Source organism: Streptomyces sp. NPDC059564, from assembly GCF_042735575.1.
GTDB lineage: Bacteria > Actinomycetota > Actinomycetes > Streptomycetales > Streptomycetaceae > Streptomyces.
In genome coordinates, this window is sequence record NZ_JBHWBP010000001.1 from 56,873 (window position 1) to 114,543 (window position 57,671).

Here is a 57,671-nt window from a genome sequence, read left to right on the forward strand (position 1 = left end):
GTCCGGGTTCAGCGTGCGGATGGGCAGATCGGTGAGCGGTGATGGTGTCACTGGCCCAGAGTGGATCATCGGCTCGGGGAGAGTCCAGAGGATTCGGAAGGTCGGGCGGAGCGATGTTTCACGTGAAACGGCGATGTTTCACGTGAAACACAGAGCTAGGCTCGGCAGCTATGACGCTGCTGCACCTCTTTGATCTCGACGGGACGCTGATGTACGGGTCGGCCGCACCGGTCGAGATCTCCCGGCAGCTCGGGAAGGCATCGGAGATCGCGGAGCTGGAACGGGCCTTCGGTGCCCGGGAGATCGGCCCGCACGAGTTCTCGGTGGCGGCGCACGGGCTGTGGGCGGACCTGACGCCCGCGCACGTCCGCGCGGCCTTCGACGGGTCGCCCTGGCTGTCGGGGATCCGGGAGGTCTGGCAGGAGATCCGGGAGCGCGGTGACTACTGCGCGGTGATCTCGCTGTCGCCCTCCTTCTTCGTCGAGCTGCTGCTGGAGTGGGGCGCGCACGCCGCTCACGGATCCGTTTTCCCGGAAGTGCCGTTCACCCGCCCCGTGGAGGTGGCGGGCATCCTGACCCCCGAGGCCAAGGTGGACGTCGCGGACCTGCTGTGCGAGCGGTTCGGGGTGACCCGGGGCGACTGCGTCGCGTACGGGGATTCCATGACCGACGCGGTCCTCTTCGAGGTGGTGTCGCGCTCGGTGGCGGTGAACGCGCGGCCCTACCTGGCAGCTCGGGCGACGCATGTCTACGAGGGCCGTGACCTGCGCGAGGCGTACCAGCTCCTCGGCGCGGCACGTCCGGGAGCCGAGGCATCTTAAGGGGGAGGAGAGTGGGAAACGCGGCTTTTCCCCATTCCCCCGCCGCGCTCTCGACGGACTGGCACGCTGTGAAACCCGGAACCACGGATTCGAGGCCGTGGCGCGTGCAGACCCGACCGAGATGCTCGAAGCGAGGCACCGCATGGACGCTCCGCCCACCAGATCGGCAAGACCGACGGGCCGGATACCTTCCGGGGGCGGTGCGATCGAGCCTTCCCCGGATGCCGTGCTCATCCGCCGGACCCTCGCGGAGATCGCACCCGTAGCCAACAAGGTGACCTCGTACTTCTACGCCCTGGTGTTCACGGGACACCCCGAGGTCCGCGAGATGTTCCCGGCGGCCATGGACACCCAGCGCGACCGGCTGCTGAAGGCACTGCTCACCGCGGCCGAGCACATCGACGACCCGGCCGTACTGACCCCTTACCTACGGGGGCTCGGCACCGGCCACCGCAAGTACGGCACCATGGCCGGGCACTACCCGGTGGTGGGAGAGGCCCTGATCGGGGCACTGGCCCGGTACGCGGAACACACCTGGGGACCGGAGGCCGAGGCGGCGTGGGTACGCGCCTACACCGCCATCTCCCAGATCATGATCGACGCCGCCGCCGAGGAAGAGGCCACCCCGGCCTGGTGGCACGCGGAGGTGGTCTCCCACGATCTGCGCACCTCGGACATCGCGGTGCTGACGGTCCGCCCCGACCAGCCCTACCCCTTCCTCGCCGGCCAGTACACGAGCCTGGAGACCCCGTGGTGGCCACGGGTGTGGAGGCACTACTCCTTCGCCTCGGCGCCGCGCGCCGACGGGCTGCTGTCCTTCCACGTCAAAGCCGTCCCGGCGGGCTGGGTCTCCAACGCCCTGGTACGGCACGCCCAGCCGGGCGACGTCCTGCGGCTGGGGCCGCCGGCCGGGTCGATGGTGGTGGACCACAGCACCGACAACGGGATGCTGTGCCTGGGCGGGGGAACCGGAATCGCCCCGATCAAGGCACTGATCGAGGACGTGGCCGAGCACGGCGAGCGGCGGCCGATGGAGGTCTTCTTCGGGGCGCGCAGCGACCACGACCTCTACGACAAGGACACCCTGCTGGGGCTGCAGCGCTCCCACCCGTGGCTGTCGGTGCGCCCGGTGATCGGCGAGGGGCTGGCGGGCCAGCTGCCGCAGGCGGTCGGCGAACACGGGCCGTGGAGCTCGTACGACGCCTTCATCTCGGGGCCGCCCGCGATGATCCGCAGCGGCGTGGACGCGCTCAAGCGGATCGGCATCCCCGGGGAGCGCATCCGCTACGACGCGGTCGAGGGGCTGGCGGGCGTGGCCGGCTGAGACCGGTGCGGGCCCGCCCGCTCCCCGGCACGTTCAGCCCAGGTCGGGGGCGTGCATGGCGCGTACCCCCTCGATGTTGCCGTCGAGGTAGTGGCGCAGCGAGAGCGGCACCAGGTGGACCGCGGCGATGCCGACCCGGCTGAAGGGCACGCGGACGATCTCGTACTCGCCCTCGGGCTCGTCGATCTCGGGACCGTGGCGCTGGCCGAGGTCCATCGACTCCAGGTGGCAGACGAAGAAGTGCTGCACCTTCACGCCGGTCACCCCGCCGGAGGCGATGTGTTCGACGGTGTCGACGAAGCAGGGCACCACGTCGGTGATCTTGGCGCCGAGTTCCTCGTGGAGTTCTCTGTGGAGGGCGTCGACGACGGTGGCGTCCGAGGCCTCCACTCCCCCGCCCGGCGTGAGCCAGTACGGGTCGACGCCGGGCTTGGTGCGCTTGATGAGGATCAGGTCGTCACCGTCGAGCAGGATCGCGCGGGCGGTGCGTTTGACCACAGGACGTTCGGTCATGGGAGAAGAGTGGCCCAGGACTCCGCTTCTGAAACGCGCCGCGGTCCGAAACCCGGCGGCTCACCAGTGCGCGGCGGCGCGCAGCAGGCGGTCGTGGGCGCGGGCGAGGTGCGCGAGGGCCAGGCTGCCGGTCCGTACGACGAGGAACCAGGTGCGCAGCGGCGGCAGGGCGGGCTCCAGCAGGGCGACGATCTCCCCGCGGCCGAGGGCGTCCTGGCACAGGTACCGGGGCAGGACGGCGAGTCCGGCGCCGGCCCGGACGCATTCCAGAACGGCCCGCAGATCGGGTACGACGACGGTGGCGGCGCACTCGGGTACGGAGTCGAAGACGGCGGCCCAGTAGCGGGTGATCAGCGGCAGGCTCTCGTGGACCTCGACGACCGGGATCCCGTCGAGGGCGACCGGACCCTTGTCGCGCAGTTCGGCCCGGTCGGTGAGGGCGGCCCAGTAGGGCGCCGCGACCAGGACCTGTTCCTCGTCGCAGAGGGCGTTCGCCGTGAACAGCGCGCCGCGCGGGCGGGAGGTGGTGACGATCAGGTCGTGCTGCCCGGCGGCCAGCCCGTCGAGGCTCTCCCGCGCGTCGGGCGCGAGGGCCGTGCGCAGGCTCTGCCCCTGCCCGACCAGGGGCGCGAGGGCGGGGAGCACCCGCAGGCACAGGAACTCGGGGGGACCCGCGAGGTGGAGGGTGCGCGAGGTTCCGGTGGCCTCGCGCTCGGTCTCGGCGATCCGGAGCAGGGCGTCGAGGTGCGGGGCGGCCTTGTGGGCCAGTTCGTCGCCGACCGCCGTGGGCGTGACGCCGCGTGCGCGACGGTGGAACAGGGGCCGGCCGAGCTGGCGTTCGAGGGTGCGGATCTGTGAGGTGACGGCGGGCTGGGACAGCCCGAGCAGTGCCGCGGCCCGGGTGAAGGAGCCGGCCCGGTGTACGGCGACGAAGGTGCGCAGCAGGGCCAGGTCCATGGCGGCCCCTCTCGGTGGGGGCCTTCAACTATAAATATGCCGATAGGCCCCTGTCGCTACCGTGATTGGACTCTGACGCTGAGTCAATTAGCCTTGACCACGTGGTTCTTCAGCTAGGGAACCCGGGGCGGTCCGAGCCACCAGGGGGGAGGCTCGGACCGCTTTTCCCCGCCCCGGTCAGGCCCCGGGACCTGCGCATTCAAGGGCCCGCAGGACATCCGCGACCAGGTCCCCGGGGTCCTCGGCGCCGGCGGAGAAGCGGATGAATCCCTCCGGCACGGCGTCGCCGCCCCAGCGTCCTCGACGCTCCGCGGTGGACCGTACTCCGCCGAAACTCGTGGCGTCCTCCACCAGGCGCAGGGCGGTCATGAAGCGCTCCGCGTGCGCGCGGTCCGGCAGGGTGAAGGAGACGACGGAGCCGAAGCCGCTCATCTGCCGGGCGGCCGTCTTGTGGGACGGATCCGAGGGAAGCCCCGGATAGCGCAGCCCGGTCACCTCGAGGCGGCCGGCGAGCGCCTCGGCGACGGCCAGGGCGTTGCCCCACTGGCGCTCGGCGCGCAGCTGGATGGTGGCCAGGGAACGGTGGGCGAGCCAGGCCTCCATGGGGCCCGGGATCGCGCCGACGATCTTGCGCCAGCGGCGGACGCTCGCGGCCAGCGCGGGGTCGCGGCAGACGACGTAACCGAGGAGCAGGTCGCCGTGGCCGGTGAGTCCCTTGGTGCCGCTGGCCACGGAGAAGTCCGCGCCGAGCTCCAGGGGCCGTTGCCCGAGGGGGGTCGCGAGGGTGTTGTCGACGGCGACCAGGGTGCCGCCGGCGTGCGCGGCCTCCACGAGGCGGCGTACGTCGCACACATCGAGCCCGGGGTTGGAGGGGGTCTCGATCCACAGCAGCCGGGCCCCGTCGAGCACGGTGAGCTGAGCGTCCTCGCCGGTCGGCGCGGTGCGCACGTGGATCCCGTACGCCTCGAGCTGCTCGCGGACCAGGGGGAGTGCCTGGTAGCCGTCGTCGGGCAGGACGACGGTGTCGCCGGTGCGGGCCTGGGACAGCAGGACGGCGGAGACCGCGGCCATGCCGGAGGCGAAGACGACGGTGTCCACGCCTTCCTGACCGGGTGCCTCCAGCTCCCCGATGGCGCGTTCCAGCAGGGTCCAGGTGGGGTTGGTGTCGCGGCCGTAGGTGTACGGGCCTTCCACGTCACCGGGGAGGTGGAAGTGGGCGGCGAAGACCGGTCCGGGCAGGGGCGGCTCGTTCTTGACGGGCTCGGGCAGCCCGGCGCGCACGGCGCGCGTGGCGTCCGCGTACAGGGCGGTGGGGGTGGGCCCGTCTGCGGGGTGATCGTTCACGGATGGTCTCCTTCGGGGCCGCGCGTGCCCGCTCAGTTCTTGTCGGGGAGGGCGAGGTTCAGGGCCCACGAGACGATGGAGATGATGAGCCCGCCGAGGACGGCGGTCCAGAAGCCGTCGACGTGGAAGCTGAGGTCGAACTGCTTGGCCAGCCACGAGGTCAGCATCAGCATCAGCGCGTTCACGACGAGGGTGAAAAGGCCGAGGGTGAGGACGAACAGCGGGAACGACAGCAGCTTCACCACGGGCTTGACGATCAGGTTGACCAGGCCGAAGACCAGCGCCACCAGGATCAGGGTGAGTGTGCGGCGGCCGAGGCTGCTGCCGTCGTCGAGGGTGATTCCGGAGAGCAGCCAGACGGCGACGGCCAGGGCCGCCGCGTTGGCGAGCGTCTTGACTACGAAATTCGTCATGTGTCTGATCGTGGCAGAGAAGATCCCGGTGGGACATCGTCAGATCAGCGGATCCCACGGCAGCACCGAGCAAGGGCAAGGGGCACAACACGCATGAAGGCCTTCAGGCTGGACGAGCTCGAAGCGGAGCGGGCCGCCAACGACGGCGCCTACCTCCAGTTCCTGCGCGAGCGGAACATGTCGGTCGGGCTGTACGCCCTCGAGGCCGGGCAGAGCGACCCGCAGCAGCCGCACCGTCAGGACGAGGTCTACTTCGTGGTGAGCGGGCGCGCTTCGATCACGGTCGGGGACGAGACGACGATGGTGGCCAACGGCAGCGTCGTCTACGTGCCGGCGGGTGTGCCGCACAAGTTCCACCACATCACCGAACCCTTGAAGGTGATGGTGGTCTTCTCCCCGCCGGAGGGCTGAGGGTCGGTGCCCCCGACCCCCTAGGGGGCGGATCAGGGGGTTCCGGGGGGCCGGCGGTCCCCGTGCGTCACCGTGCGCTCCTAGCATCGAAGCAAGAAGTCACGGACGAGGAAGAGGTACGGACATGGACGGCATCCGAGCGACGTTCGCGGGCACGCCCTGGTGGGTCAAGTGGGTGGCCGTTCCGCTGCTGGCGCTCTTCGTCTTCGGCGGAGTGATCATCAGCATCCTCGGCACGCTGATCTCGTTCGTCTTCAAGCTGCTGCTCTTCGTCGCCCTCGTCGGCGGTCTGATCTTCGTGGTCAAGAAGTTCACGGGCAGCGGCTCGAAGTCCTCCTCCGGCGACTGGTAGGCCGTCCCTCCACCCGGGAGCGGTACGGGGATTGACCCAGGCGGGGGAACGGTACGGGCGGAATCGCCCACACCCGGGAAGCGGTGGATAGGGTCGCGATCTGCGCCGTTCCCTGGGGGTGAGCTTTGTCTTCGGTTCACAATGCCGGTGTGCCGACCCTCATCGGTTCGGTGCAGCGGGCGCTGAGGCTGCTGGAAGCGGTGGGTGCCCATAGCGAGGGAGCCCCGGCGAAACAACTGGCGCGCGAAGCCGGGCTCCCGCTCCCCACGGCCTACCACCTGCTGCGCACCCTGACGCACGAGGGCTATCTGCGCAGGGTGAGCGGTGTGTTCGTGCTCGGCGACGCGGCCGGTCGGCTGGCGGACGGCGGACTTCAGCAGAAACGTCGCAGCATGATCCTCGACTCGCTCGCGCACTTCCGCGACGCGGTCGGGGCCCCCGTCTACTTCGCGGTCTACCGCGAGGGTGAGATCGAGGTCGTGGGTGTCTCGGACACCCCGGCCAGCCCGGCCTGCGAGGAGTGGGCCGACTTCCGCGAGACCGGCCACGCGCACGCCATCGGGCAGTGCCTGCTCGGGCAGCTCGACGAGAAGGCGCGCAGGGAGTACTACGACCGTCATCCGGTCGAGAGCATCACGCCCTACACCGTGCGGGACGTCAGTGCCCTGGAGCAGCGGATCGGCTCCCTGGAGCGAATGCAGCCGGTGACAGAGCGTCAGGAGTATTCCCTGGGTACGGTGTGCGCGGCCATCCCGATCACCGCCGGCGATACCGCCGCAACCATGGCGATTTCACTCCCTTTGCACCAAGAAGACCGGTTGCTCTATGCGGTCGATCGGCTACGGAGTGAAGTAGGCGCGCTGTTGAGCACCCTCTCGTTCTCTATCAGTATCTGAAAACTCACTCCTTGTGATCTGCATGCGCTTACACCACCCTTGTCAAGAGGGCCTTGGGGGACCATTCCTGGCCACTTCCACTACAGCGGGGTAGTCAATGCGCGAGTCGGTACAGGCAGAGGTCATGATGAGCTTCCTCGTTTCCGAGGAGCTCTCGTTCCGGATCCCGGTGGAACTCCGGTACGAAGCCCGTGACCCCTATGCGGTGCGCCTGACCTTCCACCTTCCCGGAGACGCGCCTGTGACCTGGGCGTTCGGCCGGGAGTTGCTTCTCGACGGCATCAACAAGCCGTGCGGTGACGGTGATGTGCACATCGCCCCCACCCACCCGGACGAGCTGTCCGACGTCCACATCCGGCTCCAGGTCGGCGGTGACCGGGCCCTGTTCCGTGCGAGCGCGGCGCCGCTCGTCGCGTTCCTCGACCGGACCGACCGGCTGGTTCCGCTCGGTCAGGAGCGCAACCTCGGCGACTTCGAGGAGAACCTGGACGACGCGCTCGGCAAGATCCTCGCCGAATCGCGGCAGAACGAGCAGAACGCGGGCTGAGCGGGCGGCGGTGACAGGTCAGCGCTTGCGCCGGCGGCCCCGGCCGCCGCGGACCGGCCTCGGAGCCCCGTCGGCGACCGGAGATCCCGGTCGGTCGGCGGACACCACCAGCGTCGCGAGCGCCGTCGTCACGGGGACCGAGGCCACGAGCCCGATCGAGCCCACGAGGGTCCGTACGATCTCCTCCGCGACCATCTCGCTGTTGGCCACCGACCCCATACTGCTGTTCGCGATCGAGAACAGAAGCAGCAGGGGCAGCGCGGCGCCCGCGTACGCGAGCACCAGGGTGTTGACCACCGACGCGATGTGGTCGCGGCCGATCCGGATGGCCGCCCCGTACAGGGCGCGCGGGCCCATCTTCGGGTCGGCCTGGTGGAGTTCCCAGACGGCCGAGGTCTGCGTCACGGTCACGTCGTCGAGGACGCCGAGGGAGCCGATGATCACGCCCGCGAGCAGCAAACCGCTCATGTCGATGGACGGGTACAGGCCGTGGATCAGCCCGGTGTTGTCGTCCGTGTTGCCGGTCAGGAAGGCCCAGTCGATGAACACCGAACCCAGTACCCCGATCAGGAGCAGCGAGACGAGGGTCCCCAGGACGGCGACCGAGGTCCTGGCCGTCAGACCGTGGCACATGTAGAGGGCGATCAGCATGATCGCGCTGGCTCCGATGACCGCGACGAGAAGGGGGTTCGAGCCCTGGAGGATCGCCGGGAGGATGAACAGCATCAGGATCCCGAAGCTGACCACCAGGGCCACGAGCGCGAAGACGCCGCGCATCCGTCCGACCACGACGACCGCGACGGCGAAGATCCCGGCCAGCACCGCCAGCGGGAGCTTGCGGTTCACGTCGATCACGGAGTACTGGAGGTCCCGCGGAGCGTCCGGGGCGTAGGCGACCACCACCTTCTGGCCCTTCTCCAACTGCCGCGGCGCGCCCGGCTGGACGATCTCGAAGAAGGCCCGGCCCTTCTCCGGCCCGGTCGTGACCTCGACGGTCGCCTTCTTGCACTCGCCGGTCTGCGCGGCCTGCGCCTCGCGCCCCTCGGGGGTGGAGGTGTCGCCGGTGGGGGGCACCTGCGAGGCGTTCACGGATTTGCAGTCGACCTTTGCCAAGGCGACGACCAGGCCCTGCTGGGTCTGGCGGTCGAACCCCACTCCGGTGCGCTCGTGGGCCGGGGCGCCGCCCGGCCAGAGGACCACCATGCCGATGAAGACGGCGGCGGCGAAGGGGATCAGAACCGCGGCGATGACCTTGCGCAGATGCTTGGAGACCGGGGCAGCCGGCCCGTGGCCGTGGCTGTGGGAATGCCCATGCGGGGCACCGGCCGCGGGTCCGTGGGACTCGTGCTCGTGACCGGTGTGGCCATGGGGATCCGTGGGCGTGGTGGGGGGCTGCGGCGAGGACGTCACTGGCAGATCATCGCAAGAGATGAGGGGGCCCACTGTTCAGCACGCCACAAATGACGCTAGCGTGGGGGCACCTTTGCACAACGCGGGAGCTCGGAGCACCGGGCTGAGAGGGCGCTGATCACCGTACGCGCATGAAAATGCGTACGGGAAGAGGCTGCGCCGACCGCCGAACCTGTTACCGGGTAATGCCGGCGTAGGGAGATCAGGTCTCATGACCATTCAGGACGCACGCACGCCTGCCGTCAGCCAGGACGCCGACGGCCAGACCGAGCGCCAGCCCGGCTGGCACAAGGGATACCTGGCGGGCTCCCGCCCGGACATCCGGGTGCCGGTCCGTCAGGTCCACCTCACCAACGGCAAGGACGTCACGCTCTACGACACGTCCGGCCCGTACACCGACCCGCAGATCGAGACCGACGTGCGCCGGGGACTGCCGCCCCTGCGCGAGAACTGGATCATCGGACGCGGCGACACCGAGGAGTACGCGGGCCGTCCCGTGCGCCCCGAGGACGACGGCATCAAGCACACCTCCCCGCGCGGTGGCCTCAAGAACCTCGACGCGGTCTTCCCCGGCCGCCCCCGTCAGCCCCGCCGGGGCCGTGGCGGCGCTGCCGTCACGCAGCTCGCGTACGCCCGCCGCGGCGAGATCACCCCGGAGATGGAGTACGTCGCGATCCGCGAGAACGTCTCCCCCGAGGTCGTCCGCGAGGAGATCGCCGCAGGTCGCGCGGTGCTCCCCGCCAACGTGAACCACCCCGAGATCGAGCCGATGATCATCGGCAAGCGGTTCCTGGTGAAGGTCAACGCCAACATCGGCAACTCCGCGGTCACCTCCTCGATCGAAGAGGAGGTCGACAAGATGACCTGGGCCACCAAGTGGGGCGCCGACACGGTCATGGACCTCTCGACCGGCCGCAACATCCACACCACGCGCGAGTGGGTCCTGCGCAACTCCCCCGTCCCGATCGGCACCGTGCCGCTGTACCAGGCTCTGGAGAAGGTCGACGGCCGCGCCGAGGACCTGACCTGGGAGATCTACAAGGACACGGTCATCGAGCAGGCCGAGCAGGGCGTCGACTACATGACGGTTCACGCCGGCGTGCTGCTGCCGTACGTCCCGCTCACCGCCCGCCGCAAGACGGGCATCGTCTCGCGCGGCGGCTCGATCATGGCCGCGTGGTGCCTGGCGCACCACAAGGAGAACTTCCTCTACACGAACTTCGAGGAACTCTGCGAGATCCTCGCGACCTACGACGTCACCTACTCGCTCGGTGACGGCCTGCGTCCCGGCTCCATCGCGGACGCCAACGACGCGGCGCAGTTCGCGGAGCTGAAGACGCTGGGCGAGCTGAACACGATCGCCAAGCGCCACAACGTGCAGACGATGATCGAGGGCCCGGGCCACGTCCCGATGCACAAGATCAAGGAGAACATCGACCTCCAGCAGGAGATCTGCGAGGAGGCGCCGTTCTACACGCTCGGCCCGCTGACCACGGACGTCGCGCCCGCGTACGACCACATCACCTCGGGCATCGGCGCCGCGATGATCGCCTGGTGGGGCACCGCGATGCTCTGCTACGTCACGCCCAAGGAGCACCTGGGCCTGCCGAACCGGGACGACGTGAAGACCGGCGTGATCACGTACAAGATCGCCGCGCACGCCGCCGACCTGGCCAAGGGCCACCCGGGCGCCCAGGAATGGGACGACGCCCTGTCGGACGCGCGCTTCGAGTTCCGCTGGGAGGACCAGTTCAACCTGGCCCTCGACCCGGTCACGGCCCGTGAGTTCCACGACGAGACCCTGCCGGCCGAGCCCGCCAAGACCGCGCACTTCTGCTCCATGTGCGGTCCGAAGTTCTGCTCGATGAAGATCTCCCAGGACATCCGCCGGGAGCACGGCGGCGACCTGAAGGCCGAGGAGATCCAGGCGGGCATGGCGGAGAAGTCCGCCGAGTTCGCGGCCTCGGGCAACCGCGTCTACCTGCCGCTGGCGGACTGACACCGCAGACGAGCGCCGTCCCGGGAGGCTGTGCGGCTTCTCAGGACGGCGTTTCTGGCGCGCTTGTCGGTCGGGCGACGGCTACCAGTAGCATCCGGTGGTTCGCCCGGACCGACCTGCGGTCTCTGCGTGATGAAAGAGGCGCCAGTGCACGACGTACAGTCCCCTCCGGTCCAGGAGCAGCTGCCCGGCGAAGTCGTGGCCCTGGCGGCTTCCGAAGGGCTGGGAGAGCTTCGGGCGTCCTTCCTCCCGAAGCGCATGGGCGCCGGCAGGATCGCCGGCCTGGCCTTCTTTTCGCTCTTTGGCCTGCTGGTCTTCGTGCTGCCTGGCCTGCTCTTCATCTGGCAGCTCCTGCAGGCCCCCAACTTCAACCGCAAGCAGGCGGCGAAGCGGATCCATTGCTTCGAGCACGGGCTCATCGTGAGTGATCGCAGCGGTCCGGTCGCCGTCCGGTGGGACTCGGCCTCGGTGCTGCAGCAGATCACCGAGCGTTACGCGAACGGTGTGTACGTCGGGACCAGTTACCTCTACACGCTGTTCAAGCGGGACGGTTCCACGATCGAGCTGACGGGCTTCTACGCGAACCCGGAGGTCTGGGGAGCGGCGATCCAGCACGAGATCACCAGGGCCCAGCTGCCGGGAGTGCTCGACCTGTTGAGCCGTGGTGGAACCGCCCACTTCTGTGACATAGCCGTGAACGCGGGCGGGATGGCGACAGCGAAGCGGGGCACCCTGCCGTGGAGCGAGGTGCAGCGGGTCGAGGTCAAGAACGGCATGGTGTTCGTGGAGAAGGCCGGAAAGCTGCTGCCCTGGTCCAACACCCCGGTCCGCAAGGTCCCCAATTTCTTCATGTTCCTGGCAGTCGTCGACCACCAGCGTGGCCGAAGCTAACCCGTCAACCCGTTATCGAGTCTTTGCATTTCACTTGAATCACACGCGGGTTGATATTGGCGTGATTGTCGTGAACGCGTACAACGGGCGCCGATACGGTGCGGCGAGCACTACCGCTACGTCACGCACATCAGAGGATCACATGAGCACCCCGCAGAACCCCCAGGTCCCGTCGTCGCCCGAGGCGGTCGCGGCGGCTCCCTTCCCGTACGCCGAGGCCACGCAGGCCGCGGCATCGGCGCCCAGGAAGAGCAAGCGCAAGAAGGTGCTCTCGCTGCTCGGCACTCTCGCGGTGATCATCGTTCTGGCGGTCGTCAAGGTCGCCATCAGTGACGCGATCAACGGACCCGTGCACGCCAAGGCAGGCGAGTGCGTCTCTGTCACCGGCAGTGCCAATAACCCGTCGGTCGATACGGTCGGCTGCGGTGACAGCAAGGCCACGCACACGGTGTCGAAGGTCGTCGACAACACCTTCGACGTCAACGTCTGCGGCGACGGCTTCGACGCGCTCGCGCAGCAGATGGACGACGACGAGTTCGTACTCTGTCTGACGCCGAAGAAGTGATCACCGGTACCGCCGGAACCACGTCGTAGCACGGCGGTTGGTCCCATCCGGGCATGAGCCGGCTGACGGCCGGATCGTGGTCTTGACCTGGAGTGCGCTCCAGCTCCTAGAGTGCGGGCGCATGACCATGCGATACCGAAATCTGGGTGGGACCGGCATCGAGGTGAGTGCGCACTGCCTCGGCACGATGATGTTCGGGGCGGTGGGGAACCCGGACCACGAGGAGTGTGCCCGGATCATCCATGCCGCGCTCGACCGGGGCATCAACTTCGTCGACACCGCGGACATGTACTCGGCCGGTGAGTCCGAGGTGATCGTCGGGAAGGCGCTCAAGGGGCGGCGCGACGATGTCGTGCTCGCCACGAAGGTCCACTTCCAGATGGGAGAGGGCCGCAATCGCAGCGGCAACTCGCGGCGCTGGATCGTGCGCGCCGTGGAGGACAGCCTGCGGAGGCTGGACACCGACTGGATCGACCTCTACCAGGTGCACCGGCCGGACCACACGACCGACGTCGAGGAGACGCTGTCGGTCCTGGGCGACCTGGTCAGGGCCGGGAAGATCCGGTCCTTCGGGTGCTCGACCTTCCCGGCCGAAGAGCTGGTCGAGGCCCATCACGTCGCCGAGCGGCGGGCGCTGCCCCGCTTCCGGACCGAGCAGCCGCCGTACTCGATCCTCGCGCGGGGGATCGAGGCCGACGTCCTGCCGGTCGCCCGTCGCTACGGAATGGGCGTGCTGACCTGGAGCCCGCTCGCGTCGGGCTTCCTGAGCGGGAAGCACCGGCTCGGCCGCCCGGTCGATCTGACCTCGGGCCGTGCGGCGCTGACTCCGGCGCGGTTCGATCCGGCGATCCCGGGCAACGTCGCCAAGCTGGAAGCCGTGGAGCGGCTCGTCGAGCTGGCCGGAGAGATCGGCTGCACGCTGCCGGAGCTGGCGGTCGCCTTCCCCGTCGCCCACCCGGCGGTCACCTCGGTGATCATCGGCCCCCGGACGATGGAGCAGATGGAGTCCCTGGTGAAGGGGGCCGGTCTGGTTCTCGATGACGCGGTGCTCGACCGGATCGACGAGATCGTGGCTCCGGGTGAGAACCTCTACCACCCGGACGGGGTCTGGCGCCCGACGGCCCTGACGGACGCAGGACAGCGGCGGCGGGCGCTGAGCGACCGGGCCGCGGGCTAGACGGGCGCCCGGCGCGATGTTTCACGTGAAACACCGGCCGGTTTCCCGGCCGGTGTTTCACGTGAAACGGAGACCGCGGGCCGCAGGGCGGCAGCGGCGAAGCCGCGGTTGGCCCGGGTCTGACGTCGGTAGGACTCCGGCAGCTCGGGCATGGCCAGCAGCCGGTCGCAGGCTCGGATGGACGTGGCCATGTCCCCGGTCCAGTACGCGGTGACCGAGTGCTCGAAGAGGAGCCCCCACCGGTACACCCAGGGCTGTACGAAGAGCAGGTCGTCCGGGACCGGCCGGTTCAGGACCGCCCCTGTGATCGCATGCGCCGAGTGGTGGCGGCCCAGCAGCCGCAGCCGGCAGGCGAGTTCGTAGCAGGCTTCCAGGCGGCCGGGCCGGGAGTCCCAGGCACGCGAGAGGGCGTCCATGGCGGCGGGCCAGTCTTCGGAATCGCCGTACAGGACCCCGGCCTGGAGGAGCGAGTAGTAGACCTCCTCGGCCCAGCCGCCCAGGGTGGCGCGCCGTTCGTAGAGCTTGATCGACGCGGCGGTGTCCCCCATGTCGCGCAGGGTCTGGGCGAGGTGGAAGACCGTGTGGGGATTGGACGGGTCCCGCTGGAGTTCCGCACCCAGCAGGCGGGCGTTGCGCTCCAGCCGGCCGGGCCGGGAGGCGCCGTCGGTGTGGTCCTCGGTGACGAGGGCGTCGAGGTTCTCCTGGAGGCCCGGCCGCCGGTCGTTCTCGTCCCGCCGGTCGCAGGTGAGGTACGCGTGGGTGACGCCCTCGTACCGCCAGGGCAGATCGGCCCGGACGAGGCGCTTGACCCGGGATTCGGTCCCGCCTGTGTGGCGGAGCACGTACGAGTCGGCCGTGAGCGCGGGCAGCGGGCCGGTGCGGCGCAGGACGTGGTCCGCGTCGAGGAGGAGCAGGTAATCGGCCGTGCCGAGGGCGCGGGCGATGTTGAGGCTCCGGTTGTGGCCGAAGTCGGTCCAGGAGTCCTCGTGGAGTTCGCCCGGGATCCCCGCCAGGGCCGAGCGGATCAGCTGCTGGGTGCCGTCTGTGGATCCGGTGTCGGAGATGACCCAGCTGTCGATGAGACCCCGTACGGAGGCGAGGCAGCGCTCGATGACGGCGGCCTCGTCCTTCACGATCATGCAGAGGCAAATGGTCGGCTTCACGGCCGCTGACCCTAGGGACGGGTCCGGGCTGGCGGGGTGGCGCCGCGCCGGGCGCGGCCCCGGGTGGCCCTCTGCCGCGCGGCCAAGTGGTCCCCCGGGCTGGGCCGTTCAGTGGCCGGCCGGCAGGGGCCTGCGGCTCGCGCCGGTATCCAGTGCCGGCGTCGACGGCCGGCATCGACGGCCGGTGTCGAGTGCCGGTGTCCTATTCGGGCTCGTGTTCCGGGCCGCCGAAGTCCGGGCTGGTGAAGTCCGGAGGCGTGTAGCCGGGCCGGGGACTCTGTGAGCGGGATCCCGGACTGCTGAAGTCGGGCCGGCTGTACCCCAGGTTGGGGATGCGCCCCGCCTCGGGCGTACGGGGTACGGGATAGCCCGGCCCGGCGCTCGGATCGGCCAGCGCGTCCCGCAGGAACGGCACGATGCCCCGCTCCAGCAGGGCATGGCGCCAGGCCTCCCGGGCCCGCGAGAGCTCGTCGGGCAGGGAGGCGGCCTCCTCGGCGGCCACCTCCGTGGAGCTGTTGCGGATCGCCGTCACCAGCAGCCCGATCACCGCGAACAGCAGGGCGGCCACGGTCAGTGCGCCGAACAGCCAGCCCGCCGTCAGCATCGTGTCGGCGAAGGCCGGTGCGGGTTCGACCATCTTCAGGCTGTAGCCCACCAGCAGGAAGATCAGCATGGCGGTGCCGGCGAGGACGGGCGCGAGGACCGCGACCACGGCGCTCACACCGGCGCCGCCGCCGTCTTCGCGGCCGTCGTTCCCGTCCTCGGCGGTTCTGCCCGAGCCCGTGAGGGCCTCGTCGCGCAGTTCCTCCCGGATCTTGACGTAGTGGTCGTACTCGGCGGCGGCCGCCGCGGTGAGCAGTGCGGTGGCGCTGAGGGCCATCGTGCGCAGTTGTTCGGCGTTCAGCCGTTCGCCGAGGGTGGCGAGCTCGGGCCGTTCGTCCGCCGTGCGCAGCGCCTCGTCGAGGAGCCGGTTGAACTCGGGCCGGTCTTCGGTCAGCAGGTGCGGAGCGCTGGTCATGTGCATCCCCCGATGCTCCGTAGAAGCCGGTATGCCCGCGTAGACCCGGGCGCCGGCACAAACGGAGGAGAGCCTGCTACGGATAGAGCGATGGTAGAGCGCCCCTGCCACGCCGTGACAGGGCCTTTGCTGAAATACCCCGCTCCGAGAACGCTCAGTCGCTCAGAGGTAGTTGAACGACGAGCAGCTTGCCCGCCATGGTGACGCCGCCGTCCATGGCGATGGCCAGGCCGTCGGCGTACACGTGCGGTCCGTCCACGGCCTCCGGGCCGCGGGACTCGTCGCCGTCCTCGGTGCCCACTTCGCCGAGCAGGTACGGGATCGGGCTGTGTCCGTGGACGACGCGCCCGCCGCCGTAGGTGCCCAGGAGCTCCCTGACGGCGTCGGGGCCGGTCTCCTCGTCGCGGAAGGCGAACCGCTTGGTGAACTTCCGGAACAGGTCCCACGTGATGTCGGCGTCGTGGCGGTTGAGCAGCTCGTGGATGGTGTCGTTGACGTCCTCGATGGAGTTGCCGTAGTCGAGGTAGGCGGTGGTGTCGGAGTGCAGGAGCAGGTGGCCGTCCGCCAGGGTCGCCGCGTCCAGCCGGGACATCCACTGCAGGTGGACGTCCTCCAGGCGGTCCATGTCGGTGCGCTGGCCGCCGTTGAGCAGCCAGGCGGCCTGGAAGGTCGCGGTACCGGCGCCGGACTGCACGGGGGTGTCGCCGAACCGCTTGGCGCCGATGAGGAGCAGTTCGTGATTGCCCATCAGGGCCTTGCAGTACCCGCCCGCGGCGGCGGCCTCGGCGGACAGCCGCATGACGAGGTCGATGACCCCGATGCCGTCGGGGCCGCGGTCGGTGAAGTCGCCGAGGAACCAGAGCCGGGCGTTGCCCGCGGACCAGCGGCGGTCGGCGTCGATCAGGTCCTGGGCCTGGAGTTCCGTGACGAGCTCGTCGAGGTAGCCGTGGACGTCGCCGACGACGTAGAGGGGGCCGGGACCGGCGGCCGGGGCTTCCTGGGGGACGTACTGGACCTGGACGGTGTCGCCGGGCCCGCCGGCCGGCGCGCCGCGGCCGATGACGGGCAGGTCGCGCTGCGTCGGCGTGTAGCCGTCATCGTCGGCTTCCGCGTCGGGGAACTCCGCGTGCGCGGCGGGGCGCTGGTGCGGGACCGTCTCCGTCTCCGCGTACCCGGGCCGCGGGTCGGCGGGCGCGCCCTCCGCGTAGTACGCGGGGTACTCGCCGTACACCGGACTTTCGCCGGGCAGCCCGGCGGACACGGCGTACGGTGCGGGTTCGGCGACCGGCACCCGGAAGTCCCGCAGCGTGTCCGTCCGCATCGCGGGTCCCTGACCGGCCCCCTGAGTCATCGACCCCTCCACCACCGTCGCGCTGCCGTACACCTGCGGACCCTCCTGACCTCCTGGGCGGAGGGTCCGTGATGTCGTGCGCCCATCATAGGAATGCGGCTCGCGCTCTGTGACGCACCAGGGGTGGTGAATCCTGGCCGGAGCCGGTCCTTCCTGCCGTTTTCTCCCGATATCGGTGTTGCGGAAATACTCGGCGGGGCCGTCGGCCCCGCCGATGTGGCGGTGTGGGGGTCAGTCCTGGGCCGGTGAGCGGGGTGGGCTGACCGTGGTCCGGGGGGTCCTGCGCTGCGAGGAGGTACGGATGATCAGCTCGGTCGGGACGACCTGTTCGACGGGACGTCCGGTGTCGACTCCCTCGATCGCGTCGATCAGCAGCTGTACGACGGCGGTGCCGATGCGGCGCGGTTTCAGGGAGAGGGTGGTGATGGGCGGCTCGGTGTTCGCGTAGACGGTCGATTCGCTGCAGCACACGAGGAGCAGGTCCTCGGGGACGCGCAGGCCGTAGCGCCGGGCGGCGGCGAGCAGGTCGGTGCCGTTGGGGTCGAACAGGCCGTAGACGGCGTCCGGCCGGTCGGGCCGGGCGAGCAGCCGGTCGGCGGCGACGGCCCCGGCGCACGGGTCGTGGGCGGGGTAGGACTCGTAGACGGGGTCCTGGCCGACGCGCTCGCACCAGCTCAGGTAGGCGGTCGTGGACAGCCGGGTGTAGGTGTCGGTGGTGGTGCCGGTCAGCAGCCCGATGCGGCGGGCTCCGGCGGCGGCGAGGTGGTCGAGCAGGCCCAGTACGGCGGCCTCGTGGTCGTTGTCGACCCAGGCGGTGACGGGGAGGGTGCCGGCCGGTCGGCCGTCGGAGACCACGGGCAGACCCTGGCGGACCAGTTCGGTGACGACGGGGTCGTGGTCGGAGGGGTCGATGACGACGGTGCCGTCCAGGGCCACGTTGGACCAGACGTCGTGTCGTGAGGTGGCGGGGAGGATGACGAGCGCGTAGCCGCGGGCGAGCGCGGCGGAGGTGGCGGCCCGCGCCATCTCGGCGAAGTAGGCGAATTCGGTGAAGGTGAAAGGTTCATCCCCGTACGTGGTCACGGTCAGGCCGATGAGGCCCGACTTGCCGGTACGGAGGGTGCGGGCCGCGGCGGAAGGGCGGTAGCCCAGCCGGTCGGCGACCTCGCGGACGTGGCGGCGGGTGGCGTCCGGCAGCCGCCCCTTGCCATTGAGCGCGTCGGAGACGGTTGTGATCGAGACGCCCGCTGCGGCGGCCACGTCTCTGATGCCGGCCCGGCCCTGTCGGCCGCCGACCCGCCGGGTGGTCTCGGTCCGGCTCACCTGATGCTTCCCTGCTGCTGTCATGGCGAGCCGATAGTAGGGCTCGGAGGGGTGCGTGGTCCGGGTGCATATGCACGCGTTGACAGGCACGATTCTGCATGGTTCGCCACCCCCAATGACCTTGGAAACGAAGGTATTTGGTGGCGCAAGGTGAGAGTGGGGCTTGTCGGCGGGTCCGAGCATGCCAAAACGGAGCTGCTCGGGGCCGGTCTCAACTCACCTGCACGAGGGACGCGCGCCACGGCGCAGGCCACCGGCGCGCGCATATATGCGCGCGCTCCCCCAGTGTTCCTGGCGCCCACCATTCTCGGATCGGCGGAATCCTCATAAGGTGAGCAGTATTGAGTCGACGGAGACGTCGACGGGACGGTCGAGGAGGACCTGCGGTGAGCGAGAAGAGCCCGAAGCTGCGCGCCGAGCTGGACGGCATTCCCACCTACAAGCCGGGCAAGCCCGCTGCAGAGGGCGGGGCCGTCGCGTTCAAGCTGTCCTCGAACGAGAACCCGTACCCGCCGCTGCCGGGGGTCCTGGAGACCGCGGTCGCGGCAGCGGGACGGTTCAACCGCTACCCGGACATGGCGTGCACCGGCCTGGTGAACGAGCTGGCGGAGCGCTTCGGGGTGCCGGTCGAGCACATCGCCACGGGCACCGGCTCGGTGGGCGTGGCCCAGTCGCTGATCCAGTCGACCGCCGGCCCGGGCGACGAGGTCATGTACGCCTGGCGGTCCTTCGAGGCCTACCCGATCATCACGCAGATCTCGGGTGCCACGTCCGTCCAGGTCCCGCTGACCGACGGGGACGTGCACGACCTGGACGCCATGGCCGCCGCGATCACCGAGCGGACGCGCCTGATTTTTGTTTGCAACCCCAACAACCCCACCGGCACCGCGGTGCGCCGCGCCGAGCTGGAGCGGTTCCTGGACCGGGTGCCCTCGGACGTCCTGGTGGTGCTGGACGAGGCGTACCGCGAGTTCGTCCGTGACACCGACGTCCCGGACGGCATCGAGCTCTACCGCAACCGCCCCAACGTCGCCGTGCTGCGTACGTTCTCCAAGGCGTACGGGCTCGCCGGGCTGCGCGTCGGCTTCGCGGTGGCGCACGAGCCGGTGGCCGCGGCGCTGCGCAAGACGGCGGTGCCCTTCGGCGTGAGCCAGCTCGCCCAGGACGCCGCCGTGGCCTCGCTGCGTGCGGAGGACGAGCTGATGGGCCGGGTCGGGTCGCTGGTCGGCGAGCGCGCGCGGGTGCACGCGACGCTGCTGGGTCAGGGCTGGACGGTCGTCCCGGACACGCAGGCCAACTTCGTGTGGATGCGGCTGGGGGAGCGGACCGCCGAGTTCGCGGCGGCCTGCGAGAAGGCCGGTGTGGTGGTCCGGCCCTTCGCGGGCGAGGGCCTGCGGGTCACGATCGGTGAGACCGAGGCGAACGACCTCTTCCTGCACACGGCGGAGGCCTTCTTCAAGGAGATGTAGGGCCGCGCATCCCGGTGGGGCGATGGCCCCGGCGGGGTCGTCAGGCCAGTTCCACGCGGATGGGGTCGCCGTCGCGGACGGTGGCCAGGAGGCGGGGGTCGCCGTCGAACGAGCCGAGCACGTTGCACGGGCTCGCCAGGCGGCTCTCGCCTCCGCGCGAGATGGGCGTCGGGCCGTAGGGCAGCGCGAGTGCGTTGCCCTCGGTCCAGAACGCGACCGTGCCCGGGTCGACGACCTGGCGGGCGTCGTCCTCGAGGGCGACGGAGACGCCGGTGTCGAAGTAGACCTCTTCGCCCCAGGTGTTGGCGGATGCCGAGATGGGGAGCGCGTCGGCCAGGGCCTTGCTGGTCGGCGTTTCGTCGAGGGTCGCGGTGAGATGGCCGGCGGGCCAGGAGAATCGAATCTTCATGGGCGGCATTCAACAATCTGTTGAATGTCTTGGCTAGGGGGACCCCGGCTGAAAGCCGTCGAAGTCGGTGCGCCATAATGCTTGTGAATGTGAACGCGTTCACAAGCGTGTCCCGCTTCCTCCCGGAATGAGTGGGATGCAACCGGCAAACTGCCGCTGTGACCACGGCGACATGAAGGAGACGAGGACGTGGACCTAGCTCTGGCGCCAGAGACTCTGGCGCGATGGCAATTCGGCATCACCACCGTCTACCACTTCCTGTTCGTTCCGCTGACGATCTCGCTGGCCGCGCTGGTCGCGATCTTGCAGACCGCCTGGGTGCGGACCGAGAAGGAGAAGTACCTCAAGGCCACCAAGTTCTGGGGCAGGCTCTTCCTGATCAACATCGCGATGGGCGTCGTCACCGGCATCGTGCAGGAGTTCCAGTTCGGCATGAACTGGTCGGACTACTCGCGGTTCGTCGGTGACATCTTCGGCGCCCCGCTCGCCTTCGAGGCCCTGATCGCCTTCTTCTTCGAGTCGACCTTCATCGGCCTGTGGATCTTCGGCTGGGACAAGCTGCCGAAGAGGATCCACCTGGCCTGCATGTGGATGGTCTCCATCGGCACCGTCCTGTCCGCGTACTTCATCCTCGCGGCGAACTCCTGGATGCAGCACCCGGTCGGCTATCGCATCAACGAGGAGCGGGGACGGGCCGAGCTCACCGACTTCTGGCACGTGCTCACCCAGAACACCGCGCTCACCCAGTTCTTCCACACGATCACGGCCGCCTTCCTGGTCGGCGGCGCGTTCATGGTCGGCATCGCGGCCTTCCACCTCGCGCGCAAGAAGCACATCCCCGTGATGCGCACCTCGCTGCGGCTCGGCCTGGTCGTCATGATCATCGCGGGTCTGGGCACCGCCATCAGCGGCGACCTGCTCGGCAAGGTGATGTTCAAGCAGCAGCCCATGAAGATGGCCGCCGCCGAGGCCCTCTGGGACGGCGAGGCGCCGGCTCCCTTCTCCGTCTTCGCCTACGGCGACGTCGAGAAGGGCCACAACAAGGTCGCCATAGAGATTCCGGGACTGCTGTCCTTCCTGGCCAACGACGACTTCACCTCCTTCGTCCCGGGCATCAACGACGTCAACAAGGCCGAGCAGGAGAAGTTCGGACCCGGCGACTACCGGCCGAACATCCCCGTCGCCTACTGGGGCTTCCGCTGGATGATCGGCTTCGGCATGGCCTCCCTCGGGGTCGGCATGCTGGGGCTCTGGCTGACCCGCAAGCGGTTCCTGCTGCCGCCGGCCCTGCGCACCGGTGAGGACGAGGTCCCGCACCTGGTCCTCTTCAAGAAGGCGCTGAGCCCCCGGTTCTCCCACCTCTACTGGATCGTGGCGCTGTGGACCATGGGCTTCCCGCTCATCGCCAACTCCTGGGGCTGGATCTTCACCGAGATGGGCCGTCAGCCGTGGGTGGTCTACGGCGTCCTGCGCACCAGGGACGCGGTCTCGCCGGGGGTCTCCCAGGGCGAGGTGCTCACCTCGATGATCGGCTTCACGCTGCTCTACGCCATCCTCGCCGTGATCGAGGTCAGGCTCCTCGTCAAGTACGTCAAGGCCGGTCCCCCCGAGCTCACCGACGACGACCTCAACCCGCCCACCAAGATCGGCGGGGACGAAAAGAACCCCGACCGGCCGATGGCCTTCTCGTACTGAGGCTGAGGAGACCACACCATGCAACTCCACGACGTCTGGTTCGTACTCATCGCCGTCCTGTGGACCGGCTACTTCTTCCTCGAGGGCTTCGACTTCGGGGTCGGCGTCCTGACCAAGCTGCTCGCCCGCGACCGCCGGGAGAAGCGGGTCCTGATCAACACGATCGGACCGGTCTGGGACGGCAACGAGGTCTGGCTGCTCACGGCGGGCGGCGCCACCTTCGCCGCCTTCCCGGAGTGGTACGCCACCCTCTTCTCCGGCTTCTACCTGCCGCTGCTGGTCATCCTGGTCTGCCTCATCGTCCGGGGCGTCGCCTTCGAGTACCGCCACAAGCGGCCCGAGGACAAGTGGCAGAGCAACTGGGAACACGCGATCTTCTGGACCTCGCTGATTCCCGCGTTCCTGTGGGGCGTGGCCTTCGCCAACATCGTCCGCGGCGTGAAGATCGACAAGGACATGGAGTACGTCGGCAGCCTCTTCGACCTGATCAACGTCTACTCGGTCCTCGGCGGCCTGGTCACCCTCACCCTCTTCACCTTCCACGGAGCGGTCTTCACCTCGCTGAAGACCGTCGGGGAGATCCGGGACCGCTCGCGCGCGCTGGCGACCCGGCTGGGTGTGCTGACGGCGGTGCTGGCCCTGGTCTTCCTGATCTGGACCCAGGTCTCGCGCGGTGACGGCTGGAGCCTGATCGCGATGGCCGTCGCCGTGGTGGCGCTGGTCGCGGCCGTCGGCTTCAACCTGGCGGGCCGCGAGGGCTGGTCGTTCGCCCTGTCGGGGATCACCATCGCGGCGGCCGTCGCCATGCTCTTCCTGACGTTGTTCCCCAACGTCATGCCCTCCTCGCTGAACGACGCCTGGAGCCTCACGGTCACCAACGCCTCGTCCACCCCGTACACGCTGAAGATCATGACCTGGTGCGCCGCAGTGGCCACGCCGCTCGTCATGCTCTACCAGGGCTGGACCTACTGGGTGTTCCGCAAGCGCATCGGTACGCAGCACATCGCCGACGCGCACTGAGCCCGCGCCGGTCCGCGGGGCGCCCGCTCCAGACGGGCGGCCCGCGGGCCGGCCCTCCTGCCCGACCCTGCCGAGGGGATGTTTCACGTGAAACCGATCGACCCGCGCCTGCTGCGGTACGCCCGATCCACCCGCCTCTTCCTCGGGGCGGTGGTGGCCCTGGGGCTCGCCGGAGCGGTGCTGGTGGTCGGTCAGGCGATGCTCATCGCCGAGATCGTGGTCGGCGCCTTCGAGAAGGGACTCGACGGCGGCGCGCTGCGGACCCCGCTGCTGCTCCTCGCGGCGGTGGCACTGGGACGGGCCCTCGTGGCCTGGCTCACGGAACTGGCCGCGCACCGGGCCAGCGCGGCCGTCAAGTCGGAGCTACGGGGCCGGCTGCTGGAGCGGGCCGCCGACCTGGGGCCTGGACGGCTCCGCGGCCGGAGCACCGGATCGCTGGTGGCGCTGGCGACCCGGGGCGTGGACGCGCTCGACGACTACTTCTCCCGCTACCTGCCCCAGCTGGGGCTCGCGGTCGTGGTGCCGGTGGCCGTCCTGGCCCGGATCGTCACCGAGGACTGGGTGTCGGCGGCCATCATCGTGGTCACCCTGCCGCTGATCCCGCTGTTCATGATCCTGATCGGCATGGCCACCCAGAGCCGGATGGACCGCCAGTGGCGGCTGCTGTCCCGGCTCTCGGGGCACTTCCTGGACGTCGTGGAGGGCCTTCCGACGCTCAAGGTGTTCGGCCGGGCCAAGGCGCAGGCCGAGTCGATCCGCAAGATCACCGATGACTACCGCCAGGCCACGATGCGTACGCTGCGCATCGCCTTCCTCTCCTCGTTCGCGCTGGAGCTGCTCGCCACGCTGTCGGTCGCGCTGGTCGCGGTGACCATCGGCATGCGGCTCGTGCACGGGGAACTGGACCTGTACACCGGCCTGGTGATCCTCATCCTGGCGCCGGAGGCGTATCTGCCGCTGCGCCAGGTGGGGGCGCAGTACCACGCGGCGGCCGAGGGACTGGCGGCCGCGGAGGAGATCTTCGAGGTACTGGAGACCCCGGTTCCCGTGACCGGCGGCGAGGCCTCCGTGCCGCCCGGCGGGCAGCGGATCGCGTTCGACGGGGTCGAGGTCCGTTACGAAGGGCGGAGCACGAGCTCGCCCGGGCCCGTGTCGTTCGCCGTCGAACCGGGCGAGTGCGTGGCCCTCACCGGGCCCAGCGGGGCGGGCAAGTCCACGCTGCTGGGCGTGCTGCTGGGCTTCGTGACGCCGACCGCCGGACGGGTCCGGATCGGGGACGCGGACCTGGCCACGCTGTGCCCGGAGCAGTGGCGGGAGCGGGTGGCCTGGGTGCCGCAGCGCCCGCACCTGTTCGCGGGGACCATCGCCGAGAACGTCCGGCTGGCCCGGCCCGACGCCTCCGACGAGGCCCTGGACGCGGCGCTGCGGGACGCCGGGGCGTGGGAGTTCGTCTCCGCACTGCCGCACGGGGCGCTGACCCCGCTCGGCGAGGGCGGCGTGGGCCTGTCGGCCGGGCAGCGTCAGCGCCTCGCCCTGGCCCGGGCGTTCCTCGCCGACCGGCCGGTGCTGCTGCTGGACGAGCCGACGGCCGCCCTGGACGGGGAGACCGAGGCCGCCGTGGTGGAGGCCGTACGCCGCCTCGCGGTCGGCCGGACCGTACTGCTGGTGGTGCACCGGCCGGCGCTGCTGGCCGTGGCCGACCGGGTGGTCCCGGTCGGTGAGGGCGCTGCGGCGCTGCCCGTGGCCCGGGACTCCGAGCCCGGGGGCGCTCCGCGCAGGCCTGCGGCGGTGACCGACCCCGGGGAGTGGGTCCTCGGCGCGGCGCCCGAGCGGGAGCCGGTCACCGGGGGCGCCGACACCGGCGGCGGTGACCCGCTGCGGCGGGTGCGGGCGGTGGCTTCGGCGTGGCAGGGCCGCTTCCGGCTCGGGCTGCTGCTGGGGGCGCTGGCCGTCGGCAGCAGCGTCGGGCTGATGGCGGTGTCGGGGTGGCTGATCTCCCGGGCCTCCCAGCAGCCGCCGGTGCTGTACCTGATGGTGGCCGTCACGGCCACGCGTGCCTTCGGCATCGGGCGGGCCGTGTTCCGGTACGCCGAGCGGCTCGTGTCGCACGACGCCGTCCTGCGGATGCTCGCCGATCTGCGGGTCTCGGTGTACCGGCGGCTGGAGCGGATCGCGCCGGCCGGACTGCGCGAGCAGCGGCGCGGGGACCTGCTGTCCCGGCTGGTGGCCGACGCCGACGCCCTCCAGGACTACTGGCTGCGCTGGCTGCTGCCGGTGGGTACCGCGGTGCTCGTCGGCGGCGGATCGGTGGCGTTCACCGCCTGGCTGCTGCCCGAGGCCGGAGCCGTGCTCGCGGTCGGGCTGCTGTTGGCCGGGGTCGGGGTGCCGCTGGTCAGCGGGGCCTGCGCCCGGGCCGCCGAGCGGCGGCTGGCACCCGCGCGGGGTGAGCTCGCCACCCGGGTGGCCGATCTGCTGACCGGCACCGCCGAACTGACCGTCGCCGGAGCCCTCGCCGGCCGGAAGGCACGGACCCGGGAGAGCGACGGGGCGCTGACCCGGATCGCCTCGCGCGGGGCCGCGGCCACCGGGCTCGGCAGCGGGCTGTCCGCGCTGGTGTGCGGGCTCACCGTGGTGTGCGCGGCGCTGGCGGGCGCGGGCGCCGTCGCCTCCGGGCGGCTGTCCGGGGTGGCCATGGCGGTGGTGGTGCTCACCCCGCTCGCCGCGTTCGAGGCGGTCAGCGGGCTGCCGCTGGCCGTCCAGTACCGGCAGCGGGTGCGCCGTAGCGCCGAGCGGGTCTACGAGGTCATCGACGCTCCCGTCCCGGTCGCCGAGCCGGCCGAGCCGGGCGAGCTGTCCGGCTCGCCCTTCCCGCTGCGGCTGACCGGACTGACCGCCCGCCACCCGGGCCAGGAGCGGGACGCGCTGCACGGGCTGGACCTGACCCTGGAAGCGGGCCGGCGCATCGCGGTCGTCGGGCCCTCGGGCTCGGGCAAGACCACCCTCGCCCAGGTCCTGCTGCGGTTCCTGGACCCGGGCGAAGGCACCTACACCCTGAGCGGGACCGACGCGCGGACCCTCGACGGTGACGACGTACGCCGGGTCGTGGGCCTGTGCGCCCAGGACGCGCACCTCTTCGACAGCTCGGTCCGCGAGAACCTGCGCCTGGCCCGGACCGGGGCGAGCGAGGAGCAGCTGCGCGAGGCGCTGGGCTCGGCCCGGCTGCTGGAGTGGGCGGACGGGCTGCCGGACGGGCTGGACACGCTGGTCGGCGAGCACGGGGAGCGGATCTCGGGCGGTCAGCGCCAGCGGCTGGCCCTGGCCCGGGCGCTGCTCGCGGACTTCCCGGTGCTGGTGCTGGACGAGCCGGCCGAGCATCTGGACCTGGCGACGGCGGACGCCCTGACGGCGGACCTGCTGGCGGCGACCGAGGGCCGGACCACCGTACTGATCACCCACCGGCTCGCCGGGCTCGAAGCGGTGGACGAGGTGCTCGTCCTGGACCGTGGTGCGGTCGTCCAGCGCGGTCCGTACGCGGAGCTGGCGTCCGCCCCGGGGCCGCTGCGTGCGCTCCTGGACCGGGAGCGGGAGGCGGACGGGACGCTGGCCGAGTTTCGCCATGCTGACTTTCCCTCCTAAACGGGACTAACTAGGCTCAAGGGCATGTCAGTGCAGGAGTCTCAGGAATCACCGGACCCGACACGGGAAACTCCGGACCCGCTGGAGGCCGCCACCCGGGCCACCCGGAGTCTGCAGGGGCTGTCGACCGAGCTGACGGCTCGGGTACCTCAGCTGCTGGAGGCGATGCGCTCGGTCGGTACCGGCCTCGAACTGCACTCCACGCTCGACCGCATCTGCGAGACGGCCGCCGAGCTCGCCGACGCCCGGTACGCGGCGATCGGCGTGGTCGACACCGAGGGCCGGGGGCTTTCGGACTTCGTCACCTTCGGCATCAGCGCCGAGCCGGCACGGAAGATCGGGCACCGCCCCGACGGGAAGCGGGGCCTGCTCGGGGCGCTGATCTCCCACCCCGACACGGTGCGGCTCGCCGATCTGACGAAGGATCCGAGGTCGGCCGGCTTCCCCGCGCACCACCCGCCCATGAAGACCTTCCTCGGTGTTCCGATCCGGGTGCAGGGGGAGATCTTCGGCAACCTCTACCTCGCCGAGAAGAACGGCGGTGGCGAGTTCAACGACTACGACCTCCACATGGTCCGGGTCCTGGCCACCGAGGCGGGCATCGCCATCGGCAACGCCCGGCTGTACGAGGCCGCCACCCAGCGCGAGCGGTGGATCGACGGGTCGGTGGCCGTCACCACCGCCCTGCTGTCCGGCGGGGACGCGGACGACGCCCTCGCGGTGGTGGCGGAACAGGCCCGCCGGCTGGCCGACTCCGCCGCCGGGATCGTGATGCTGCCCGCGGAGGAGGGCGGGATGGAGATCGTCGCCGTCTCCGCCGAGAACCCGGCCACCTCCCTCGGGGTGGTGATCCCCGCCGAGAGCCCGATCGTGGACAGGCTGCTGCGGGGCGAGCCGGTGTTCGTGGAGGACGCCGCCGGCGACCCCCGCATGATCAGCCGGCTGACCAGCCAGTACGGACCCTGCATGATGCTCCCGCTGCACAGCGGCGGGCGGGTCCTGGGCGCCCTGGTCACCCCGCGGGCGCGTGGCAAAAGACCCTTCAGCGAGGCAGAGCGGACCCTGGCCACGCAGTTCGCCTCCCAGGCCGCCCTCGCCCTGATGATGGCCGAGGCGCAGCGCGACCGGGAACGGCTCGCCGTGTTCGAGGACCGGGACCGGATCGCCCGCGACCTGCACGACCTCGTCATCCAGCGGCTGTTCGCCACCGGGATGATGCTGGAGGGTGCCCAGCGGCGGTCCATCGTTCCCGAGGTCCGCGATGGGGTCGGCAAGGCCGTGGACGAGCTGGACGTGACGATCCAGGAGATCCGCACCGCGATCTTCGCGCTCCAGCAGGGCCCGGCGGAGGCCCCCTCGGGGCTGCGCACCCGGGTGCTGAGGGAGATCAACATGGCCGCCGTGCCGTTGGGCTTCAAGCCCGCGCACCGCTTCCTGGGCCCGATCGACGCGGTCGTCGGCGAACTGGTGGGCAAGAACCTGATCGCCGCCCTGCGCGAGGCCCTGTCGAACGCGTTCCGGCACGCGGAGGCGTCCCGCATCGAGGTGGTGCTCGACTCCACCGCCACCCTGGCCGACGGCCGGCCCGGGGTCCGGCTGGAGGTCGCCGACGACGGGGTGGGCATCCCGGAGGGCGGCCGCCGCAGCGGCCTGCGCAACCTGCGCCGCAGGGCGGAGTCGCTGGGCGGGTCCAGTTACTACGGACCCGGCATCGGCGAGGACGGCGGCGGGACCACCCTGGTCTGGGAGGCCCCGCTCTAGAGGGCGTTACGGGGCGTCGTGGTGGGCGGCTGCGGCGCGCTCGGCGAGGATGCGCTCGATCACCACGGCCACCCCGTCCTCGTTGTTGGCGACCGTACGGCCCGACGCGGCCGCGATCACGTCCGGGTGGGCGTTGCCCATCGCGTACGAGGTCCCGGCCCAGCGGAGCATCTCGATGTCGTTCGGCATGTCCCCGAAGGCGACGACCTCGGCGGGGGAGATGCCGCGCTCGGCGCAGCAGCGCGCCAGGGTGCTGGCCTTGGACACGCCGAGCCCGCTGACCTCCAGCAGGGCGGTCGGGCTGGAGCGGGTGATCGAGGCGTAGGCCCCGGCCGCCGAGCGGGCCAGGGCGAGGAACTCGTCCGGGGCCAGTTCGGGGTGGTGGGCGAGCAGCTTCAGTACGGGCGCCGTGTCCTCGGGTTCCTCGTGCAGCAGCTTCTCGGCGGTGGCGACGGTGGCGCCGGGGTCCTGGAAGAAGGGCGGGTACGCCGGCTCGTAGTTGATGCCGGTGGTCCGCTCGACCGCGAAGGAGGTGCCGGGGGCGGCCTTCCGCAGCGTCTCCACGACCGTGAGCGCGGTGGCCCGGGGCAGCGCCCGGACCTCGACGAACTCCCGGCCGGCGTGCAGGTCGACGACGGCGGCGCCGTTCGCGCAGATCGCCAGGCCGTGGCCATGGACGTGATCACTGACCACGTCCATCCAGCGGGCCGGCCGGCCGGTGACGAAGAAGACCTCGATCCCGGCCTCCTCGGCGGCGGCGAGCGCGGCGATCGTGCGGTGCGAGACGGATTTGTCGTCACGCAGCAGGGTGCCGTCGAGGTCGGTGGCGATGAGCCGGGGTGCGGGGGTTGGCCCGTCCGGGCGCTGGGGAGCCGAGGTCACGGTTCCATCTTCGCGCATGGGCCCCATCACCCAGACCAGCTCGGTCCCCGATGTTTCACGTGAAACATCACCCAGACCAGCTCGGTCCCCGATGTTTCACGTGAAACATCGCTCAGGCCAGCTCGGGCCGCCATGTTTCACGTGAAACATCTCCCGGCCGCCTCATATGCCAACAGCTATACTCACGGCCGCATTCGACATGGTGAGAGGAATTCCAGGTGGCGGCTCCGACAACGCTGAACTCGGTGATCGACGGCAAGGAGATCGCCGGGAGCGGCGCCACCCACACGTCCCGGAACCCGGCCCGCCAGAGCGACATCGTCGCCGAGGTCCAGCTGGCCGACGCGGGAACCTTCCAGGACGCCTGCGAGACGGCACGCGAGGCACAGCGCGAGTGGGCGCGGGTGCCGGCCCCGGTGCGCGGGCAGGTCGTCGGGGCCTTCGGGCGCCTGGTGCAGGCGAACAAGGAGGCCCTCGCCCGGCTGGTCACGCGCGAAGTCGGCAAGACGTACGCCGAGGCGCTGGGCGAGGTCCAGGAGATCATCGACACCTGCGAGTTCTTCCTCGGCGAGGGCCGGCGGCTCTACGGGCACACCGTGCCGTCGGAGATGCCCGACAAGCAGCTGTTCACCTTCCGCATGCCCGTCGGAGTGGCGGTCATCGTGACGGCGGGCAACTTCCCGGTGGCCGTGCCGTCGTGGTACCTGGCCCCGGCCCTGCTGTGCGGCAACGCGGTGGTGTGGAAGCCCGCCGAGTACGCGGCGGCGACCGCGCGCGCCCTGGCCGAACTCGCCTGGCGGGCGGGCGTACCGGCCGGCGTCCTCAACCTGGTCTACGCCGACGGGGAGACCACGTTCGAGGGGCTGGACGCCGCGATGGGCCGCGGTCTGGTGGACAAGGTCGGGTTCACGGGCTCGACGCTGGTCGGCCGACGGATCGGTGAGCTGTGCGGCCGGCACCTGCAGACTCCGTGCCTGGAGCTCGGCGGCAAGAACCCGATGGTCATCGCGCCCGACGCGGACCTCGACCTGGCCGTGGAAGCCGCGCTGTTCTCCGGCTACGGCACGGCGGGCCAGCGCTGCACCTCGCTGGGCACCGTCATCGTGCATGAGGACGTGCACGACGAGTTCGTGAGCCGGTTCACCGAAGCGGTGCAGGGCGCGCCGGTGGGCGAACCGTCCGAGGGCGTCGTCTACGGCCCGCTGCTGGACGAGAAGTTCGCGCGCTCCTACGAGGACGCGCTGAGCTGGATCGACACCCACCACATGGTGCTGGGTTCGAGCGCGGTCGGCAGGATCACGGCCGAGTCCCCCCGGGAGGGCTTCGTCGGTGACCCGTCGGACGGCCTGTACTACCACCCGGTGCTGGTGGACGGGGTCCGCCCCACGGACCGGATCTTCCTGGAGGAGACCTTCGGGCCGCTCGTCGGGGTGACCACGTACCGGACGCTCGACGAGGCGATCGAGCTGGCGAACCTCCCGGGTTACGGGCTCTCCGCCGCGGTCTGGACCCAGGACCCGGCCACCGCGTTCCGTTTCCGGCAGGGCGTCGGCGCCGGCATGGTCAGCGTGAACAACTCCACCTCGGGCGCGGAGGCCCACCTCCCGTTCGGCGGGAACGGCAAGTCCGGCAACGGCAGCCGCCAGTCCGGCGTGTGGGTGCTCGACCAGTTCACCCGCTGGCAGTCGATGAACTGGGACTTCTCCGGCACCCTGCAGAAGGCCCAGATGGACGTGGCGACCTTCGAGTCCGATCTGGCCTACCGGCTTCCGGCCGCTTGGACCGAGGAAGCCTGAGAACGCCGCGGGCGCCGATGGAGGTGGTCGCACCACCTCCGTCGGCGCCGCAGCGCTAGCGGACCCCTCTCAGGACCGGGGGTCCGCCCAGGTGCGCTGGACGACCGTCCTCGCATGGCCCACCGTCCAGTCCGGCAACGCCGCCAGGGCCCGCTCGGCGTCCTTCCCGGTCTTCAGGAACACCTGGTCGACCTGGATCTCGACCGGTCCGGAGCGTTCGACGGTCAGCGCGTGGCCGTCGAAGCGGCCGACGACGTCGATCACCGCCTCGTCGCTCTCGAAGGGCCGGCCGCCGACGGAGAGGCCGGGGCCCTTCACCGTGATCCGGACCAGCTCGGCACGGTTCGCGCCGATGGCGATCCGGACGGGTGCGGTCGTACCGGCGGTGTCGAAGGAGACGGTCCCCTCCGGTACGGACACCTTCTGCGCGGCGAGCGCGCCGTCGTCGTCGGCCCGTAGCCCGGTATCGCGTGCGACCTGATCGACGATGCCCAGCTCCTGGGGCGTGAGGGAGTCGCGGCCCTCCAGCACGATCCGTGGGTCCTTGCCGTCGGCCTGCTCCTGGAAGAGGCTCACCAGCTTGGGGTGCGCGCTGTCGTACGGCGAGGTGAGGCCGACGAGCAGCAGTCCGCAGGCGGTGTACGCCGCCAGGGCGAGGCCGGACCGGCGCGGCGGCCGGCCGGCGAACACGGCGAACGGCGCGAGGACCAGCGCCAGCGGGACGGCGACCAGGGTGCAGGCCACGGCGATGACCGCGTCCATGGGGACGGCGGTCGGCAGCCGGCCCATCATCGGGACCGCAAGCTCGAACAGGTTCCGGGCGAACTGGGCGATCAGCACGAACGACACGAACGCGCTCACCAGCAGGGGCACCGCCCGCCAGCGGCCCGGCAGCAGCAGGAAGCCGCCGATCGACACCACCAGCAGGGCGGAGGAGAACCACAGCAGGTAGCCGGGTCCGATGCCGAGCCAGGCGGTGAGCACGCCGAGCAGGGCGAGCGCCAAGGCGTTGCCCAGCAGGGAGGTACGGGCCGCCGGCCGCCGGGTGCCGTCCGGGGCGCGGCGACGGCGCCTGCGCTCCAGCAGCAGCTGGGGGGCCAGCGCGCCGAGAACGACGAGGGGCAGCGTCACCAGGTGGATCAGCCAAGGGTGAGCGAACCAGGCGTGCGCGCCGGCCAGGGACTGGGCTGCACCCACCACGACGCCCGTGAGCACGGCCGCCGGGAGACCCAGCAGCGCGGCGCCCGCGGTGGCGGCCACCCGGCCGGGCCGGACGTCCCAGACCCGGCAGGCCCGCCAGGTCAGTGCGGCCAGGGCCAGCAGCAGCGCGAGCGTGCCGATCTTCACCGGCAGCGGGTCGAGGGTCACCCACCAGCGGGAGAGCACGTCGAAGTAGTAGGGGGCGGGCTTGCGGTCGCTCAGGTCGGCGGACCCGGTCACGTCGGAGGCGAACCGGACGGTCAGGTCGGTGACCGCCTGCGCCGAACCGGGGCCGATCCCGGCGACCCGGTCGTTCGGGGTGTGGTAGCGGTAGCCGTCCTCGAAGAGGGCGTAGTCGAGGCCCGACCAGCCCTGGGCGCGCCATACCCGGCTGTCGGTGTCGGAGTTGATGAGGCCCGCCTGGAACAGCCACTGGCCGAGCACCGAGCCGTAGGGCCGTGCGGTGTTGCCCGCCAGCTCGATCAGCCGGCCGTCGTCCTCGCCCGCCTGGAAGAGGATGGGCAGTCCGCCCGACCCGACGGCCTCCAGGTTCAGGAACCAGCGGACGTTCGCCGCCCACGGGTGCCTGGTGAACGCGTCCGCCCCGGTGAGGCCGACCTCCTCGCCGCCGTTGAACAGGTAGATGACCGTGCGGTGGTGCTCCTGGCCGGCCAGCTGCCGTGCGGCCTGGAGCGCCGCGCCGACGTTGATGCCGTCGTCGGCGGAGCCGGGCCCCTCCATCGCCGAGTCGACGTGGACGTTCACGAGCAGGGCGTCGGCGGTGTCGCCGGGCTGGCGGGCGATCACGTTCTCGACGCCGTAGTCGACGCCGCGGTCGTGGAAGCGGTACGAGCCCGAGGCGCTCTGCCGTTCCACCTCCAGGCCCGGGATCGTCTTCAGGTCACGGTCGACGAGGTCCAGCGCATCGGCGAGCTGCGGGCTCGCGGCGACGTGCGTGCCGAGGTCCTCCAGCTTCTGGGCGGTGGCCAGCGCGCCGCGGCCGGCCTCCCCGTCGGGCGCCGGGCGGGTCGCCCAGTGCGCCAGCGAGAAGGAGACGACCAGGAACAGGACCAGGACCGCCCACGTGCCGGCGAACCGCCGGAGACCGGGCCGGGAGGGCGGCGACGGCGGGGACCCCACGGCGGGGGCCCTTTCCATGGTCAGCACGCCGTCCCCCTTATCTGCCGCAGCCACGAGCGCAGTTCGCGTTCGACCGTCTGCGGGTGCTCGAGCGTGAGCGCGTGCGCGGCCTCCGGGACCCGGACGAGCGAGGCCTGCGGACAGGCGCTCTCGATCGCCTCCGCCATGGCCCGGGTGCCGGCGGTGTCCGCGTCTCCCACGAGCACCCGGACCGGGCAGGAGATCTCCGACAGCCGGGCGGCCGCGGGTTCGGGCTTCACGAAGTCCGGGGTGTCCCGCTGCTGCGCGTAGTTGAGGCGGGACATCTCGGCGACCGCCGTGCGCAGGGCGGCGCGCTCGGCCACCGGCTCGCGGCCCGGGCCGTCGACGAACAGCCGTACCTCGTGCGCGATGAGCTCCTCGACCGACCAGGCGTCCTCGGCCGCCTCGATCGCGTCGAACAGCGCTTGTTCGTCGTCCGCGACCGGGGCGTCGAAGCCCGAGACGTCGGGCGCGAGCAGGAACAGTCCGCGGACCCGCCGCGGGTGGGCCAGCGCGAAGTCGATCGCCAGCCGCGCCCCCCGTGACTCCCCCACCAGGACCGCGGACTCCAGTCCGTAGGCGTCCAGGACGGATCCGAGATCGGCGACGTCGGAGAACTCCCCGTCGAGCGTCGTCGTGGACCGGCCGAAGCAGCGGCAGTCGTAGGCGACGCCGAACATCTCGTCGTCCAGCGCCCCCATCAGCGGGAACCACATCGGCGCATGGGTGATGCCGGAGTGGACCAGGACGGTGGCGGGGTTGTCCGGTGCACCGCTGCTGCAGGCCTGGAGCGACCCGCCGGGGACCGTGATCCCGCGCGTTTCCATCTTCATCCTCCGATTGACTGCAGATGACGGCCGAGCGACTGCAGGTGACGGCCGATCACGAACCCGGCGACTTCCTCGACATGACCCAGCAGGTACATGTGCCCGCCCTGCCACATCCGGGTCGGGCAGTCGTCGTCCCGGGACAGCTCCGCCCAGGCCGTGAGGCCTTCGGCGGGCACTCCGGGGTCGTCGGTGCCGCCCAGGGCGATCACCGGGGCCGAGAGCTTCGGGCCTTCCCGGTACCGGTAGCCCATGGCCATGCGGTAGTCGGCGCGCAGGCCCGGCATGACGAGCTCCAGCAGGTCGGGCTGCCGGAAGAACTCCTCCGGTGCCACACCGTGCGACCGGAGGCTGGAGAGGATCTCGGCGTCCGTGGGCGCGGACCTGGGGGGCAGCACCTGAGGCGCCACCATCCCGGACGCGACCAGAGAGCGGACCGGGAGCGAGCGCTCCTGGAGCAGGCGGGACAGTTCGTACGCGACCAGCGCGCCGAAACTGTGCCCGAACAGGGTGGTCGGCCGCTCGTCCGCGCCGAGCTCGTCGGCCAGGGTGCCGACGAGCAGCTCCATGTCCTCCACGGGCGCCTCGAGCATCCGGTGTTCGCGTGCGGGCAGGTGGGGTGCCCACAGCTCCACCCCGGAGGGGAGCCACTTGGTCCAGCTCTCGTAGATCGTCCCGTTGCCGCCCGCGTAGGGCAGGCAGACGATCCGGCTGGTTCCTTCACCGGCGCTGAGCCGCTTGAGCCATGTCATGACGAGCGGTCAGCCCCGCACGCAGCGCGGACGCATGTCGGTCCACACCGTGTCGATGTACGTGAGGCACTCGTCCTTGCTGCGGGCCGGTCCGTCGGCCTCCCAGCCGGCCGGGAGCTCGCGGTCGCTGCGCCAGATCGAGTACTGCTCCTCGTCGTTGACGACGACGAGGTAATCGGGCTCTGCGGTGGTCAGGGTCATGGCGCTACCTCTTCGGGTGTCAGGGTTACGGGGAAGGCGGCTTCGGGGGCCGCGGAGAGCCGGCGGCCGAAACCGGCGAAGGCGATGCTGATCGCGATGCAGGACAGCCCGATCACGGCCAGGGTCACGGAGCCGGAGGTCGCCTCCAGGGCGATGCCGGCCACCAGGACGGACAGGGGTTTCAGGCTGAAGGCGGCGACCTGCGCGGTCGTGGTCACCCGGCCGAGGAGTTCGTCCGGGATGAGCCGTGCCCGCAGGGTGCTGTAGACGATCGCGGAGAGGGACTCTCCCCCGCCCGCGATCAGGACGACGCCGAGGGCCAGCGGCAGCGACTCGGTGCCGCTCAGGACGAGCAGTGCGACGCTGCCGAGGACGGTACCGGCGCACATGACCGCTACGGAGCCCTCCTTGATCCGCGAGGCGAGGACGGCACCGAGGATCGCTCCGACGGCGTAGACCGCGATGATCGTTCCCAGCACGCCGGGCGACCAGCCGAGGTCCTCGCGGATGAAGTACGTGGCACAGATGATGATCGGCGAGGTGAAGAACGTGACCGCCGCCCAGTAGAGCAGCGCCGCCCTCAGCAGCCGGTGCCCGGCGATGAACCGGAAGCCCTCCAGGACCTGCCGGCGCATCGGGGCGGGCGCGTGCTCCCGTACGGTCTGCAGCGGGCGGCGGATCAGCATCAGGGTGGCCGCCGACACCGCGAAGGTCAGCGCGTCGACCCCCAGGGTGCCGGCCCCGCCGATGCCCGTCACCAGCACGCCGGCGAGCGCGGGACCGGCGATGTAGCCGAGCGCGTTGCCGATCGACAGCAGCGAGTTGGCCTCGCCGAGCCGGTCCCGGCCGACCAGCGAGGGCACACAGGACAGGCATGCCGCCTCGAAGACGGCGTACAGCACACCGACCGGCACGGCGATGGCGTACAGCACCGGCAGCACCGGCACGCCGAGCACCACCGCCAGCGGGACCGCGCCGACCAGCAGCGTGCGCCCGACGTCCGACCAGAGCATCATCCGCCGCCGGTCGAAGCGGTCGGCCCAGGCACCCGCGGGCAGGCCCAGCACCACCATGGGCAGCGCCGACAGCATGGCGATCACGCCCATGTGCAGTCCGGAACCGGTGAGGGCCAGGACCAGCAGCGGCAGGGCGGTCTTGCTCAGAGCGTCGCCGAGCGTCGAGGCGCCCTGGCCGCCGGCGAACAGCAGGAAGTCGCGGTCGCGCAGCAGGGTCCGGTCCACGGGGGTGGCCGTGCTCGCAGGTGTGCTCACCGTCAGGCCCAGTCGTCCCAGTCCTTGGCGCCGGTCACGTTGCGCAGACCGCCCTGGGACTTGAAGTACATCTGGGCCAGGTAACGCTCGGGGAGGCAGGTCAGCCAGCCGAGGGCGTTGTCCTCGCCCACGATCTGGTGGCTGTACGAGATCGAGGTGTCCATGGCCTCGATGGCGTGCCAGTAGCCGCTGGGGACGTACAGGGTCTCGCCCGGGTTCAGGACGGTCTCCTCCACGACCACGTCGCGGAAGCGCGGGTGGCGCGTCAGGTCGGGGCGGCGGTAGTCGACCTGGGCCATGCCGAACTGGCGGCGGAACGGGCGCGGGTACAGCTTCTCGTGCTGGTCGGGGGAGACGAAGTAGCAGCGCTTGCGGCCGACGACCTGGCTCAGGTAGGCCGCGGTCTGCATGCCGTCGCTGTGGAAGGGGGTGACGGTGCCCTTGCTGCCGATGAACATCACCGCCGCGACCCGGGAGGACACGGTCTCGCGCGGCTGGGGCTTGTTGCTGCCGCGGTTGAGGAAGGTCTTGGCGAGGTACAGCCCGAGCAGCTTGGCGGGGTTGGCCGTGGTCCGCCAGTCCGCCTTGAAGCGGATGTCGGCCCAGTTCGGCGCCAGGTCGGGGAGGTCGTAGTCCTGCGCCAGCTGCGGGTAGTGCTCGACCATCCGGTGGACGGGGTAGGCCCGCAGGTAGAAGGCGCGGCCGGGGTCGGTGTTCTTCTCGATCTCGTCGAGCAGGGCGGCCAGCTTCATCCCGCGGAAGCCGCCGACGTTGCCGAGGATCAGCTCCTTGTCGAGCCGCTGGAGGTTGGCGTGGATGTCCAGGTCGCCGAAGTGCTCGCGGAAGTAGTCCAGGCTCCAGTTCTCCATGGCCGGCCAGGAGTCCATCAGGCCGGTGATGATGGCGGGCTTGCGCTTGTAGACGTACTCGCGCTTGAACTCCTCGCGGGAGGGCGCGTGGATCCGGTCGATCGCGTCGAGCTTCACCGTGGCCTCGGGGAAGATCGTGCCGGCGACGGTCTCGTCCTTCTCGGTGGTGTTGATGGTCATGCTGGGTCCTGTTCCTGTGTTCTGGGGGGAGGGGTGGATGCCGGGAGGGCGGGCCGCGTCAGCGGGACAGCGCCGTGCGCAGGGCCTCGAGGATCAGCTCGCAGCCGTAGCGGAGCGTTTCGAGGTCCATGGTCAGCGCGGGCAGCAGCTTGAGGACCGCCTTGTCGCGACCGGTCGACTCGACGATCAGCCCGCGTTCGAAGCAGTAGGCCACCACGTCGTCCGCGGCCCGGCGGCCGCCCGCGTGGGTCAGGTCGATGCCGATCGCGTGGCCCTCGGCGCGCACCTCGACGCCAGGCAGCGGGTTCTTCTCCCAGAAGGCGCGCAGCAGTTCGGCGCCGCCCCGGGCGCGGTCCAGGAAGGGCTCGCTGCGCCACAGGTCGAGGGCGCCGCAGGCGGCGACGAACGCGAGCTGGTTGCCGCGGAAGGTGCCCGGGTGGTCACCGGCCTGCCACGAGTCGAAGCCTTCGCGGATGAGCAGGAGCGACATCGGCAGGCCCAGGCCGCTGATGGACTTCGAGACGGTGATGAGGTCGGGGATGACGCCGGCCTGCTCGAAGGAGAAGAAGCCGCCGGTCCGGCCGCAGCCGGCCTGGATCTCGTCGGCGATCAGTACGATGCCGTACCGGTCGCAGATGTCGCGCAGCTGGCGCAGGTCCGCGTCGGGGATGCGGTAGACGCCGCCCTCCATCTGGACGACCTCGAGGATCACCGCCGCGGGTACGTCGACCCCGGACAGGTCGTCGCTGAGGTACTGCTCCAGCAGCTCCATGGTCGGGAACGGGCCGCGGGGGCCGACGGGGAAGGGCAGGTGGGTGACCTCGCCGAGGGCCGTCCCGGCGACCTTGCGCAGCGACAGGTCCGCGGTCGCGGCGAGGCTGCCGCGGCTGACGCCGTGGTAGGCGCCGGAGAACGCGATGACCTGCGAGCGGCCGGTGTGCTTGCGGGCCAGCTTCAGCGCGGCCTCGACGGCGTCGGTGCCGGTGCTGCCGCAGAACTGGAGCCGGTGGTGCAGACCGCGCGGCTCCAGGATCTCCCGGCCGAAGCGCTCCAGGAACTCGCGCTTGGCCTCCGTGTGGAAGTCGAGGGCGTGCAGCAGGCCGTCGCCCTCCAGGTGCGCGATGACCTGGCGCTTGATGTGCTCGTGGTTGTGGCCGTAGTTGAGGGCGCCGGCGCCGGAGAAGAAGTCCACGTACTCCTTGCCGTCCTCGTCGACCAGGGTGGTGCCGCGGGCCGAGGTGAGGAGGGCCGGGAACGCCCGGCAGTACGAGCGGACATTGGACTCTCGGGTCTCGAACACCTGGGTGGAAGAGGCGAGATCTGCCATGACCGTCATCGGGGGTCTCCAATCGGGAGGTGGGAGAGCGGGAGCACCTGGCCGACGGTGGCGGCAGGTGTACGGGCGACGGCGGCGAGCAGCGCGAGGTAGTCGTCGAGCAGCTGCCGGGCGTCGGTGTCGGCGATGCGGTCGCCGTAGTACGACAGGGCGATACGGGGTTCGGCGTCGTCGGTGATGTCCAGGCGGAGCGCGTACTCGGTCTGGTTGCGGGTGCCGTCGCTCTCGGTGCCCCGCTGCACGCTCGCGGACTGCTGGGCGCGCAGCGCCGAGGACACGGGGTAGTTGGCGACGACGACGACCGAGTCGAAGAGGGGTCCGTCGTCGGCCCCCATGCGCTGGAGCGTGCCGGTGGGGACCGAGGTGTGCTCGGCGCCCTCGACGCGGGCCAGCTGGAAGCGGTCGAACAGGGCCGTCAGGGTCTCGTTCCGGTCCACCTCTACGCGGACCGGCAGGGCGGCGATGAACAGGCCGACCGCGCGTTCCAGGCCGTCCACGGCGCGGTCGCGCCCCGCCGAGACCACGCCGACCGTGACGTCGGCGCGCTCCAGGCGCGAGGCGGCCAGCAGGGACCAGCCCGCGCAGGCCAGGGTCGAGAAGGTGTGCCCGTGCTCGGCGGCCCGTTCGCGCAGCGCGTCGGCGACGGCCGGGTCCACCCGGTCCGACACCCGGCTGAAGCGGGACGGACCCAGCCGGCCCGGCTCCGCGGCCAGCCGCGACGGGAGCGCACCGGCCAGCCGGCCCTGCCAGAAGGCCCGGTCCGCCTCGGGGTCGCTGTCCTCGGCGGCGTCGAGTGCGGGGACCGGCGGGAGGCCGGCCTCGCGGCCTTCGAGAGCGGCGAGGTAGAGCGCGAGGAGTTCGTCGAGCAGTACCAGGTTCGACCAGCCGTCGGCCAGCAGGTAGCTCTGGATCTGGCCCAGCCACCAGCTGGACGGGCCGCGGACCAGCCACACCCGCCACAGCGGGGGTTCGGACACGTCGAAGGGCGTGGTGCGTTCGGCCTCCAGCAGGGCGATCAGCTCGTCCGCGACGGCGTCCCGCTCCCGGTCGCCGCGGTCCAGCACCTCGATCACCGGGTCGAGCCGGTCGGCGACGACCGGGGTCCAGTTGCCGTCGCCGTCGCGCCGGAAGCCGGTGCGCAGGGCGGGGTGGCGGGCGCTGAGCTGCTGCCAGGCGGCCTTGAAGCAGTCGGGGTCGATCTCGAAGGGCAGCTCCGTCGTGGACTGCATCTGGTAGAGGCCCGGCACCCAGGCGGTCTCCAGCACGTCGAGCATGTGCTGCTGACCGGCCGTCACGGCGGGTTCGGCGGACCGGGGCCGGCTCGGCCCGGCGGGGGTGGCGGTGGCCTCGTTCTCGTCGATCGCCTTCGCGAGGGCCTCGATCGTCTGGTGGGCGAACACCATGCGCGGCGTGATCTCCAGCCCCGCCCGGCGGGCGGCGCTCACCATGCGGATGACGGCGATGGAGTTGCCGCCCAGGGTGAAGAAGCCGATGTCGACCGGGACGTCTTCGCGGTCCAGTGCCTCCTGCCACAGCGTCACGAGGGCCAGCTCGGTCCCGGTGCTCGCGGCGCGCCCGGTGAGGGCCGTGACCGTGGGCTCCGGCAGCTCGCGGCGGTTGACCTTGCCGTTGTGGGTCAGCGGGAAGGAATCCATGCGGACGAAGGAGGTGGGCACCATGTGCTGGGGCAGCTGTGCCGACAGCTGCCGCTTGAGCTCGGCGTCGTCGGGGATCTCCCCGCCCGGAGGCGCCACCAGGTAGGCCACCAGTGTCTTCGCGCCGTCGCGCGGGCCGTGTGCCGCGACCAGGCAGGAGCCGCCGCCGATCACCTCCCGCAGGGCCGCCTCGATCTCGCCGGTCTCGACCCGATAGCCGTTGATCTTGATCTGGAAGTCGATGCGGCCGAGCAGTTCGAGGTTGCCGTCCGCCATCCAGCGGGCGCGGTCGCCGGTGCGGTACATCCGGGCTCCGGGCACCGGGCTGAACGGGTCGGGCAGGAAGCGCTCGCCGGTCAGCTGGGCCCGGTTGTGGTAGCCCCAGCCGACACCGACGCCGCCGAGGTACAGCTCGCCGGGGACGCCGACGGGCAGCGGGGACAGCGACGCGTCGAGGACGTAGGAGGTCTGGTTGGCCATCGGGGCGCCGTAGGGGATGCTGCGCTGTTCCGGCAGGACCTCCCCGATCAGATGGATGGTCGAGTCCATGGAGACCTCGGTGGCGCCGCCCATGCTCACCAGCTGCGCCGAGTCGATCAGCTGCGCGGTGGCCCGCTGCGGGAGGGCCAGCGGGATCCAGTCGCCGCCGAGCAGCACCAGCCGGATCGGCAGCCGCCCGCCGGCGCGGATCTCGCACTCCTCGACCAGCAGACCGAACAGCGCCGGTACCGAGTGCCACACGGTGACGGACTCGCGCTCGATCGTCTCGATCCAGCGGTGCGGGGAGCGCTCGTCCTCGGGTGCCGGGAACACGACGGTCGCACCCGCCATGAGCGTGCCGAACACGTCGTACGCGCTCATGTCGAAGGCCAGGGCCGAGACGCCGAAGACCTTGTCCCCGGGGCCGACCAGGAAGCGCCGGTTGAAGTCGGTGAAGTTGTTGACGCGACCCCGGTGGTCGAGCAGGACGCCCTTGGGCAGACCGGTCGAGCCCGAGGTGTAGATCAGGTACAGCAGGTCGTCCGGGCGGACCTCGCGCTCGGGCCGGGTCGCGGGGAAGGCCGCGGCGGAGGCGGGGTCGACGGCCGTGACCCCGTCGCCGGCGAGCCGGTCGTCACGGGTGACGACCAGGCGGGCGCCGGAGTCCGCCAGCATCCACTGGAGGCGCTCGGCCGGGTAGCCCGGGTCGAGCGGGACGTAGCCCGCGCCCGTCTTGGCGATGGCGAGCTGGGTGACGACCAGGTCGATGCCGCGCTCCAGGCAGACGCCGACCCGCTCGTGGCGGCCGCAGCCCCGTTCCAGCAGCAGGTGGGCGAGCCGGTTGGCCCGCGCGTCGAGTTCGGCGTAGCCGACCGCCTCCTCGCCGCAGACCACGGCGACGGCGTCCGGTTCCAGGTCCGCCCACTCCTCGAACAGGCCGTGCGCGGTGGCGTGGTCGGGGTACTCCTCGCCCGTCCGGTTCCACTCGTCGACGACCAGCTCCCACTCGGCCGGGGTGAGCAGGTCCGCGTTGTCGACGTGGACGTCCGGGGTCTCGCACAGGCCGGTGAGCAGGCGCCGGTAGTGGCCGAGGAGGCGTTCGGCGGCGGCGCCGTCCAGCACCGACTCGTCGAACTCCAGCGACACCATGACCTCGTCGTCCGTCACCGCGCAGGACAGGTCCAGGGGGAACTTGGCCGTGCCCGAGTGCAGGTGCGTGGGGGTCAGGGACAGGTCGCGCAGCCGCATCTCGTGGCCGGGGCCGTTGTTGAAGACGAACATGGCCTCGAACAGCGGGCTCTCGGCCAGCGTGCGCTGCGGCGCGACCTTGTCGACCAGCACGTCGAACGGGAGCTGGTGCTCCTGCGCCCACAGCGACTCGCGGGTGATCCCGGCCAGCACGTCGGCCAGGCTGCCGCCCCCGGCGGACAGGTCGGCCACCACGGGGACGGTGTTGGCGAAGTAGCCGACCAGGCGCTCGGTCTGCCGGTTCCGGTTGGCCATGACCGTGCCGATGGCGAACCGGGAGGTGCCCGTGTACCGGTTCAGCAGCACCGCGAAGGCGGTGAGCATCACGTTGAAGACGGTCGTACGGTGCGCCTCGGCGGTGCGCTGGAGCTCGCGGCCGAACTGCCCGTCCCACTGGGCGCGGATGCGCCGGCCGGTGCGGGACGTGCCGCGGTCCCCGTTCGGCGACAGCCCGAGCGGCTGGGCCCAGGCCAGCTGCTCGCGCCACTGCGCGGTCAGCCAGCCGTAGTCCGCGGGCTCCTGGGCCCGCTCGTGGGCGGCCGCGTCGGCGTAGTCGATGCCGAGCGCGGGCAGCCGGGGCGAACGGCCCTCGCGGGCCGCGTCGTACAGCTCGGCGAGGTCCTCCAGGAGGACGCCCACCGACCAGGCGTCGGTCGCGATGTGGTGCACGACCAGCGCCAGCAGGTGGTCGTCGGCGGCGATCCGCAGCAGCCGTCCGTGGATCACGGGGCCGGCCGCCAGGTCGAGCGGGCGGGCCGCCTCGCGCTGCGCGGCGGCCACGGCGGCCTCCTCGCCGTCGGCCTCCTCGACCGGCAGGGCCATCGGCCCGGCCGGCAGGACCACCTGCTCCAGGCCGCCGTCCGGCCGCTGCCGGTAGACGGTGCGCAGGACGGCGTGGCGGGCGACGAGCCCGTCGAGTGCGGCCCGCAGCGCGGTGACGTCGAGCGCACCGCGCAGCCGTACGCCGTAGGGGACGTTGTACAGCGGCCGGCCGTCCGCGAGGGACTCGGCGACCCACAGCTGCTCCTGGCCCCGGGACAGCGGGCTGGGCTTGGCGGGGTCGCGGCGGCGGATGGTGCGCGCCGTGGCCCGCTGCCTGCCGCGGGCCAGCAGCAGCGAGGCCATCAGCTCCCGCTTGGCCGCGGACAGGCTCTCGAAGTTCTCCCGCTCGGTGGCGGCTTCGCGGATCATGCGTCCTTCTCCTCGCCGGCCGCGAGGAGTTCGCGGGCCTGGTCGTCGGTCACACCGTCGAGCAGCACCTCGAGTTCGAGGAGCTCGGCCTCGCTCAGCCCGGCCAGCTGGAGTTCCTCCAGGGCCTGTGCGACGCCTCGCACGGTGGGCTGCTCGAAGACCGTGCGCAGCGGCAGTTCGATGTCCGTCTGTGCGGCCAGTTCGGCCACCAGGCGGGTGGCGAGCAGCGAGTGGCCGCCCAGGGTGAAGAAGTCGTCCAGGGCGCCGACCGCCGGGGCGGCGAGCAGCTCCTCGAACACCGAGGCCACGAGCCGCTCGGTCGGACCGGACAGTTCCTCGAAGCGCCTGCGGACCCGCTCGACGGTCACGTCGTCCCGCTGGAGCGCGTTCCGGTCGACCTTGCCGTTGGGGGTGCGCGGCAGCCGGTCGGCGAACACGTAGCCGCTGGGGACCATGTAGCGCGGCAGGCGGGTGCCGAGCGCGGCGGCCAGGACGGCCGGGTCGCGTTCGGTGCCGACGACGCAGGCGACCAGGGTGGGCTCGCCGTCGCAGTCGCGCAGGACGACCGCCGCCTCCCGTACGGAGGGCAGCTCGCACAGTGCCGTCTCGACCTCGCCCGCCTCGATGCGGAAGCCGCGGATCTTGAGCTGGTCGTCGAGCCGTCCGAGGAACTCCAGCCGGCCGTCGCCGTGCAGCCTCGCCCGGTCGCCGGTGCGGTACAGCCGGGCACCGGGGACCGCCGCGTACGGGTCGGGTACGAACCGCTCCGCGGTGGCCCTCGGGTCACCGAGGTAGCCGCGGCCGACCACGGGGCCGCCGATGGCGAGCTCGCCCGGCACGCCGAACGGCAGGCGCCGTCCCTGCGCGTCGAGGACGTACGAGGTCACGCCGGCGACGGGGCTGCCGAGCGGGACCGCCCGGTCGGTGGGCGGCGGTGTGGTCAGCACCGCGAGGTGGGTGTCGTCCGAGCACTCGGCGGGGCCGTACGCGTTGACCACCGGGATCCCGGGGAAGCGGCGCAGCCAGTCCGCGGCGAGGTCCGGCGGCAGTGCCTCGCCGGTGGCGATCAGGAAGCGCAGGCCCGCCAGGTCGCCCTCGTCGGTGCCCTGCCGGCCCGCCCGGTCCGCGTGCTCCAGCAGTGCCCTGATCATGCCGGGCACCAGCTGCAGCACGGTGACGCCGCGCTCCCGGACGAGGGCGAGCAGCGCCCCGGCGTCCCGGCTGGTGGCGTCGTCGCTGACCACGGTGGTCGCGCCGCGCATCACCGCGACGAGCATCTGCCAGACCGAGATGTCGAACGACTGCGAAGCGGTCTGGGCGATGACGTCGCCCGAGGACAGCTCCAGGTCGTGGGCCATCAGCTCCAGGTGGTTGAGCAGTCCGGCCTGTTCGATCTCCACGCCCTTGGGCTCACCGGTCGTACCGGAGGTGAAGATGACGTAGGCGCGCCGCGCCGGGTGCGTCCCGTCCGCGCCCAGCGGACGGTCCGCCGAGGCGGAGTCGTCCAGGACGAGGTGGGTGCCGCGGGCCTCGCCGAGCAGGGCGGCGATGCGGCCCGCCCGCTCGTCGTCGGTGACCGCGACGACCTCGCCCAGCCGGTCCAGCATGGTGGCGATCCGCCGGTCCGGGACGGCCGGGCTGACCGGCACGTAGGTCGCTCCGGCCGCGCCGCAGGCCAGGGCGGCGGCGATGTGCCGGGCGGAGCGGTCGGCGCAGACCACCACGGCCGGCTCGGGGCCGGAGGCCGCCGTGGACAGCCGGTCGGCGAGTGCCGCCACCCGGTCCCGCAGTTCGCGGTACGTCCAGACGGTGCTGCCGTCGATGACGGCGGGGGCGTCCGGGGTGTGCCGCGCCCAGTGCTCCAGCGCCTTGGTCGTGGTCCGCGGCGTGAAGGCCTGCGGGCCGGCGCTCAGGGCGTCCTGGGCCGCGGCCTCGGCGTCCGAGCGCAGTTCCAGGTCGGCCAGGGACCGCTGCGGGCCGGCGGCGATGCTGCCGAGCAGGGCCTCGAAGTGGTCCAGGAGCTGCTCACCGGTCGCCGCGTCGAACAGGTCGGCGTTGAGCTCCAGCGTCGCGTGCAGCCCGTCCTTCTCCTCGGCCAGGTCCAGGCTGAGGTCGAACTTGGCGGCGCCGGCCGGCGTGTGCAGCCGTTCCAGCCTGAGGTCGCCGAGGTCGATCTCCGCGTAGGGCGCGTTGTGCAGGGTGAACATGACCTGGAACAGCGGGCTCATGCTCATGTCGCGGTTCGGCTGGAGCGCGTCCACCACGCGGTCGAACGGGACGTCCTGGTTGGCGTAGGCGGCCAGGGTCGTGGACCGGACGCGTTCGAGCAGCTCGGTGAAGGACTCCTCCGCGGAGAGCTCGTTGCGGAAGACGATCGTGTTCACGAAGAACCCGACCACGTCCTCGATCTCGACCGAGCGGGTCGACACCGGGGTGGCGACGGCGATGTCCGCGGCGCCGTTGTAGCGGTGCAGCTGGGTGTTGAACGCCGCCAGCAGGGTCATGAACAGGGTCGCGTTGTGCTCGCGGCCCACCTGCCGGATGCCGCCCACCAGTTCGGCGTCGATCACCCGGCGGACCGTCAGGCCGCGGTTGGTCATCGCCGCGGGCCGCGGCCGCTGCGCGGGGAACTCCAGCAGCGGCGCCGGCTTGGCCAGCGTCTCGCACCAGAAGTCGAGCTGCGCCTGGTGGTCGCCGCCTTCGACGCGGTCGCGCTGCCAGCTCGACCAGTCGGCGTACTGCACCTCCAGCTCGGGCAGCGGGGAGGCCGTGCCCCGGCGGCGTGCCTGGTACAGGGCCGCGAAGTCGCGGACCACGATCTGCAGGCCCCAGCCGTCGGCGACGACGTGGTGCACGGTGAGGACGAAGACGTGGTCCTCGGCGGAGAGCCGGATCAGGGTCGCCTGCTCCAGCGGGGCCTCGGCCAGGTCGAAGCGGTGCCGTGCGGCCTCGTCGACGAGCTGCGGCCAGCGCTGCTCGGCGCTCTCCTGCGGCTCGTCGCCCAGGTCGACGAACGTGAGCGGCATGGTGATGCCGTCCGCGGGCTCGACGATCTGGCTCACCCGGCCGTTGTCCATCACCAGCCGGGTGCGCAGCACCTCGTGCCGGGCCACCAGCTCGTCCAGCGTCGCGGACAGGGCCTCGGTGTCCAGCGGGCCGCGCATGCGCACCACGGTGGCGCTGTTGTAGGCGCCGGTGTCGCCCTCCAGCTGGTCGAGGAACCACAGGCGTTCCTGGCCGTAGGAGGCGGGCAGCGGTCCGGTGCGGGGCAGGGCGAGGACCGGTTCGGTGGTGTTCGCGCCGCCGGCGGCTCCGTCGATGTGCGCGGCGAGCTCACGTACGGTCTGCTTCTCGAACAGCGTGCGCAGCGCGATCTCGCAGCCGAACACCCGGCGGATCCGCGAGACGACCTGGGTCGCCATCAGGGAGTGCCCGCCGAGGTTGAAGAAGTTGTCCTCGGGGCCCACCTTGGGCGCGCCGAGCACGTCCTGCCACAGGCCGGCCACCAGTTCCTCGGTGGGGGTCAGCGGCGAGCGCGGTCCGTCCTCGTGGGCGCCGGTCACCGAGGAGGGCTCGGGCAGCGCCGCGCGGTCGATCTTGCGGTTGGGGGTCAGCGGGAAGGCGTCCAGCGCGACGACGAACGCCGGGACCATGTAGTCCGGCAGCCGCTTGCGCACGAAGGCCTTCACCTCGTTGCCCGCCGCCTTGCTGCCGGGCCGCGAGACCACGTACGCGACCAGCGCGTTCTCGCCGCTCGCGTCGGTGCGGGCCATGACCAGGGCATCCTGGACGTCCGGCGCGGCGCAGATCACGTGCTGCACCTCGTCGGTCTCGACGCGGTAGCCGCGGATCTTGACCTGGGTGTCGGCGCGGCCGAGCGGGGTGACGGAGCCGTCGGCCAGGTACCGACCGAGGTCGCCGGTGCGGTACATGCGGTCGCCGTCGGTGTCGCCGAACGGGCTCCGCACGAACCTGGCGGCGGTGAGCGACTCGTCGTGGGCGTAGCCCAGCGAGATGTGCGGGGAGCGGATGACGATCTCTCCCGGCTCGCCGATGCCGGCCGGCTGCCCGGCCTCGTTCAGCACCAGCAGCTGGACGTCCTTCATGCCGCGGCCGAGCGGGTAGGTGACGCCCGGGTCGGTGTCGGCGGTCCCGTGGGCCGCGGGGACCACGTAGTAGCCGACCGCGCGCTGCGTCTCGGTCGAGCCGTACAGGTTGACGCAGGTCGCCGAGCCCGCCATGCGGGTGATGGCCCGCACGTCACGGCTGGTCAGCGTGTCGCCGAGGAAGAACACCCGCTCCAGCAGCGGCAGCGTGCCCGGGGCGACCGACAGCTGGTCGAACAGCCGCGCCATCGGGGGCGTGAGGTGGCTGACCGAGACCTGCGCGGTGCGGAACCACTGCGCGAGGCGGCCGGGGGTCTCGACGTCGAGCCGGTCGGGCACGCAGATCGTGGCGCCCGTGACCAGCGGGGTGAAGACCTCGCGGTGCAGCGGGTCGTGGCTGATGCCGGAGAGCATGCTGTAGCGGTCGGTCTCGCGCAGCCGGAACGTCTCCACCATCCACGGCACGAAGTGGGTCAGGGACCCGTGCGCGCCCCGGATGCCCTTCGGCTTGCCGGTGGAACCCGAGGTGAAGGCGATGTACGCGCAGTCCTGCGGCCCGACCTCGACCGCCGGGGCCGGCTCGGCGCCCTGCGGCACCAGGTGCCGGGCGTCCTGCAGCCTGGACGGCAGCTCGAAGCGGCAGCGCAGGGACATCGCCTGGAGCGCGGTGTCCACCGCGAGCGGCACGGCCCCGGCGTCCTCCAGCTGGAGGAAGGCGCTCGGGCGGGCCACCGCGAGGCAGTCGGCGATGCGGTCGGCCGGGTAGCTCGGGTCGAGGATGGCGAACGAGGCACCGGCGCGCAGCACGGACAGGATCGCCCAGACCAGCGAAGCGCTGCGCTCGCCGTAGATGGCGACCACGTCGCCCTTGGCGATGCCCTGCTGGGTCAGCAGGCCCGACATCGCGGCCGTCGCCCAGGACAGGTCGCCGTACGTGAGCTCCTGGCGCTGGTCGCTGATCGCGATCCGCTGGGGTTCACGGGCGGCCCGCCGCTCGAACTGCTGGACCACCGACCCGTACCAGGTCGTGTCCAGCGGTGCGGCCGGGTCGGGCAGCTCGCGGCGCGCCAGCGGCGTGTCGAGCCGCAGCGAGTCGATCGGGCTGCCGCTGTCGGCGACCGCCTGCTCGATGACCCGGATCCACTGGGCGAGCAGCTCGTTCACCGTCGCCTCGTCGAAGCGGTCGGCGGCGTACATCAGGTCGAGCGAGAGCCCCGGCTGCGCGGGGTCGACGTAGAAGGTCAGGTCGAACTTCGCGCCCAGGTCCGGGACGGCGAAGGTGTCGACGGTGAGGCCCGGCAGCTCGGCCTGGTGCGGCGGGATGTTGAGCAGGTTCAGGTAGACCTGGAACAGCGGGGTGGTGCTCAGGTCGCGCTCGGGGGCGAGCTTGCCGACCAGCGTCTCGAAGGGGACGTCCTGGTGCTCGTACGCGTCGAGCGTGGTGGTGCGGACGCGCTCCAGCAGCTCGGCGAAGGTCGGGTTGCCCGACAGGTCGGCGCGCAGCACCAGCGAGTTGATGAAGAAGCCGATGAGGTCCTCCACCTCGCGGTGGCGGCGGCCCGCGATGGGCACGCCGATCGCGAAGTCGCGCTGGCCGGCGAGCCGTCCGAGGGTGAGCTGGAGGGTCGCCGCGAGCACCATGAACAGGGTCGCCCCGGAGGTGGCGGCGAGCCTCTCCATCGCCTCGCGCAGCTCCGGCGTGACGGTCGCCCGCACCCGGTGGCCCTGGGTGGCCGCGGGGGCGGAGCCGCCGCGCGAGGCCGGCAGGGTGAGCGAGGGCAGCGCGTCGAGCTGCTCGCACCAGTACGCGACGGAGGCGTCGAGTGCGCCGGAGTCGAGCTGGTGGCGCTGCCAGCGGGAGAACTGCTCGTAGCTGACCTTGAGCGGGGGCAGCGGGGTGGCCGGCTCGTGGCCGGTCTCCTCGGCGTAGAAGTGCGTCAGGTCCCGCTTGAGGATCTCCATCGACCAGCCGTCGCCCACGATGTGGTGCAGGGTCAGCACCAGCGCCGCGTCGTCGTGGCCGAGCTGGAGCAGCCGGACCCGCAGCAGCGGTCCCGTGGACAGGTCCATCGGCTCCGCCGCCTCGCGTCCCACGAGGGCGAGGGCCTCGGCCACGCGCTCCTCGGCGATGGCGCCGGTCAGCTCGGTGCGCGTGAGGGTGACGTCGGCGCTGTCCAGGACGGCCTGCGTCAGCACGCCCTCGTGGTGGGAGACCACCGTGCGCAGCGTCGTGTGCCGGTCCACCAGACGGGTGACGGCCCGCTGGAGGGCGGCCTCGTCGAGCTCGCCGGTGAGCCGGATCGCGCCGGCCAGGTGGTAGCGCCCGGTGAGGGCGTTCTGGCCGGAGCCGTTCTCGATCTCCTCCAGCAGCCACAGCCGCTCCTGCATCACCGACAGCGGTGCGTCGGTGCCGGTGGCCGCGTGGGTCACGAGCCCGCCGGAGGTGTCGCGGGCGGCCGCGGCGTCGCACAGCGCGGCGTAGTCGCGGAGCACGGGCGCCTCGAACAGGGCCCGCAGCGGGACCTCCCGGCCGAGCTCCTCGTTCACCTGCGAGGTGATCACGGTCGCGAGGAGCGAGTGGCCGCCGATGGTGAAGAAGTCGTCGCCGGCGCCGACCATGTCGACGTCCAGCACCTGGGCCCAGACACGGCCGACGGTCCGCTCGGTCTCCGTCTCCAGTTCGGCGAAGTCGGCGTGCGCGAAGTCGGCGCGGCGCGGGCGCCCGAGACGGTTCGGGTCGATCTTGCCGCCGGGCAGCCGCGGCAGTTCCCCGCGGACCACGAACGCGACCGGGACCATGTGCGGCGGCAGCTCGGCCGCGCACAGCTTCGCCAGCGCCTGCGGGGTCAGCTCCGGGTCGGCGGCCTCGACGTGGGCCACCAGCACCCCGTCGACGCCCCGCACCACGGCCTGCGTCACACCGGACAGGGCCAGCAGCACCGACTCCACCTCGGCGGGCTCGATCCGGTAGCCGCGCAGCTTGATCTGGCTGTCGCTACGGCCGCAGTAGTCCAGGGTCCCGTCGGCGCGCAGCCGGACGAGGTCGCCCGTGCGGTACATCCGGGCGCCGGGAACGGCGGAGAACGGGTCGGGCAGGAAGTGCCCGGCGGTCAGCCCGGGCCGGTCGTGGTAGCCGAGGGCCAGGCCCGCGCCGCCGACGTACAGTTCGCCGACCGCACCGGCGACCACCGGCCGCAGGTCCGCGTCCAGGACGTACGCCGTCCCGCCCGGCAGCACCGCGCCCAGGGAGGCGGGCCGCCCCGGCTCGCACGCGGCGGCCGTGATGACGACGGTGCACTCGGTGGGGCCGTACGCGTTGACGAACCGCCGGCCCGGCTGCCACTGCTCGACGAGCTCGGCGCGGCAGGCCTCACCGCCGGACACCAGGGTCTTGAGCTGCGGCAGTTCACGGACGGGCAGGGAAGCGATCACCGACGGCGGCAGCAGGCACACGGTGATGGCGCGCTCGGCGAGGACGCCGGCCAGCGCCTCGCCGACCAGGGCGTGCTCACGGCCGACGACGCACAGGGTGCCGCCCGCGGCGAGCGTGGAGAAGATCTCCCAGACGGACGCGTCGAAGCTCAGGCTCGCGAACTGGAGCATGCGCGAGGTGGCGTCGATCCCGAAGACGTGCGCCTGGTTCGCCGTGAGGTTGGCGAGCGCGCGGTGGGAGACCAGCACACCCTTGGGGCGGCCGGTGGAGCCCGATGTGTACAGGAGGTACGCGGACGCGTCCGGGTCGGCCTGCGGCAGTGCCGCGGTCTCGGCGGGGGCCTCGCGCAGCGCCTCCTCGACGAGGTCGCGGGTCACCAGACCGCGCGCCCCCGAGTCGGCCAGCATGTAGTCCTTGCGCTCGGCCGGGTAGGCGGGGTCGATCGGCAGGTACGCCGCTCCGCAGCGCTGTGCCGCCAGTACGGCGACGACGGCCTCGACGGACGGCTCGACCGACACGGCGACGACGTCACCGGGGCGCACGGCGAACCGCCGCGCGATCACCCGGGCGACCTGGTCCACCCGCGTGCGCAGCTCGCCGTAGGTCAGGGCGCTGTCGGCGCCCTCCAGCGCGATCGCGTCGGTGCGGCTGTCGGCGACCCGCTCGAACTGGGCCCAGAAGGTGTCGGGCTGCTGCCCGGCGTCCGGCGCGGACGGCCAGCGGTCGAGGGCGGCCGAGGCCGAGGGGGTCTCGACGCGCTCGTCCGGCCGCTGCGCCATCGCACGGGCGGTCTCGCCGAACAGGCGGGCGATGAGCTGCGCGGTCTCGGGCCGCAGCAGGTCGGAGTTGAACTCCAGCCAGCCCGTGAGCGGGCCGCCGTCGTCGGTGATCTCGAAGGTCAGGTCGGTCTTGGCGGTGCCGGTGTACAGCGGCGCCGTCTCGACGCGCAGGCCGGGCAGGGCCGGCGAGGGCAGTGCGCCGCTGCGGACGTCGAGGATCGCCTGGAAGAGCGGGCTGCGGCTCGGGTCGCGGTCCTGGCCGCTCGCCTCCACGATCGCGGAGAACGGGACCCACTTGAACGGCATGGCCTCGAGCGTGGTGGCCCGGGCGTGGTCGACGAGGTCGCGGCCGGTGGCGGCGCCCGGCACCTGGAAGCAGAGCGGGACGGTGTTGACGAAGAAGCCGACGACGTCGTCGTAGGCACCGTCGCCCGGGCGGTTGGCGTCGGGCACGCCGATGACCACGCGTTCCTGGCCGGTCAGCCGGGAGAGGGTCGAGGACATGCAGGCGGCCAGCGTCATGAAGACGGTCGCGCGCTGGTCCCGGGCGAGGGAGCGCAGCAGGTCCGAGTCGGCCTGGCTCAGCGTCAGCGGTACGCGCATGCCGTCGAAGGTCTGCACGGCCGGCCGGGGCCGGTCGAAGGGCAGGTCGAGGGCGAGCGGCGCACCACTGAGGTGCTCGGTCCAGAACTCCAGGCCGCGCAGGCCCTCCGCCGACTCCAGGCGGCTGCTCTCGTCGACCGCCCACTGGGCGTACTCGTGGACGACCGCGGGCGGTTCGCCGGCACCGGCACCCGAGCCGTGGGCGTACAGCTCGGCCAGCTCACCGGCGATGATCTCCATGGAGCGGCCGTCGGAGACGATGTGGTGGAAGGCCAGGAGCAGGGCGTGCTCGTCGGGCCCGAACTCCACCAGGGCGGCGCGCATCAGCGGCGGCCGGTCCAGCTCGAAGACCTGGCGGGCGTGGTCCCCCACGAGTCCTGCCAGTTCGGCCTCGCGCTGTGCGGGGGTGACCGAGGTCCGGTCGAGCACCTCGAAGGGGCAGGTCAGGCCGGTGTGCGCGAAGGGCACGGGGCGGCCGCCCTCGTCCTTGAACCCGGTGCGCAGCGCGGGGTGCCGCTCGACGATCGCGTCCAGCGCACCGCGCAGGACGGTCCGGTCGAGCGTCCCGTACATCCGCAGCACACCCGGCACGACATAGGCGCAGGAGCCCGGGGCGAACTTCTCCAGGAACCACAGCCGGCGCTGGCCCAGCGACAGGGTGGGTTCGACCGCGGCGGGCGCGGCGTCCGGCAGGGCGTCGGCGCCGGCCGGTGCGGTGGAGACGAGTTCGGCGATCCGCGCCGCCTGGGCGCGTACGGTGACGGACTCGAAGAACATCCGCAGCGGCGGTCGTACGCCGAACTCCCGGTGCACCCGGGTGTTGAGGTCGGCCGCGCGCAGCGAGTGGCCGCCGAGCGCGAAGAAGTCCTCGTCGGGACCGACCCCGGCGACCTCCAGCACCTGGCACCAGATGGCGGCGAGCCTGCTCTCCAGCGGCGACATGTCCGCCGCCCCGGCCGAGCGGGACACCTCCAGGGCGAGCTCGCGCAGCGCGTGCGCGTCCACCTTGCCGTTCGAGGTGAGCGGGATCTGCTCCAGGACCAGCAGCCGGCTCGGGATCATGTAGCTCGGCAGCTCACGGTTGAGCCAGTCGCGCAGGCCGTCGGTGCTGACGCCTTCGCCGGTGACGGCGGCGATCAGTTCCGTCTCGCCCGTACCGCGGGAGGCGACCACGGCCGCCTCGGCGACCTCGGGGTGGCGCCGCAGCGCCACGTCGACCTCGCCGAGCTCGATGCGGTAGCCGCGCACCTTGACCTGCTGGTCGGCGCGGCCGACGTAGCGCAGCTCGCCGTCGGCGGAGCGGCGCACCAGGTCGCCGGTGGCGTACAGGCGCCGGCCCGGCTCGGTCGTGAACGGGTCCGGGACGAACCGCTCGGCGGTCTTGTAGGGGGCCGACGCGTAGCCGCGTCCGACGCCCACGCCGCCGATGTACGCCTCGCCCACGACGCCGTCGGCGACGGGCCGCAGCTCGGCGTCGAGGACGTGGATCACCGCGTCGGTCATGTCGGCGCCGATGGACACGTCCCGGGCGCGGGAGACCTGACCCGACTCCGGGCCGAGGTGGGCGACGGTCGAGCACACCGTGGTCTCGGTGGTGCCCCAGCGGTTGTACAGCTCCGCCTGGCCGTGGTCGGCCGCGAACCACTGCGCGAGCTTGTCGGGGTGCGCGGCCTCGCCGCCGATGAGGATCGAGCGCAGGGCCGGCGGCACCTGCGCACCGGCCTCCAGCGCGGTGACCAGTACGTGGAAGAAGGCCGTGGGAATGTCGAGCAGGGTGAGCCGCTGCTCCTCGCACCAGGCCCAGAACCGCTCCGGCGAGCCCAGCACCGACTCGTCGCGCAGCACCAGCGTCGCGCCCCGGGTCCAGGCGGAGAAGATCTCCTCCAGGCAGGGGTCGAAGGTGAGCGGCGCGAACTGCAGCACCCGGTCGCCTTCCCGGACGTCGAAGGCGTCGAGGAAGGACAGCAGGTAGCTCAGCAGCGACCGGTGCTCGATCTGCACGCCCTTGGGGCGTCCGGTCGAACCGGAGGTGAAGATGACGTAGGCCAGGTTGTCGCCGGTGACGGCGAGCGCGGGGCGGTCCTCGGACAGGTCCGCGCCGGACTCCTCGTCGACGCGGGTCGCGGTGCCCAGGGAGCCCGCGAGCTCGGCGGTCGCGGCGTGGCACAGGATCCGCGCGCAGCGCGCGTCGCCGACCATGTCGGCCAGACGGGTCTGCGGCAGGGTCGGGTCCAGGGGCACGAACGCGGCCCCGGACTTCATGACCGCGAGCATCGCGACGATCAGCTCGGGGGAGCGCTCCAGGCACAGGCCGACGGTGTCCTCGGTCCCGAGGCCGTCCTGCCGCAGCCGGTGCGCGAGGCGGTTCGCCGCGCGGTCCACCTGGGCGTACGTCAGTTCCACGGCGCCGGAGGCGAGGGCGATCGCGTCGGGGGTGCGGTCGGCCGTCGCCTCGAACAGCTCGTGCACGGAGGTGACGTCGGGCAGGGTGCGGGCCGGGACGTCGGCGCGGGTGAGGGACTCGGTCGCGCCGGCCAGCCGCAGCGCGGAGACCGGGGAATCGCCCTGGACGACGATCTGCTCCAGCAGCTCCAGGAACTGCTGTCCCAGCTGCCCGGCCAGGGCCTCGTCGAAGCGGTCCGAGCGGACCAGCATGTGCGCGAGCAGGCCGCCGTCGGCCGGGATGGCGTGCAGGGTGATGTCGAACTGGGTGGCCAGCTCGCCGGCCGGGAACGGCCGCAGCGTGAGGTCCCCGAGCACCGCGGTGTCGCTGCCCGCGCCGAAGAGCACCGAGGTGACGTCGTCGGCGATGGCGTTGTGCGGCCGCTCGAAGACGACCGCCGTGTTGATCGCGGCCGAGGTGTTGCCCTGGGCGCGCAGCAGCTCGACGAGCCGGCTGACGGGGAAGTGCTGGTGGCCCAGCGACTGCCGCAGCTGCTGTCCGGTGCTGCGGATCAGCTCGGTGACGCTCGTGTGGGCGCCGGGCTCGGCGCGGACCGGAATGGTGTTGGCGAAGTAGCCGAGGGTGCCCCGGAACCGCGCCTGGGGACGGCCGGCCGTGGTGGCGCCGACGACGAAGTCACGCGCACCGCTGTGGGCCGCGACGAGGACCTCGAACGCCGCCATCAGCACCGAGAACACCGTCGTGCCGCTGTCTCCGGCGACCCGCTCCAGCTCGGCGAGCAGCTCGGGGCCCACCGTCACCCGGTGGCTCGCGATGCCCTTGTCCGGCTGCGGACGCTCCCGCACCGGAAGGGTCGGGGCCTGGACGTCACCGGCCAGCAGGTCGAGCCAGTAGCGCTCGTCGGCCTGCCACTGCGGGGAGCGCTCGTAGTCCTGCTGCCAGCGCACGAACTCCTCGTAGCCGACGGCCGCCGGGAGCTCGGGGGTGCGCTCGTGCAGCAGGTCGCCGTAGACGGTGGTCAGCTCTTCGAGCAGGGTCACCACCGACCAGAAGTCCGTGATGGCGTGGTGCTGCGCCAGCACCAGGACCGGTGCGCCGCAGCCGGTGAACAGCTTGGCGCGGGCGACGTCGCCGTGCTCGATGTCGAAGGGGGCGAGGGCGCACTCGTCGACGCGGGCCCGGAGCACCTGCTCCGTCTCGCCCGTCAGGTCGACGACGTCCAGCTCGAACGGGACGGAGGGGTCGATCAGGTGCGCGCGCCGGCTGCCGTCGCTGCCGAAGCTGGAGGTCAGGATGGGGTGGCGGGTGCCGATGTGACGTACGGCGGCGGACAGCACGCCGACGTCGACCGGCTCGGGCAGCCGGACGGCCACCGAGACGTTCTGCAGGGAGTCGGGGCCTTCGAGTTCCCGCATGAACAGCAGCGACTGCTGGCCGGCCGACAGCGGTACGGCGCCGCCGCGCTGTCCGGGCTCCTGGCGTACGGGTGCCTCGGGGGCGGTGCGCGACTGCTCTTCGATCGCCGTGGCGACCTCGCGCAGGCTGAGCGGCTGGAGCAGCAGGCTCGGGTCGGTGACGACGCCGAGCTGCTCCTCGATCCGGAAGGCGAGGTCGACGGCGGCCAGCGAGTCGAGGTCGAGCTCGGCGACCATGGTGGCGGGCGCGTCGCCCTCACCCCGGCCGACCAGGCTCAGAGCGCGCTCGATCGCGTCGACGCGCTGCTCGGGGGAGAGCTCCAGCAGCTCGGCGCGCGGCGGGAAGACGAGCCCCCGCCGCTCGCCGCGGGCCGGGGCGGCCGCGGAGCGGCGGTACAGCTCGCCCTCGACCTGACCGGCGGTGTACGCCGTCCGGCCGGCCAGGCGCTGGATCTTGCCGCTGGAGGTCTTCGCCAGGCTGCGGGCGCTGAGCAGGACCACGTCGAACAGGGCGATGCCGTGCTCGTGCTGGACGGCGGCGGCGATCGCGTCGGCGATCCGGGGCAGTTCCTCCTCGGAGGTGGTGGCCGCGACCTCGTGCAGGATCACGCACTCCTCGCCGTTCGCGGTCTCCACCGAGAACGCCGCGCCACAGCCGGGGCGGGCGAACTTCGAGGCCGCTACGGCGGTCTCCTCCAGGTCGTGCGCGTAGAGGTTGCGGCCGCGCACGACCATCATTTCCTTCAGGCGGCCGGTGACGTACACCTGCTCGTCCAGGACGAAACCGAGGTCGCCGGTGCGCAGGTAGGGCTGCGGGTCGTCCGCCAGGCGGGCGCCGAAGGACGCCTCGGTCGCGGCCTCGTCCTCCCAGTAGCCGGAGGCGACGGAGGTGCCGCGCACCCACAGCTCGCCCACCCCGCCGGGAGCGACGCGCTCACCGGATCCCGGGTCGACGACGGCGAGTTCGTGCCGGTCCGCGACGCGGCCGGAGGACACCAGGCGGTCCCCGTCCGCGCGCGGCTCGGCGCGGCCCTGCTCCAGCGCCGCGCGGTCGATGCGGGTGCTGTGCGCACCGCTGCCGCGGCCGCTGCCCGCCACGAACAGGGTGGCCTCGGCGAGGCCGTAGCACGGCAGCAGTGCGGACTTGTCGAAGCCGCTGCCCGCGAACGCCTCGGCGAAGCGGTCCATGGTGCGGTGGCGGACGGGCTCGGCCCCGCAGAAGGCGACCCGCCAGGAGGACAGGTCGAGGTTCTCGCGCTCGGCGGGGGTGCTCTTGTTGACGGCGAGGTCGAAGGCGAAGTTCGGGCCGCCGCTGACGGTCGCACCGCGCGAGGCGATGGCCTCCAGCCAGCGCATGGGCCGCCGCATGAACTCCAGCGGGGACATCAGGACCGTGGAGATGCCGGTGAGCATCGGC

General features: G+C 71.7%; 37 protein-coding genes and 1 riboswitch (2 of these 38 running past the window's edge). Of the genes, 16 read left to right on the forward strand and 21 right to left on the reverse strand.

The window, feature by feature from the left end; all coding sequences use genetic code 11:
- A protein-coding gene (locus ACFV0Q_RS00265; RefSeq protein ID WP_384998009.1) for a GNAT family N-acetyltransferase crosses the window boundary here: on the reverse strand, positions 1 to 69 show its start. 831 nt of this gene lie to the left of the window's left edge; only the first 69 of its 900 coding nucleotides appear in the window; it begins with the start codon at positions 67 to 69; its stop codon lies beyond the left edge, outside the window.
- A 101-nt stretch (positions 70 to 170) separates the two neighbouring features.
- Between ACFV0Q_RS00265 and ACFV0Q_RS00270 the strand changes: the two genes are divergently transcribed.
- Positions 171 to 821: an HAD family hydrolase gene (locus ACFV0Q_RS00270; protein ID WP_384998012.1), complete on the forward strand. Its 651-nt coding sequence runs from the start codon at positions 171 to 173 to the stop codon at positions 819 to 821.
- Entirely contained in the window at positions 745 to 2,145 is a 1,401-nt protein-coding gene (locus ACFV0Q_RS00275; protein ID WP_384998015.1) for a globin domain-containing protein, read from the forward strand. Before ACFV0Q_RS00270 ends, ACFV0Q_RS00275 begins: the two co-directional genes overlap by 77 nt.
- A gap of 33 nt (positions 2,146 to 2,178) precedes the next feature.
- Here the strand turns inward: ACFV0Q_RS00275 and ACFV0Q_RS00280 are convergent, their stop codons facing one another.
- The 4 genes from ACFV0Q_RS00280 to ACFV0Q_RS00295 all read right to left on the reverse strand — a co-directional run bounded on the left by ACFV0Q_RS00280 (position 2,179) and on the right by ACFV0Q_RS00295 (position 5,372).
- The gene (locus tag ACFV0Q_RS00280) at positions 2,179 to 2,658 is read right to left on the reverse strand and encodes an NUDIX domain-containing protein (protein WP_384998018.1); all 480 of its coding nucleotides are present in this window, start codon (positions 2,656 to 2,658) and stop codon (positions 2,179 to 2,181) included.
- A 60-nt stretch (positions 2,659 to 2,718) separates the two neighbouring features.
- Positions 2,719 to 3,615, reverse strand: coding sequence for a LysR family transcriptional regulator (locus tag ACFV0Q_RS00285; RefSeq protein ID WP_384998021.1), 897 nt, complete (start codon positions 3,613 to 3,615; stop codon positions 2,719 to 2,721).
- 177 nt (positions 3,616 to 3,792) lie between these two features.
- Entirely contained in the window at positions 3,793 to 4,959 is a 1,167-nt protein-coding gene (locus ACFV0Q_RS00290) for a cystathionine gamma-lyase (protein ID WP_384998024.1), read from the reverse strand.
- Positions 4,960 to 4,991: 32 nt separating this feature from the next.
- On the reverse strand, positions 4,992 to 5,372 hold the full coding sequence (locus tag ACFV0Q_RS00295) for a phage holin family protein (protein WP_384998027.1): 381 nt from the start codon (positions 5,370 to 5,372) through the stop codon (positions 4,992 to 4,994).
- A gap of 93 nt (positions 5,373 to 5,465) precedes the next feature.
- Between ACFV0Q_RS00295 and ACFV0Q_RS00300 the strand changes: the two genes are divergently transcribed.
- The 4 genes from ACFV0Q_RS00300 (at position 5,466) to ACFV0Q_RS00315 (ending at position 7,578) form a co-directional block, all read left to right on the forward strand.
- On the forward strand, positions 5,466 to 5,783 hold the full coding sequence (locus ACFV0Q_RS00300; protein WP_266575599.1) for a cupin domain-containing protein: 318 nt from the start codon (positions 5,466 to 5,468) through the stop codon (positions 5,781 to 5,783).
- Positions 5,784 to 5,907: 124 nt separating this feature from the next.
- Positions 5,908 to 6,135 (forward strand): DUF5326 family protein, encoded by a 228-nt coding sequence (locus tag ACFV0Q_RS00305; RefSeq protein ID WP_384998030.1) that lies wholly within the window; start codon positions 5,908 to 5,910, stop codon positions 6,133 to 6,135.
- A gap of 149 nt (positions 6,136 to 6,284) precedes the next feature.
- A complete protein-coding gene (locus ACFV0Q_RS00310; RefSeq protein WP_384998033.1) occupies positions 6,285 to 7,031 on the forward strand; it encodes an IclR family transcriptional regulator in 747 nt (248 codons plus the stop codon).
- A gap of 97 nt (positions 7,032 to 7,128) precedes the next feature.
- Positions 7,129 to 7,578 carry an SsgA family sporulation/cell division regulator gene (locus ACFV0Q_RS00315; RefSeq protein WP_384998036.1) on the forward strand — a complete coding sequence of 150 codons (450 nt, stop codon included), beginning with the start codon at positions 7,129 to 7,131 and terminating at the stop codon, positions 7,576 to 7,578.
- A gap of 18 nt (positions 7,579 to 7,596) precedes the next feature.
- Here the strand turns inward: ACFV0Q_RS00315 and ACFV0Q_RS00320 are convergent, their stop codons facing one another.
- Positions 7,597 to 8,988 (reverse strand): YibE/F family protein, encoded by a 1,392-nt coding sequence (locus ACFV0Q_RS00320; RefSeq protein ID WP_384998039.1) that lies wholly within the window; start codon positions 8,986 to 8,988, stop codon positions 7,597 to 7,599.
- 72 nt (positions 8,989 to 9,060) lie between these two features.
- Positions 9,061 to 9,205: riboswitch (TPP riboswitch) on the forward strand.
- Here ACFV0Q_RS00320 and thiC point away from each other — a divergent pair.
- From thiC to ACFV0Q_RS00340, 4 genes are all read left to right on the forward strand, one after another.
- The gene (thiC, locus tag ACFV0Q_RS00325) at positions 9,200 to 10,987 is read left to right on the forward strand and encodes a phosphomethylpyrimidine synthase ThiC (RefSeq protein ID WP_384998042.1); all 1,788 of its coding nucleotides are present in this window, start codon (positions 9,200 to 9,202) and stop codon (positions 10,985 to 10,987) included. It overlaps the preceding riboswitch by 6 nt.
- A 147-nt stretch (positions 10,988 to 11,134) precedes the next feature.
- Complete coding sequence (locus ACFV0Q_RS00330; RefSeq protein ID WP_384998045.1) at positions 11,135 to 11,878, forward strand: DUF6585 family protein; 744 nt, start codon at positions 11,135 to 11,137, stop codon at positions 11,876 to 11,878.
- A 142-nt stretch (positions 11,879 to 12,020) separates the two neighbouring features.
- A complete protein-coding gene (locus ACFV0Q_RS00335; RefSeq protein ID WP_384998048.1) occupies positions 12,021 to 12,443 on the forward strand; it encodes a hypothetical protein in 423 nt (140 codons plus the stop codon).
- Positions 12,444 to 12,570: 127 nt separating this feature from the next.
- On the forward strand, positions 12,571 to 13,620 hold the full coding sequence (locus ACFV0Q_RS00340) for an aldo/keto reductase (RefSeq protein WP_384998266.1): 1,050 nt from the start codon (positions 12,571 to 12,573) through the stop codon (positions 13,618 to 13,620).
- On the opposite strand, the gene ACFV0Q_RS00345 is transcribed toward ACFV0Q_RS00340, so the two are convergent.
- The 4 genes from ACFV0Q_RS00345 to ACFV0Q_RS00360 form a co-directional block, all read right to left on the reverse strand.
- On the reverse strand, positions 13,617 to 14,783 hold the full coding sequence (locus tag ACFV0Q_RS00345) for a glycosyltransferase (RefSeq protein ID WP_384998051.1): 1,167 nt from the start codon (positions 14,781 to 14,783) through the stop codon (positions 13,617 to 13,619). The two genes, ACFV0Q_RS00340 and ACFV0Q_RS00345, sit on opposite strands and share 4 nt — an antisense overlap.
- Positions 14,784 to 14,985: 202 nt before the next feature.
- On the reverse strand, positions 14,986 to 15,807 hold the full coding sequence (locus ACFV0Q_RS00350; protein WP_384998054.1) for a hypothetical protein: 822 nt from the start codon (positions 15,805 to 15,807) through the stop codon (positions 14,986 to 14,988).
- Between the two features lie 148 nt (positions 15,808 to 15,955).
- Entirely contained in the window at positions 15,956 to 17,167 is a 1,212-nt protein-coding gene (locus tag ACFV0Q_RS00355; RefSeq protein ID WP_384998269.1) for a metallophosphoesterase, read from the reverse strand.
- Positions 17,168 to 17,383: 216 nt separating this feature from the next.
- On the reverse strand, positions 17,384 to 18,499 hold the full coding sequence (locus ACFV0Q_RS00360) for a LacI family DNA-binding transcriptional regulator (protein ID WP_266575578.1): 1,116 nt from the start codon (positions 18,497 to 18,499) through the stop codon (positions 17,384 to 17,386).
- Between the two features lie 362 nt (positions 18,500 to 18,861).
- Here ACFV0Q_RS00360 and hisC point away from each other — a divergent pair, with 362 nt between their 5' ends.
- Positions 18,862 to 19,944: a histidinol-phosphate transaminase gene (gene hisC, locus ACFV0Q_RS00365; RefSeq protein ID WP_384998057.1), complete on the forward strand. Its 1,083-nt coding sequence runs from the start codon at positions 18,862 to 18,864 to the stop codon at positions 19,942 to 19,944.
- Between the two features lie 40 nt (positions 19,945 to 19,984).
- On the opposite strand, the gene ACFV0Q_RS00370 is transcribed toward hisC, so the two are convergent.
- On the reverse strand, positions 19,985 to 20,353 hold the full coding sequence (locus ACFV0Q_RS00370) for a cyclophilin-like fold protein (RefSeq protein WP_384998060.1): 369 nt from the start codon (positions 20,351 to 20,353) through the stop codon (positions 19,985 to 19,987).
- Positions 20,354 to 20,542: 189 nt separating this feature from the next.
- Here ACFV0Q_RS00370 and ACFV0Q_RS00375 point away from each other — a divergent pair, with 189 nt between their 5' ends.
- From ACFV0Q_RS00375 to ACFV0Q_RS00390, 4 genes are all read left to right on the forward strand, one after another.
- Positions 20,543 to 22,048 carry a cytochrome ubiquinol oxidase subunit I gene (locus tag ACFV0Q_RS00375; protein ID WP_384998063.1) on the forward strand — a complete coding sequence of 502 codons (1,506 nt, stop codon included), beginning with the start codon at positions 20,543 to 20,545 and terminating at the stop codon, positions 22,046 to 22,048.
- 18 nt (positions 22,049 to 22,066) lie between these two features.
- Positions 22,067 to 23,068, forward strand: a complete 1,002-nt coding sequence (gene cydB, locus ACFV0Q_RS00380; RefSeq protein ID WP_384998066.1) for a cytochrome d ubiquinol oxidase subunit II — start codon at positions 22,067 to 22,069, stop codon at positions 23,066 to 23,068.
- A gap of 87 nt (positions 23,069 to 23,155) precedes the next feature.
- Complete coding sequence (gene cydD, locus ACFV0Q_RS00385; protein WP_384998069.1) at positions 23,156 to 26,704, forward strand: thiol reductant ABC exporter subunit CydD; 3,549 nt, start codon at positions 23,156 to 23,158, stop codon at positions 26,702 to 26,704.
- 24 nt (positions 26,705 to 26,728) lie between these two features.
- Complete coding sequence (locus ACFV0Q_RS00390) at positions 26,729 to 28,465, forward strand: GAF domain-containing sensor histidine kinase (protein ID WP_384998072.1); 1,737 nt, start codon at positions 26,729 to 26,731, stop codon at positions 28,463 to 28,465.
- Positions 28,466 to 28,471: 6 nt separating this feature from the next.
- On the opposite strand, the gene ACFV0Q_RS00395 is transcribed toward ACFV0Q_RS00390, so the two are convergent.
- On the reverse strand, positions 28,472 to 29,365 hold the full coding sequence (locus tag ACFV0Q_RS00395; protein ID WP_384998075.1) for a Cof-type HAD-IIB family hydrolase: 894 nt from the start codon (positions 29,363 to 29,365) through the stop codon (positions 28,472 to 28,474).
- 200 nt (positions 29,366 to 29,565) lie between these two features.
- Between ACFV0Q_RS00395 and ACFV0Q_RS00400 the strand changes: the two genes are divergently transcribed.
- The gene (locus ACFV0Q_RS00400) at positions 29,566 to 31,143 is read left to right on the forward strand and encodes an aldehyde dehydrogenase family protein (RefSeq protein ID WP_384998077.1); all 1,578 of its coding nucleotides are present in this window, start codon (positions 29,566 to 29,568) and stop codon (positions 31,141 to 31,143) included.
- A gap of 69 nt (positions 31,144 to 31,212) precedes the next feature.
- On the opposite strand, the gene ACFV0Q_RS00405 is transcribed toward ACFV0Q_RS00400, so the two are convergent.
- The 9 genes in view from ACFV0Q_RS00405 to ACFV0Q_RS00445 are tightly spaced (at most 58 nt apart) and all read right to left on the reverse strand, a layout consistent with a single transcriptional unit that may run on beyond the window.
- Complete coding sequence (locus ACFV0Q_RS00405) at positions 31,213 to 33,501, reverse strand: M28 family peptidase (protein ID WP_384998272.1); 2,289 nt, start codon at positions 33,499 to 33,501, stop codon at positions 31,213 to 31,215.
- Between the two features lie 2 nt (positions 33,502 to 33,503).
- Positions 33,504 to 34,337, reverse strand: coding sequence for an alpha/beta fold hydrolase (locus ACFV0Q_RS00410; protein ID WP_384998080.1), 834 nt, complete (start codon positions 34,335 to 34,337; stop codon positions 33,504 to 33,506).
- A complete protein-coding gene (locus ACFV0Q_RS00415; RefSeq protein WP_384998082.1) occupies positions 34,334 to 35,083 on the reverse strand; it encodes a thioesterase II family protein in 750 nt (249 codons plus the stop codon). The genes ACFV0Q_RS00410 and ACFV0Q_RS00415 overlap by 4 nt, the downstream gene beginning before the upstream one ends.
- Positions 35,084 to 35,092: 9 nt before the next feature.
- Positions 35,093 to 35,284 (reverse strand): MbtH family protein, encoded by a 192-nt coding sequence (locus ACFV0Q_RS00420; protein ID WP_384998085.1) that lies wholly within the window; start codon positions 35,282 to 35,284, stop codon positions 35,093 to 35,095.
- On the reverse strand, positions 35,281 to 36,555 hold the full coding sequence (locus ACFV0Q_RS00425; protein ID WP_384998088.1) for an MFS transporter: 1,275 nt from the start codon (positions 36,553 to 36,555) through the stop codon (positions 35,281 to 35,283). The genes ACFV0Q_RS00420 and ACFV0Q_RS00425 overlap by 4 nt, the downstream gene beginning before the upstream one ends.
- 2 nt (positions 36,556 to 36,557) lie before the next feature.
- Complete coding sequence (locus ACFV0Q_RS00430) at positions 36,558 to 37,604, reverse strand: cupin-like domain-containing protein (protein WP_384998091.1); 1,047 nt, start codon at positions 37,602 to 37,604, stop codon at positions 36,558 to 36,560.
- Between the two features lie 58 nt (positions 37,605 to 37,662).
- Positions 37,663 to 38,940 (reverse strand): diaminobutyrate--2-oxoglutarate transaminase, encoded by a 1,278-nt coding sequence (locus ACFV0Q_RS00435; protein WP_384998092.1) that lies wholly within the window; start codon positions 38,938 to 38,940, stop codon positions 37,663 to 37,665.
- A complete protein-coding gene (locus ACFV0Q_RS00440; RefSeq protein ID WP_384998095.1) occupies positions 38,937 to 43,514 on the reverse strand; it encodes an amino acid adenylation domain-containing protein in 4,578 nt (1,525 codons plus the stop codon). The genes ACFV0Q_RS00435 and ACFV0Q_RS00440 overlap by 4 nt, the downstream gene beginning before the upstream one ends.
- A protein-coding gene (locus tag ACFV0Q_RS00445; RefSeq protein ID WP_384998098.1) for an amino acid adenylation domain-containing protein crosses the window boundary here: on the reverse strand, positions 43,511 to 57,671 show its 3' portion. Its footprint extends 677 nt past the window's final position; only the last 14,161 of its 14,838 coding nucleotides appear in the window; its start codon lies beyond the right edge, outside the window; its stop codon occupies positions 43,511 to 43,513. The genes ACFV0Q_RS00440 and ACFV0Q_RS00445 overlap by 4 nt, the downstream gene beginning before the upstream one ends.

Excerpts from the sequence above, each read along its gene's own strand:
- thiC (WP_384998042.1), top strand. The coding sequence starts at position 9,200 with ATGACCATTCAGGACGCACGCACGCCTGCCGTCAGCCAGGACGCCGAC.
- ACFV0Q_RS00370 (WP_384998060.1), bottom strand. The coding sequence starts at position 20,353 with ATGAAGATTCGATTCTCCTGGCCCGCCGGCCATCTCACCGCGACCCTC.
- ACFV0Q_RS00435 (WP_384998092.1), bottom strand. The coding sequence starts at position 38,940 with ATGACGGTCATGGCAGATCTCGCCTCTTCCACCCAGGTGTTCGAGACC.
- ACFV0Q_RS00340 (WP_384998266.1), top strand. The coding sequence starts at position 12,571 with ATGCGATACCGAAATCTGGGTGGGACCGGCATCGAGGTGAGTGCGCAC.
- ACFV0Q_RS00305 (WP_384998030.1), top strand. The coding sequence starts at position 5,908 with ATGGACGGCATCCGAGCGACGTTCGCGGGCACGCCCTGGTGGGTCAAG.
- ACFV0Q_RS00270 (WP_384998012.1), top strand. The coding sequence starts at position 171 with ATGACGCTGCTGCACCTCTTTGATCTCGACGGGACGCTGATGTACGGG.
- ACFV0Q_RS00275 (WP_384998015.1), top strand. The coding sequence starts at position 745 with ATGTCTACGAGGGCCGTGACCTGCGCGAGGCGTACCAGCTCCTCGGCG.
- ACFV0Q_RS00410 (WP_384998080.1), bottom strand. The coding sequence starts at position 34,337 with ATGAAGATGGAAACGCGCGGGATCACGGTCCCCGGCGGGTCGCTCCAG.
- cydB (WP_384998066.1), top strand. The coding sequence starts at position 22,067 with ATGCAACTCCACGACGTCTGGTTCGTACTCATCGCCGTCCTGTGGACC.
- ACFV0Q_RS00440 (WP_384998095.1), bottom strand. The coding sequence starts at position 43,514 with ATGATCCGCGAAGCCGCCACCGAGCGGGAGAACTTCGAGAGCCTGTCC.
- ACFV0Q_RS00405 (WP_384998272.1), bottom strand. The coding sequence starts at position 33,501 with ATGGAAAGGGCCCCCGCCGTGGGGTCCCCGCCGTCGCCGCCCTCCCGG.
- ACFV0Q_RS00300 (WP_266575599.1), top strand. The coding sequence starts at position 5,466 with ATGAAGGCCTTCAGGCTGGACGAGCTCGAAGCGGAGCGGGCCGCCAAC.
- ACFV0Q_RS00420 (WP_384998085.1), bottom strand. The coding sequence starts at position 35,284 with ATGACCCTGACCACCGCAGAGCCCGATTACCTCGTCGTCGTCAACGAC.
- ACFV0Q_RS00335 (WP_384998048.1), top strand. The coding sequence starts at position 12,021 with ATGAGCACCCCGCAGAACCCCCAGGTCCCGTCGTCGCCCGAGGCGGTC.
- ACFV0Q_RS00285 (WP_384998021.1), bottom strand. The coding sequence starts at position 3,615 with ATGGACCTGGCCCTGCTGCGCACCTTCGTCGCCGTACACCGGGCCGGC.
- ACFV0Q_RS00315 (WP_384998036.1), top strand. The coding sequence starts at position 7,129 with ATGCGCGAGTCGGTACAGGCAGAGGTCATGATGAGCTTCCTCGTTTCC.
- ACFV0Q_RS00350 (WP_384998054.1), bottom strand. The coding sequence starts at position 15,807 with ATGCACATGACCAGCGCTCCGCACCTGCTGACCGAAGACCGGCCCGAG.
- ACFV0Q_RS00430 (WP_384998091.1), bottom strand. The coding sequence starts at position 37,604 with ATGACCATCAACACCACCGAGAAGGACGAGACCGTCGCCGGCACGATC.
- ACFV0Q_RS00295 (WP_384998027.1), bottom strand. The coding sequence starts at position 5,372 with ATGACGAATTTCGTAGTCAAGACGCTCGCCAACGCGGCGGCCCTGGCC.
- ACFV0Q_RS00415 (WP_384998082.1), bottom strand. The coding sequence starts at position 35,083 with ATGACATGGCTCAAGCGGCTCAGCGCCGGTGAAGGAACCAGCCGGATC.
- ACFV0Q_RS00280 (WP_384998018.1), bottom strand. The coding sequence starts at position 2,658 with ATGACCGAACGTCCTGTGGTCAAACGCACCGCCCGCGCGATCCTGCTC.
- ACFV0Q_RS00360 (WP_266575578.1), bottom strand. The coding sequence starts at position 18,499 with ATGACAGCAGCAGGGAAGCATCAGGTGAGCCGGACCGAGACCACCCGG.
- ACFV0Q_RS00390 (WP_384998072.1), top strand. The coding sequence starts at position 26,729 with ATGTCAGTGCAGGAGTCTCAGGAATCACCGGACCCGACACGGGAAACT.
- ACFV0Q_RS00395 (WP_384998075.1), bottom strand. The coding sequence starts at position 29,365 with ATGCGCGAAGATGGAACCGTGACCTCGGCTCCCCAGCGCCCGGACGGG.